The following is a 57,671-nucleotide window of genomic DNA, read 5'->3' on the forward strand; positions in this document are numbered from 1 at the left end:
CGGAGGAAAAATACGAGACTCCTGTGGGAAAGGAACAGTCTGAAGACCCCGCAGTGAGCGCTCTTTGCGAATGAGGAGGCTGAGGCGTTCCCCACAAAAGGAATCTGAACTTAGAAAAAGCCATGGGTTAAGGCTTTTTCGTGATTCCTCCTAGGAAAGCAAGTGTTTTTCCGTAGCGGCGTATTACCACTCATCTAATAAAGACCGTAAGGAAGTAATGAAATTGTTTACTGCACAGTATGGATCTACTATGAATATAAGAGAGTAATTATAATTTAATGAAAATCCAACTAGAAAACCGACTTCCCTAAAAGAAAGTCGGTTTTTGTTAGAGCTTGAGTTCCCCCATACGAAGAAGCTCTACTACAGCCTGTGAACGCCCCTTAACACCCAATTTTTGCATCGCATTTGAAATATGGTTCCTGACAGTCTTTTGTGAAATAAACAATTCCTGGGCTATTTCCTTTGTTGTTTTATCCTGTACTAAAAGTTCAAATACTTCTTTTTCACGTTTTGTTAATAGTTGCTTCGGCTTGTAGTCATTATCCTTCAAGTCTTAACCCCTCCTTGCTGTCTTTAGAGATGCATTTTGAAGGGTATTTATTTAGTCATGTTATTGTATGTATTACTTTAGTATTGCGTGCTATGATTATAGTATAAATTTATTCGTTTAATACACCAACAAAAGCATTATTGAATGAGCGTAATTTTTTAACAATGCAAATCAAGTATGCAATGTTATGGTGAAAGATATATACTTAACATATAGAGCCTAAATGAATAGGATAGATAACTAGAAGCATCATGAAACCTGCTACATGTTTTATATGTTATGATTTGGTTAGTATCTTGTGCAGGATGGATTGACAAAAACGGTATAACTAAAATATATTTAAGTGCGAAGATAACGAGGAGGAACTCGAATTGCAAGAAGTTACATCGACACCGGTCATTGCTGAGATAGAGAAAGAGTTAAGATATATAGCTGGAATTGTAAAACAAAAAGGTCGTGAAATACTAAATAATTATCCGATAACAATGCCGCAGTTTATTGCTTTACAATGGTTATTAGAAGACGGAGATTTAACTATTGGTGAGTTATCAAACAAAATAAACTTGGCATTTAGTACAACGACTGACCTCATAGATCGAATGGAAAGAAATGAACTTGTAGAGCGAGTTCGAGATAATAAAGATCGCAGGGTCGTTCGTATTCATTTGCTAGAAAAAGGCAAATTTATCATTCATGAGGTTATTAAAAAGCGTCAGGAATATTTGGGTGAAGTACTTGAAGATGTATCAGCTGAAGATATTAACTCACTTTATTCTGTTCTTACTTTATTACATGATCAAATGAAACTGGTTGGAGAGAAATAACAACATGACAAAGAGGGGTTTTCAATGGATCAACCGATCGGAGTAATAGATTCGGGGGTTGGGGGACTTACTGTAGCTAGCGAGCTAATGCGTCAGCTACCAAAAGAAGAATTGATTTATCTTGGTGATACGTTACGTTGTCCCTATGGCCCAAGACCGAAAGAAGAAATCATCCAATACACATGGGAAATGGTTGAATTTTTGTTGAGAAAAAACATAAAAATATTAGTAGTTGCATGTAACACTGCTACTGCTTTTACGTTGGATCAACTTCGTCAAGAATTACCGATACCTGTGATAGGGGTAATTCAACCCGGAGCTAGATCTGCGATTAAAATGTCGCAAAATATGCGAATTGGTGTTATAGGAACAGAAGGAACGATTCAAAGTAAGGCTTATCCAAAAGCTTTACAAAATATTAACTCTTCGATCCGTGTAAATGATTTAGCCTGTCCTCGCTTTGTACCAATGGTTGAAAGTGGTGTATTATCTGGACCTGAAGCTTATAAAGTGGTGTATGAGTCGTTAAAACCGCTAAAAGATAAAAATCACATCGATACATTAATTCTCGGTTGTACACATTATCCTTTACTCCGTGATACAATCCAAGAGGTGATGGGGGAACATGTACAAATCATTTCTTCTGGAGAAGAGACTGCCCGTGAAGTAAGTACGATAATGGGCTACCAGAAAAAGTTATACAACGGTGATCGAGTTCCACACCATCAATTCTATACGACTGGACGTGTAGAAGTATTTAGGTCAATAGCGAATATTTGGTTAGATCAACCGATAGATATATTAGAAAATGCTAAATTAACAATAAACTAATGAAGTGTGCTCATGCGCACTTCTTTTTTTATGGATTTGTAAATATACGTATGAAGAGAATGGAACTGACTTTTTCAATTATTAATTCCATTGTAAAAAAAAGAAGCTAATCAGTTGATATGCCTTTTCTTCTTCAACTATCCTACGAATTTTTATAAAAAATTCGTTTGTGCTTGGTCTATTTTGTTTTATAGCTCGTATATATAGTAGTACAAACCATCGTAGGAGGGAAAAGCATGAAGAAACATTCGCTTTGGATTTATATGGGGATAATTAGTATAAGTCTTATATTATTATCAGGATGCGGACTTTTTCAAGGAGAGCAGACGTTAGAAGAAGTAGATGCTCCCCCTGAAGAGGCAAGTTATACAGATGATTTAGATGAGGCAACTGATGGGGAAACAGATGGAGAAACAGAGGGAGAAAATGAAGATGCTGGTACGGACGAGGGAACAGAAGCTGGTGAAGAAGCTGAAGTAGTAGAAACTGTAGAGAGACAACTATATTTATTAGATTCAAACGGGATGATTGTACCGCAAACAGTAGAGTTGCCTAAAGATAAAGAGGTTGCAAAACAAACGCTTGAGTACTTAGTAAAAGGTGGACCAGTTACAGAGCTTCTGCCAAATGGGTTCCAAGCTGTTCTTCCAACAGGTACGGAAATTATAGGGTTGAATATTGAAGAGGACGGGACTTTAGTGGTTGATGTGTCAGAGGAATTTTCAAACTATCGCCCTGAAGATGAAAAGAAGATTATTGAAGCAATGACATTTACTTTAACACAGTTTGATAATGTAGAGCGAATAACGTTATGGATTAATGGCCATGAACAAGAGGTTATGCCTGTAAACGGAACGCCGATTTCTGAAGGGTATTCAAGAGCAAATGGAATTAACATTTATCAAGCTGGTGCGGTTGATTTAATGGATAGTAAAGCGGTTACGCTTTACTATCCAACGCAACATAACGATCAATTTTATCATGTGCCGGTAACACAACACATTGAAATGGACGAGAGTGATTCATACCAGTCTATTGTACAAGCATTAATTGAAGGACCTTCTTTAGACTTAGATTTGTTAAACGTGTTTAACGCAGGCGTAACATTAATGGAGGATCCAGAATATACGGATGGTATTTTAAAGCTAAGTTTTAATGAGAACATTTTGGACAACTTAGAAGAGGGTTCTATATCCAATGAAGTCATGGAAACATTGGTACTCACTTTAACAGAACAACCGGGTGTAGACGGCATTGATGTGATGGTTGAGAACTTAGAAGAGGTATTTAACGAAGATGGTGTACCATATTCTGAACCGGTAACAAGAGATATGTTTGTTCCAACAGGAAGTATGTAATATAGTGTAAAAAACAGGAGGCTGGTATTCCAGTCTCTTTTTTGTAATTGAAAATCGGACTGCATCACTTAACTGTGGTGAAAAAAACAAGGTATGAAGTTATATAACTAGGTAAAAATATGTTAGGATTAAATAAGAATGAGGAGGAATATAGATATGAGAAATGATGAGAGAAAAATAGATGAGTTAAGGCCAATCGAAATACATACAGATTATATAAAACATCCGGAAGGTTCTGTGTTAATTACAGTGGGTGAAACGAAAGTTATTTGTAACGCTAGTATAGAGGATCGTGTACCTCCATTCATGCGTGGGCAAGGCAAGGGTTGGATCACTGCTGAGTATTCTATGTTACCAAGAGCAACAGAACAAAGAAACATCAGAGAATCATCAAAAGGTAAAGTATCGGGTCGTACGATGGAGATCCAACGTTTAATTGGAAGAGCCTTACGAGCAGTAGTTGATTTAGACAAGATTGGTGAAAGAACAGTCTGGATTGATTGTGATGTCATTCAAGCAGATGGTGGGACGAGAACTGCTTCCATTACTGGTGCATTTGTAGCCTTAGTACTTGCGTTTGGTTCATTGATAGACAAAAAAGCACTTAGTGCCATGCCAGTAACTGATTATTTAGCTGCTACCTCTGTTGGAATTCTTCCAGATGGGTCTGCGGTATTAGATTTAAAATATGAAGAAGATGCAAAAGCGCATGTAGACATGAACGTCGTTATGACGGGTGAAGGTAAATTTGTTGAGATACAAGGAACTGGAGAAGAAGCTACTTTTTCACCAGAGCAATTACAGGTAATGTTGGATTTAGCTAATCAAGGAATACAGAATCTATTTGAGAAGCAGAAGGATGCTATTGGTAAATGGTCAAGTTCAATTGGGACTTCGAAAAGATAAGATTTAAATAGGAGCATGATGATGCAAAAGTTAATAATCGCAACGAAAAATAAAGGTAAAATGAAGGATTTTAATCAATTATTCTCGAAATATGGCATTGAGGTATTGTCACTATTAGATTTGGAAGAGGACATCCCTGATATAGAAGAAACTGGTGATACGTTTGAAGAAAATGCAGCAATTAAAGCGGAAGTGATTGCGAAAAAGTTTCATCTTCCAGTACTCGCAGACGATTCCGGATTAGAAGTGGATGCCCTTGGTGGTGAACCTGGTGTTTATTCGGCAAGATATGCGGGTACGCATAAGGATGACAATGATAATTTACATAAAGTATTAGAAAAAATGACTGGTGTTAAGGAAGAAAAACGAACAGCTCGTTTTGTTTGTGTTTTAGCATTAGCACAACCGGAAAAGGCTACTATTTATAAACGAGGCGAGTGCGAAGGGCATATTGGTGTTGAACCAGTAGGAGAAAACGGGTTTGGATATGATCCGATTTTTATACCTAATAATTATAATAAAACAATGGCTGAACTAACATCCGAAGAGAAAAATCAAATTAGCCATCGTAGAAATGCATTGATTCAGTTGGAAGAATGGATAAAGGAGAATTAGAGAGAGGGATTTTATGCCAAAGGTCTTGATTATGAGTGATAGTCATGGTCTTAGAAAAGAAGTAGCCATGATTAAAGATAGACACAAAGATAGTGTGGATCAGGTTATTCATTGTGGTGATTCAGAGTTAGATATGGATGCTCCTGAATTATATGATTTTATGAAAGTAGCTGGTAACTGTGATATTGATGGTCGTTATCCCAATGAAATAGACTTTTCTGTACAGGACTTAACATTCTTTGTAACCCATGGCCATTTATTTCAAGTGAAGACTACGTTAATGCCATTATCTTACCGAGCTGAAGAGTTGGGTGCGAATGTTATCTGTTTTGGTCATTCTCACATTGCTGGAGCAGAAGTTGTGAAAGGAAGACTATTTATTAATCCCGGTAGTGTCAGGCTGCCAAGAGGGCGCAAAGAGCCAACATACGCCATTCTATCTTGGGAAGCAAAACAAGATGTGACTGTGGATTTTTATGATGTTTCTGGAGACAAAATAGAGGAAATGACATATCAAGCAGCTTTATAATTGGGCATGAGCTTTGAAGGAGTAATTTCAGTCAAAGCTCATGCATCATTTTTTACTTTTTTTGCGATATATTATTGACAATATTAACCTGGATAAGTATAATGAATCTTGTCTGTTGCTAAGGATAGTCATAAGAATTTAGTAAACGCAGAGACATATTTAAAATATGCGGGTGTAGTTTAGTGGTAAAACCTCAGCCTTCCAAGCTGATGTCGAGGGTTCGATTCCCTTCACCCGCTCCAAATGTCCCAGTAGCTCAGCTGGATAGAGCAACAGCCTTCTAAGCTGTGGGTCGGGAGTTCGAATCTCTCCTGGGACGCTTACATTCGAAAGGGATCCAACTTATTTTTAAGTTGGGTCCCTTTCTCGTTATATTACCTTTTCTTATTTTTTGATTGATGATAAAAAGTAAGGTAAGCTAACAATGTACATAAAAATTGCTCTAACAAGGAATGGTTTGACTTGAAATCACAGGAAAATAACCTAATTATATTTCCGACATGGAAATCATCATTAGAAAAGAAAAGTAAAGAAGCGCTTGAAGAAAAAAGATATCAAGATGCGTTAGATTATTTAGAGAAACTAAGTGAATATGATGTGAATTCGCACGAAGTATTAACAGGTAAGCTTATTTGCTTAATGGAATTAGGAGAGCAAGAAAAAGCGGAACTGTTGGGTGAAGAATTACTTTCACTGAAGAATGAACATTTTTATGAGTACTTACATATTTATGCAACGCTTTTATTCCAAGCTAGTAAGTATGATGAGGCGATTGACTTACTAGAAGTAGAAATTGGGTTGGAGACTGTTCCGGAGCCTTTACAAACACAACTTCAACAAGTTTGTGACATAAGCAAAAAGTTATCGGACGATCGAAAAGAGGAACAAGCATCTGTCTTATTAGTAAAACTAAAGCGTGCTGTCCAAGACCAGGAACCGGTGACACAATGGAGATTGCTTGAAAAATTACGATCAATTTATAGTACAACTGAAAGTGAATTACTTACAAAGATGTTAGTGGATAAAACGATTCAGCCAGTTGTAAAAACTGCTATTATTCTGTTATACCAAGCACAAAATATCGATGCTAGTATAGAGTTGGAAAAATTCGGTCAATCCATAACAATTAATCCATCTGAACTAAGTGAAATAAGTAACCACAAAGCAGTTGAATATATTATGAGTGGATTAGAAGAGGTAGAGCAGGAAAACCCTACTTTATTTGAATTAATTAAAGAATTGATGTACCGTTATGTGTATGTGAGATATCCAATAATGCCCACCCAGAAAGAATGTGGGTATATTACGGAAGCATTGAAGTTATTGGGGTATGAGTATTTACAAATGCAACGCAATGATAGTACAATGACTCAAATAGACCCTGAAGTAACGCACTACATAGAAGAAATTATCGCCAGTGAGAAGGAATACTTTTCAATTATTCAAGATTAAAATGGCAATAAATGGTCAATGTTAGTAGCAATCAGACTCGTTAGTTGTTATTGTTGAAAGGAACGGCGATTATGTTATAATAAGATGGTTGTAATAAGCGTTCGGCCTCGTATAATGATTGTACAATGAATGAACGTCTAACATAGTAATATAGATTTTGGAGGGAATTAGTATGACAGCAAAATGGGAAAAACAAGAAGGCAATGAAGGCCTTTTAACTGTTGAAGTTGATGCTGAGAAATTTGACACTGCATTGGATAAGGCTTTTAAGAAAGTAGTTAAACAAGTCCAAGTACCAGGATTCCGTAAAGGAAAAGTACCACGTGGATTGTTTGAACAACGTTTCGGCGTAGAATCTTTATATCAAGATGCAGTAGACATTATTCTACCGGAAGAGTACACGAATGCTATTGATGAAACTGGTATTGACCCTGTTGATCAACCAGAAATCGACGTTACTCAAATCGAAAAAGGTAAAAACTTTATCTTCACTGCTAAAGTAACGGTTAAGCCAGAAGTTAAACTTGGTGAATACAAAGGCTTAGAAGTAGAAGTAGAAAGTGTTGAAGTAACAGACGAAGATGTTGATAACGAGTTAAAACAACAGCAAGAACGCCAAGCTGAATTGGTTGTAAAAGAAGAAGGCGCTATTGCAGAAGGCGATACAGTCGTAATCGACTTTGAAGGTTTCGTAGATGGTGAAGCATTTGAAGGTGGAAAAGCAGAGAATCACTCATTAGAAATCGGTTCTGGCTCTTTCATTCCAGGTTTTGAAGAACAGCTTGTAGGCAAAGAAACTGGTGTTGATACAGAAGTGGAAGTTACATTCCCTGAAGAATATCATGCAGAAGAACTTGCTGGTAAAGCGGCTACTTTCAAAGTAAAGATTCACGAAATCAAAACAAAAGAATTGCCAGAACTTGACGATGAGTTTGCAAAAGATGTCGACGAAGAAGTAGAATCTTTAGATGAATTAAAGAAGAAAATTAGAGAGCGTCTTGAAAACCAAAAAGCAACAGATGCAGATAACAAAAAGCGTGAATCTCTAATTGAACAAGCTTCAGACAATGCAGAAGTAGAAGTTCCAGAAGCAATGGTGAAGAATGAATTAGACCGTATGCTTCAAGAATTCGAACAAAGACTTCAAATGCAAGGTATGACAATGGATATGTATTACCAATTCTCTGGTCAAGATCAAGATGCGTTAAAAGAGCAAATGAAAGAAGATGCTGGAAAGCGTGTAAAAACTAACTTGACTCTAGAAGCAATTGTAAATGCAGAAAACATTGAAGCAACAGAAGAAGATGTGAATAAAGAGTTAGAATCCATGGCATCTATGTATCAAACGGACGTTGATCAATTGGTTCAAATGTTAGGCGGAAATACAGGTGCGATTAAAGAAGATCTTAAGTTCAAGAAAGCTATTGACTTCTTAGCTGAACATAGTAAAACTAAATAACACACAGACTATAAATAAGACAAGGCGCGAATCATCGTGCCTTGTCTTCTCTAAATATTCTTTTACGCTTAAATAGTTATATTCTATTTTTTCTAAAATAGAATAACTTATAGGCCGAAAACATACTGTTTGACTTTTAAAGAACTTTATACATAATTAAGTGTACCTATCCAATATTTCTCTATATGTATGCCAGAAATATTTTTTGGGTAGTTTATTCAGAACAAGAGTTGGAAAAGATGATTAGGAGTGTTAATACATAAAGTGATAAGGTTTTTTACTTTGTTATCACACCCTAATCTGATATTATGAGCTAAAGAAAGATTAGAGATAACATAATTGTATGATTTCTTCCTATCATATAGATACTTTTAATTTGAGGGGTGAAATGAATGTATAAATTTAATGAAGAAAAAGGGCAACTTAAGTGTTCATTTTGTGGTAAGAGCCAAGACCAAGTAAGAAAGTTAGTCGCTGGTCCAGGTGTATATATATGTGATGAATGTATTGAACTCTGTACGGAAATTGTGGAGGAAGAGCTTGGGAATGAGGAAGAAGTAGAGTTTAAAGATATTCCGAAGCCACAAGAAATTTGTGAAATCCTAAATGATTATGTTATTGGGCAAGAAAAAGCAAAGAAAAACTTATCTGTTGCAGTATATAATCACTATAAACGTATTAACTCACCTAAAAGCAATGATGACGTAGAACTTTCTAAGAGTAATATCGCAATGATCGGACCAACAGGTAGCGGTAAAACCTTATTGGCACAAACATTAGCGAGAATTTTAAACGTACCTTTTGCAATTGCAGATGCAACTTCACTTACTGAAGCTGGTTATGTCGGTGAGGATGTTGAAAATATCCTTCTTAAATTAATCCAAGCTGCAGATTATGATGTGGAAAAGGCAGAAAAGGGCATCATTTATATTGATGAGATTGACAAAGTAGCTCGTAAATCAGAAAATCCTTCGATCACACGTGATGTTTCAGGTGAGGGTGTACAACAAGCACTTCTTAAAATTCTAGAGGGAACTGTAGCAAGTGTACCGCCACAGGGTGGTCGTAAGCATCCTCATCAAGAATTTATTCAAATTGATACAACTAACGTATTATTTATCTGTGGTGGAGCATTTGACGGCATCGAACAAATTATTAAACGCCGACTAGGTAAAAAAGTAATTGGTTTTGGAGCAGAAGAAGCGAACGAAGATTTGGATAAAGCAACACTATTATCAAAAGTGTTACCAGAAGATTTGCTTCGTTTTGGATTAATTCCAGAATTTATCGGTCGTCTACCAGTAATTGGTGCGCTTGAGCCATTAGATGAAGAAGCACTTGTAGAAATTTTAACGAAGCCAAAAAATGCTTTAGTTAAACAATATGAAAAACTATTCCAAATTGATAATGCAGAACTAGAATTCGAAGAAGAAGCTCTTATTGAAATTGCGAAAAAAGCAATTGAAAGAAAAACAGGAGCACGTGGTCTACGTTCCATTATTGAAAGTATCATGTTAGACGTTATGTTCGAAATTCCGTCTCGAGATGATATTGAAAAAGTAATCATTACGAAAGACACTGTATTACTTGAAAATGGAAGACCGAAATTAGTATTACAGGATGGTACTGTAAAAGACGAAAATAAAGAATCACCTAAGGAAAGTGCTTAAAACTTAAAATGCATGAAAAATCCCTTGTTATGATATAGCAAGGGATTTTTCTTACTTAAATAATAGTCTCTGTCTATTGTTGCCAAGGATGAAAAACAATAGAATTTATCCTCCTATATATGGTTTAGTATGTTTAATTGCGGAAATACTAACGAGTATCTTACATATAAACATGGAGGTACAACATGAATCTTGTTAGTATTGTAGTAATTATTCAACTATTCTTTGGAATAGTCATTGGGCTATATTTTTGGAATTTATTAAAAAACCAGCGCGCAAATAAAAATACAATTGAAAAAGAATCAGAAAAAGAAATGGAAAAGTTGAGAGAAATGAAGAAGATAGGTCTAACTGCGCCTTTATCTGAACGTATTAGACCAAAAAGCTTATCAGATGTTGTAGGTCAAGAAGATGGAATTGAAGCATTACGTGCAGCAATCTGTAGTGGCAATCCGCAACACGTTATTATATATGGCCCCCCTGGGGTAGGTAAAACAGCAGCTGCAAGAATCGTACTGGAAGAGGCTAAGCGTAATGCTAATTCTCCATTTAGGACGACAGCTCCATTTATTGAACTGGATGCTACTACTGCTCGATTTGATGAACGAGGCGTTGCAGATCCATTAATCGGCTCTGTACATGACCCTATTTATCAAGGGGCTGGTGCGATGGGACAAGCAGGAATTCCGCAGCCAAAACGCGGGGCTGTTTCCAATGCACATGGTGGTGTGTTGTTTATCGATGAAATTGGAGAATTGCATCCAATTCAGATGAATAAATTACTTAAAGTATTGGAAGATAGAAAAGTATTGTATGAGAGCGCGTATTATAGTGAAGAGAATAAAAATATCCCTACACATATTCATCAAATTTTCCAAGATGGTCTACCTGCAGATTTTAGATTAATTGGCGCAACAACACGGATGCCTGAAGAGATACCACCAGCCATACGTTCTAGATGTTTGGAAGTCTATTTTAGAGAATTAGAACCGGAAGAGATTACAACAGTTGCAACCAAGGCAAGCGATAAGATTAAGTGTGAGGTTGAACCAAATGCACTAAAAGTGTTATCGGAATATGCTAGGAATGGAAGAGAATCTGTTAATATGATTCAAATTGCAGCTAGTATTTCTAAAAGACAAGGAAGAGACCAAATATCACAAGCAGATATGGAATGGGTTGTGGAGTCTGGTCGCATGAGCCCAAGACTAAAACCGATGATTCCTCTAAAAAGCCGAATAGGTAAAGTAAACGGGTTAGCGGTACAAGGCCCAAGTACTGGACATATTCTCGCCATAGAAATTATGGTGTTACCAAGTCTTGGTGATGGTAAAATAACGATTACAGGGATCGCAGAAGAAGAGACGATCGGGAATCAATCAAAATCCATTAAAAGAAAAAGTATGGCGCGAGGATCGATTGAAAATGTTACCACATTGTTACGGTACTTAGGTGTGCCTGCACATGAATATGATGTACATGTTAATTTTCCAGGTGGAATACCAGTAGATGGACCATCAGCAGGACTTGCAATGGCAGTTGGTATTTATTCAAGTATTCAAAAAGTACCAGTAAGACATGATATTGCGATGACAGGCGAAATTAGTTTGCACGGGGAAGTAATGCCTATTGGTGGTGTTTTAACCAAAATTAAGGCAGCAAAGCAGGCGGGAGCAAAGCAAGTTGTTATTCCTAAGGCGAATTATCAAGCTATTTGTGCAAAAATAACTGGAATTGAAATTATCGCTGTTGAAACTTTTAAAGAGGCATTGACCTATGTATTAGAAGGCGATCATGTTAAAGTTAAACCTTCTAACCAATATAGAATCGATCAATCTTCATAAGTTTAATTGGAACATTTGCGCGTATAGTTTTACAAAGTAAAGACTTTTCTTTAAAATTTAAGCAATGAATTCTTTATCAGATGGAATTTGTGTTGGCATAGTAAATGCATCTTATTCTGCATTTATATTTTGGAGGTGCAAAAATGGCAGAAATAAATAAAATACAAATCCCACTTCTTCCGCTAAGGGGGATTCTTGTTTTTCCTACCATGGTACTACACTTAGATGTTGGTAGAGATAAATCTGTGAATGCTTTAGAAAAAGCAATGATGGATGATCATAAGATTTTTTTAGCAGCACAAAAAGAAAGCGCCTTAGATGAACCAGGCGCAAAGGATATATACCGTATCGGAACTTTAGCAAAAGTGAAACAGATGTTAAAGTTACCAAACGGAACCATTCGTGTTCTTGTAGAAGGCGTTCATCGTGCCGAGATCGTTCAATTTTTGGAAGAGGAAGAACAATTCTTGGTTGAAGTGCAAGAATTTGAAGAAGTGCACGGCAATAAAAATGAAGAAGCTGCACTTATGCGCTCCCTGCTAGATCAATTTGAGCAATACATAAAAGTATCGAAGAAAATCAGTCAGGAAACATTTGCGACTGTTACGGATATCGATGAGCCAGGGCGGTTGGCTGATATAATTTCTTCTCACTTGTCATTAAAGTTAAAAGACAAACAAGAACTACTGGAAACAGAGGACGTAAAAAAACGACTACAACGTTTGATAAATTTTATAACAAATGAAAGAGAAGTATTGAATTTAGAGAAAAAAATTGGGCAACGTGTCAAAAAGTCCATGGAAAAAACGCAAAAAGAATATTATTTAAGAGAGCAAATGAAAGCCATTCAAAAAGAATTGGGTGACAAAGACGGCAAGTCAGGTGAGGTTGCTCAACTTAGAGAAAAAGTGGAAAAGTCTGGTATGCCAGAACGTATCACTAAAGTGGCTTTTAAAGAACTAGATCGATATGAGAAGGTACCACAAAGTTCAGCAGAAAGCTCGGTTATTCGTAATTATATTGAGTGGTTATTAAATTTACCTTGGACAACGGAAACCGAAGACAATCTAGATATCAATCATGCGGAAAAGACATTGGACGAGGACCATTATGGTTTGGAAAAGGTAAAAGAGCGTGTTCTAGAATATTTAGCCGTTCAACAACTAACACAATCTTTAAAGGGTCCAATACTTTGCTTAGTAGGTCCTCCAGGAGTAGGGAAAACATCATTAGCCAAATCGATTGCCCGGGCAATAAATCGTAAGTTTGTTCGTATCTCATTGGGCGGTGTAAGAGATGAAGCTGAAATCAGAGGTCACCGCAGAACTTATGTGGGGGCTATGCCAGGTAGAATTATTCAAGGAATGAAAAAAGCAGAAACGATTAACCCTGTTTTCTTGCTTGATGAAATCGATAAGATGGCAAGTGATTTCCGTGGGGATCCTTCCTCAGCAATGTTAGAGGTATTGGATCCAGAGCAAAATAGTACGTTTAGTGACCACTTCATTGAAGAGACATATGACCTGTCTAAAGTAATGTTTATTGCTACAGCAAATAATTTAGGATCTATACCTGGGCCTCTTTTAGATCGTATGGAAGTTATTTCTATCGCTGGGTACACAGAGCTTGAGAAATTATATATTTGTAAGGAACATTTGTTACCTAAACAGATAAAAGAAAATGGACTATCAAAAGGGCAGTTACAATTACGCGATGAAGCATTAGTCAAACTAATACGGATGTACACGCGTGAAGCGGGCGTTCGTGGCTTAGAGAGACAATTAGCTTCCTTATGTCGTAAAGCCGCAAAAATTATCGTGTCTGAAAATAAGAAAAAAGTGGTCATTACGGAGAAGCAACTGGAAACAATGTTAGGAAAGCCGAGATTCAGATATGGTATGATGGAGCAAGAAGATCAAGTTGGTGCAGCAACCGGTTTAGCATACACTGCAGCAGGAGGAGATACCTTATCTATAGAGGTTAGTCTTTCACCAGGGAAAGGAAAGCTAATCCTCACAGGTAAACTAGGAGATGTCATGAAAGAGTCTGCACAAGCTGCATTTAGTTATATTCGCTCTCGGGCAAATGAACTAAATATAGATCCGGATTTTCATGAAAAAAATGACATCCATATTCACGTTCCAGAGGGGGCTACACCGAAGGACGGCCCATCTGCAGGTATAACAATGGCTACGGCACTTGTTTCTGCTTTAACAGGTAGAGCAGTGAAAAAAGAGGTCGGAATGACCGGTGAGATTACACTTAGAGGAAGAGTGCTTCCAATTGGTGGATTAAAAGAAAAATCATTAAGTGCACACCGAGCTGGCATTTCCACGATTATACTACCAGCTGATAACGAAAAGGATTTAGAAGAAATTCCTGATAGTATTAAAAATGAATTGAACTTTATTTTAGTTGAACATTTAGATAAAGTATTAGAGCATGCTTTAGTGGGGGAGAAACATGAAAGTAACTAGTGCTGAGATTGTGATTAGCGCAGTCTCGAAAAAACAATATCCACCTGGTCATCTTCCGGAAATAGCATTAGCAGGAAGATCGAATGTAGGGAAATCTTCTTTTATTAATAAGATGATTAATCGTAAGAGTCTAGCAAGGACTTCATCAAAACCAGGAAAAACGCAAACACTTAATTTTTATATTATCAATGACGTTTTTCATTTTGTTGATGTTCCTGGTTATGGTTATGCCAAAGTATCGAAAAAGGAAAGAGAAGCTTGGGGAAAAATGCTGGAAGAATATTTCATCGAACGTGAAAATCTAAAAGCAGCTGCCCTTATTGTAGATATAAGACATAAACCAACTGTGGATGATGTGGCAATGTATGAATTTCTTAAGCATTATGACTTGCCAGTTATTATCATAGCCACTAAACTTGATAAAATCGCAAAGAATAAGAGAGAAAGTCATATAAGACAAACTAGAATGGGATTAGATTTAGACCCAGATGACATCATCATTCCTTTTTCATCAGAAACAGGTGAAGGTAAAGACGTAGCATGGAGAGCAGTTGAGCATTATATCAAGCAATAAAAAAAAGCAACCAGTGGTTGCTTTTTTTAATGATCTTTAGGTGCTATTTTGCATAGTAGATACAAAATGCGGCGTAACGATCATAGTCTCTTTTGAGCTTGGCGGCTAAGAGATCCGTTATTTTCATAAAATCTTAGCCTTTATGATTTTAACGGCTACCTGAGCCCTTATTTGCCTTGATTTTATTGATTTCGAAGGCGTTTAGTGAAAATAGCGTACTGTATAGCCGATCAGATGGAAAATCGGCCCAAAATAGGTAAATAAGGTCTCTCACAGCCGCTTAAAAATTGTATTCCCAAATTTTGTGGCGCATTCTATACATTTGCGAATAATTAACGTTACTTTCCTTTTTTAAATAGTATAAACCCACCAATAACAATGAGTAATACAGGCCAAAATTGCTCTATGATGCGTCTGAATGGATCCATCCAGGAAAACCAAGCTAGTTGTTCAGGTAAAAGAATAACACCGAGACCGATTACTAAGAATAGTATAGCAGGGAATAATCCGGATTTTGTTTTATGATATGTAATGAAAAATGCAAAGGACAAGATTAATGGATACATACCCCAATGATCTATCCAAAAAGAATAATAGGCAAGTCCGTGAAAATGGAGACCAAGACCAATCATAATCGCCCCGGGGAATAAATTTTTGTAATCTTTGGTAATATAACTATAAATAAGAAAAACAAGTCCTAAAATAATAAGTAGTGTTGTCCATGAATAGAAGTTAGTAAAAATAGGTAATCTTAATTGTTGAATGAAGAAATAGGCGCCAATTGCAATCAACACAAATCCGATAAAAGTATATTGTCTTTTCATGTTTCCTCCTAGATTAAAATAATTATTAACTAGTATTGATTTCTTGATTGTACAAACTTAATATGTTAAAGTACTTTTATGAATAAAGGCAGTGGCTACGTGACAGGTACAATTTTATCATAGATTGTCATAGAAATTTCGAAAAATAGTCAAATATCACTTCTGTTCTCGTGTTATAATAGGACAGGTATGGATTTCAGGCCATGTTTTGGGGGTAGATATTGTGCATATACTAGTGGTGGGTATAAATTATAGAACCACCCCTGTAGAAATTAGGGAGAAGCTCACATTTCAAGAAGATCAAATTGTTGAAGCGATGAAAGCTTTAAACAATGAAAAGAGTATCTTAGAAAATGTGATTATTTCAACATGCAATCGTACAGAGATATATGCGGTTGTAGACCAACTTCATACAGGGCGTTATTATATAAAAAGATTTTTAGCCGAGTGGTTTCATATAGATAAAGATTTATTCTCCGCACACCTTTCATTCTATGAGAATGATGGTGCAGTGGAACATTTGTTCAGGGTTACAAGTGGTTTGGATTCCATGGTTGTTGGTGAAACACAAATACTTGGACAGATGAAACATGTGTTTCAACTTGCGCAACAAACAAAAACAACTGGTACGGTTTATAACGAGTTATTTAAACAAGCGATTACGTTTGCAAAGCGTGTACACAAAGAGACAGAAATTGGCGAAAATGCTGTTTCCGTTAGTTACGCTGCAGTCGAATTAGCCAAAAAAATATTTAATGATATTTCTAGCAAACATGTAGTAATTCTGGGTGCTGGAAAAATGGGTGAACTAGCTGCCAAGAACTTACAAGGTTCAGGTGTTAGTAAAGTAACAGTTTTAAACCGCACTTTTGAAAAAGCAGTAACACTTGCCAAGCAATTTAGTGGTGAGGCTAAAAGACTGGATGAATTGTCAGAAACGTTAAAGGGAGCAGATATTTTAATCAGTTCTACAGGCGCAGACAATTACGTCTTAACAAAAGAAACGCTTGAAAAGATTCATAAACAGCGAAAAGGGCGTCCGTTATTCTTAGTGGACATTGCTGTGCCAAGAGATTTAGACCCTGAACTAGGTAAATTAGAAAATGTGTTCTTATATGATATAGATGATCTACAAGGAATCGTTGATGCAAATGTGAAGGCTCGTAAAGAAGCATCAGCAGAAATAGAGTTAATGATTGAAAGTGAAATTGTACTATTTAAAGAATGGTTACAAACGTTAGGTGTTGTACCTGTAATCTCTGCTCTAAGAGAACATGCTTTATCTATTCAAGCTGAAACAATGAAAAGCATCGAACGTAAAATGCCTGACTTAACAGACCGAGAAAGAAAGGTCCTTAGTAAGCATACGAAAAGCATCATTAATCAGTTATTAAAACAACCGATCCTACAGGCAAAGGAAATAGCTGCAGAACCTAATTCTGAAGAGTCGCTACAAATGTTTATGCGTATATTCGGTATTGAAGATATGGTGCAGGAAGAGTTAAAAAAACAAGATCCTGATAAAGTAATCTCATTTGAGAAAAGTGGGGTCATTCCATTCTCATCACTAAAAAATGTATCAACACGTTAATCGTACAACCTTTATGAGGAAAGGATTTCACTATGCTTGAAATAGGATGGCTAGTTGAACTTATCTTAATTATATATGGAATAAGTGTGATGGGATATTTTATTGACTTTATACAACATAACCGGAAGGTGAATCGACTTGCCTTCTGGTTACTTACTATGGTTTGGGTTCTACAAACCATTTTTTTAATTTATCAATTCTTTTCAAAAGCTAATTTCCCCGTGTTGTCCGTCAATGAAGGGTTATTTTTTTATGCTTGGATCTTAGTAACCTTTTCTTTAATTATGAATCACTTTTTAAAAGTTGATTTTTTAGTTTTTTTTACAAATGTCCTTGGATTTTTTATGGTGGTATTGCATATTGCGATTACTTCAGGAAATGAAGGTGGAGTTCGTGGGGAAGCAATTGTTGGAGAGATATTAATCGCTCACATTACCCTTGCGATGCTATCTTATGGATTCTTCACGCTTTCGTTTGTATTTTCAGTCATGTTTCTACTACAATATAGATTATTGAAGCAGAAAATAGGTTACAAGTGGTTGAAAAGATTTGGTGACCTAGAACGTCTTGATCAATGGTCGTTTCAAACAATAAAAATTGCCTTACCAACCCTATTGCTATCTATGATATTAGGAATCGTATGGGCGTATTCATCTGGAGCGGAGTTTTATTGGTACGATATAAAAACGGTAGGTTCTATTATTGTATTTATTGTTTATAGTATCTATCTATCTTTACGACTAGGAGCCCGATATCAGGGGAAATCGATATCGTTATTTAATACAGCAGCTTTTCTCTTCTTGTTAATTAATTATTTCCTATTTAGTACATTATCAAAATTTCATATATAAGAATGGTTCAGGAGGATAAATCAATGAGAAAAATAGTAATTGGATCAAGAAAAAGTAACTTAGCACTTACACAAACAGATTGGGTAATTGATCAATTGAAAAAGTCCGGAGCTCCATATGAGTTTGAAGTGAAAAAGATTGTCACAAAAGGTGATAAGATTTTAGATGTTACCTTATCAAAGGTTGGTGGCAAGGGATTATTTGTAAAAGAAATTGAACAAGCAATGTATGACCATGAAATTGATATGGCTGTACACAGCATGAAAGATATGCCTGCAGAAGTGGCAGAAGGATTAATGATTGGCGCTATCCCTGTAAGAGAAGATCACCGCGATGCATTTATCTCGAATGGTAACGTTGCGCTTAAAGATCTACCAAGTGGTGCAATTGTAGGTACAAGTAGTTTACGTAGAGGTTCTCAAATTTTAGCAGTAAGACCGGATCTTGAAATAAAATGGATTCGAGGAAATATTGATACAAGACTTAAAAAGTTAAAAGAAGAAAATTATGATGCGATTGTTCTTGCTGCTGCAGGACTGATTCGTGTAGGCTGGGGCGATGATCTTGTCACGGAATACCTTGAGCCTGAAGTATGTGTACCAGCAGTAGGTCAAGGAGCACTAGCGATCGAATGTCGTGAAGATGATACAGAATTATTAGACGTATTAGCAAAAATTAATCATGACTATACAATCAGAACAGTAACTGCGGAACGTAAATTCCTTCACCTATTAAATGGTGGTTGCCAAGTACCAATTGGTGGCTATGCTTATTTAGATGGCGAAGAAATTGTATTAACTGCATTAGTGGGTACACCTGATGGGAAGACAATCTTAAAAGAAGTTGTACGTGGTACGGATCCGGAAGCAGTAGGTAAAGAAGCTGCAGATCGATTAAAACAACAAGGTGCACAAAAGATTGTTGATGATGCAAAAGAGGAGCTTGACAAGTAATGTCTCGACCATTATCAGGAAAAAGAATCCTTGTCACACGTGCGAAAGAACAGACGAAGGAGTTTTCTGAAAAAATGAAAGAAGTCGGTGCAATTCCCGTAGTTGTGCCGCTTCTCCATATTCGTCCAACGTATAGCAATGACAATCGTGTTATATTTCAAAACCTTCACGATTTTACATGGATTTTTTTCACAAGTGCGAATGGCGTGAAATTTTTCTTTCAACAGTTATACGAATACGGATTTGATAAGAACTGGTTATCGCCATTACAGATAGCGGTAGTTGGTGATAAAACTGAAATGATGTTAAACCACTACGGTTGTACGGCTGAATTTAAGCCTCGTGATTTTAGTGGAGAAGCAATGATGGAGGAATTTTTAAAGGATGACCGAAGCAACGAACGGATCGTTTTAGCTTGCGGAAATCGTTCGCGACAAGAAATTCCTTGTGCACTTGAGCAACATGACATATTTTACAAAAGATTAATCACATATGAGACACTAATTAACGCAGATGATTCTACGTTACTTGAGGAATACATAGCTAGTGGTGAAATAGATATATTCACTTTTACTAGTCCATCAGCAGTAGAGGCACTTCATCGTCTAATAAATACAACGCTATTTGAAAAAATTGCACGAGAGCATTTATGTGTATGCATTGGTTCCACAACCGAAAAAAAGGCACTTGAACTCGGGTTGAAGCAAGTGTTGGTTCCGGATACATTTACGATTGAAGGTATGCTACAGGTGCTAATTGATTATTATAAGGCGAAAGGATAAGGTGAAAAGATGAAAGAACTTTTATTCCAAAGACATCGTAGACTGCGCTCATCTGAAAGCATGAGAGCAATGGTAAGAGAAACGCAACTTTCGACAGACGACTTAATTTATCCTATTTTTGTTGTGGAAGGGAATAATATTAAAAACGAGGTAGGTTCGATGCCTGGTGTGTATCAGGTTTCCTTAGACCACCTATCTGTGGAATTGGAAGAACTAGTTGATTTAGGAATCCGATCCGTTCTATTATTTGGTGTTCCAAAAGATAAAGATGAGGTAGGCACACAAGCTTATTGTGAAACTGGTATTGTCCAGGAAGCAATTCGTAAGATTAAAAAAGAATTCCCTGAAATGCTTACAGTAGCTGATACTTGCTTATGTGAGTACACTTCGCATGGGCACTGTGGTGTGATTAAAGATGGTGACGTCTTAAATGACGAGTCCCTAGAATTAATTGTACAAACAGCAGTATCACAGGCTAAGGCGGGAGCGGACATTATTGCTCCATCTAATATGATGGATGGATTTGTAGCAGCAATTCGCAAAGGATTGGATGAAGCGGGTTTTGTAAATATACCAATCATGTCCTATGCCGTTAAATATGCTTCTGCTTTTTATGGTCCATTTCGAGATGCAGCAGGAAGCGCACCACAATTTGGCGATCGCAAAACGTATCAGATGGACCCAGCAAATCGTTTAGAGGCTTTACGCGAAGCAGAGTCCGATGTTCGTGAAGGAGCAGACTTTTTAATCGTGAAACCAGCTCTGTCATACATGGATATTATGAGAGATGTTAAAAATAACTTCCATGTTCCGGTTGTTGCTTATAATGTTAGTGGTGAATATGCAATGGTAAAAGCAGCAGCACAAAATGGGTGGATTGATGAGAAAAGAATTGTTTTGGAAAAATTAACATCGATGAAACGTGCAGGAGCAGATATTATTATTACATACGCTGCAAAAGATGTAGCAAGATGGTTGAGTGAATAAAAAAAGAAGGGATGATGACCGTGGCAAATTATCAAAACTCGATGGATGCATATAAAGAAGCCGTTGATCTTATGCCTGGTGGTGTCAATTCACCTGTACGTGCATTTAAATCGGTGGGAATGAACCCGATTTTTATGGAACGAGGCAAAGGATCAAAGATTTTTGATATTGATGGAAATGAATACATTGATTATGTCCTAAGTTGGGGTCCACTTATCTTAGGTCATGCGGATAATCGTGTGGTATCGAAACTAAAAGAAGTTGCAGAAAATGGGACAAGCTTTGGTGCCCCAACTTTATTAGAGAATAAATTGGCGAAGCTAGTTATTGACCGTGTTCCATCGATAGAAATGGTGAGAATGGTTAACTCCGGTACAGAGGCAACAATGAGCGCGCTTCGTTTAGCGCGTGGTTATACTGGTCGAGATAAGATCCTAAAATTTGAAGGTAATTATCATGGACATGGTGATTCTTTATTGATTAAAGCTGGATCTGGAGTCGCAACGCTTGGATTACCAGATAGTCCTGGTGTACCTGAATCAGTTGCTAAAAATACAATCACTGTACCTTACAACGATATGGAAAGCGTGCGCTATGCGTTTGAACAATTTGGTGATGATTTAGCAGCAGTCATTGTAGAACCAGTTTCAGGTAATATGGGAGTAGTTCCACCAAAAGACAACTTCCTACAACAATTACGTGATATTACCGAACAAAATGGAACTGTCCTTATTTTTGACGAGGTAATGACCGGTTTCCGTGTTGGGTATAACTGTGCCCAAGGTCATTTTGGCGTAACGCCTGACCTTACTTGTCTTGGAAAAGTAATTGGTGGCGGTTTACCAGTTGGAGCATACGGTGGTAAACGCGAAATTATGGAAAGAGTAGCTCCTGTTGGTGATATCTATCAAGCGGGTACACTTTCTGGGAATCCACTAGCAATGACTGCAGGGTACGAAACGCTTGTAGCACTCGATAAAGAGGCATATGAGCAAATAAACAAGCAAGCAGACCGCCTAGTAGAAGGCTACCAACAAGCTGCTGAAGAATTTAATGTACCACTACAAGTAAATCGGGCAGGCTCTATGGTTGGCTTCTTCTTTAACAGTGAAGAAGTATTTAACTACGAAACTGCAAGTAAATCAAATTTAGATCATTTTGCTAGTTATTACCGAACAATGGCAGACGAAGGTGTATTTTTACCACCATCTCAATTTGAAGGATTATTTTTATCCACTGCGCATACAGATGAAGATGTTGAAAAAACCATCGCAGCAGTTCGTACTGCTTTTGCTAAACTATCAAAATAAATAATATGTAAACCTCCCGCATAACATGATATGCGGGAGGTTTTTTCGTCTATACAAGGTTCTGAAGGTATTTATTAATACATAGTAATCATAAACTGTGCAGCAATTTCTCGACCCGCTTCACAAGTGAAATTGGCTCCCTTTCCGAGGAGGAATCACGAAAAATCCCAGAACCCGGATTTTTCTAAGTTCAGATTCCTCTTGCGGGCACGGCCTCAACTAACTCAGTCACAGATGTTTTGGTGGGCCGAGTAACCGCAGGCCCAAAGTGCGTTCCTGAGTGGATCTTCGGCTCGCGCTGTTCCCGCAGGATAAGGAATGCTTCAGAGAATCTACATCGCACGAAGGAAATGCGATCTTCATTTCCGAGGAGTGTCGCCAATTTCACTTGTTTCGCTAGTAACAGTAATAAAAAGTTATTGTCTATACTACTAATTTTAAGTGTAAGTCCAAACAACTGTAAGTAAAGTACATAAAATTGTAGTTCTTTCTCTTAAGAAGAGGGATGTAACCTAGATTCCATTAGGCTAGTGGAGGAAATACACGTAGACTCCTGTGGGATCTGCGAGACAGGCGAGACCCTGCAGGAGCAAAGCGACGAAGCGGCTCGGCGCTCGCCCCACGGAAAGCGGAGTGTATTTCCGGAACGGTAGAGCAGTATTATCATCTTTAGTTACTGTACAGTATGGATCTACTACGAAATATATTTATTTCTTAAGTACAAAAAATGCTTACTGCAACAAATAGGGATGGTTTCAAGCTTCTTTGCATATTTTAGAAATTTTTTCATATATTTGAGTTGAGGACAATGTACGAATAGCTTGTTGATTTTGAGGGGAGGAATTCGTCTTGACCTATGGAGATGAATCAGTGTTTACTTTTGACTTAAACGAGTCGTTGTGGTTTAAAAGAGGACAGGAAGTGGATGAGATCATGGGAATCTCACTTGAACCTGAGATATCTATTCAAGAATTTGATGATTTTGTCTCTGTTCGTGGTGTCATTGAACTTAAAGGGGAGTATTTCCAGGTAAAAAATGAATTGATTGAAGATGAAGAGCAGATTTTGTCATTAAGGGATCATCCTTCGCAACGTACAGTTGACCGTGTAGAAAGCTATGAAGATGGTGTGAATGAATTCTTTCATAACTTTCCTGTAGAAGTTACGATACCAAAGTACCGAATCGATAGTTTAGATGACGTCTTAGTGGGTATCGATTCTTTTGACTACGAATTACCGGAAAATAGTCAATTAATCTTGCACGCTACAATTGGAATCCACGGGGTAAAAGAAGATGTGCCTAATCGCTATGAATCTGGGGTAGATGATGAGGAAGATGATTTGCCAACACAACCTTTAGAAGATAGCTTTTCGTTTGATGTGAAAGATTCTGAGGAAGAAGATAGCTCTGAACACTTAGATCTATTAAATGAAGAGGCAAGACCATCGCTTCATGATGAGTCAGAAGCAGAACCCGAGCCGGAACTTTTATCAGAGGTCGAGAAAGAGCCTGAACTAGAAGCAGAATCGAGACCAGAACCGGAACTTGAGCAAGAATCAGAACCTGAAGCTGAACCTGAACCTGAAGCCAAAACGGAGCCAAAGGCAGAAAAAGAAAGATGGAAACATAAGAAATCGCAATCTCTTGCTGAGTTTTTTGGGAGTTCAGTAGAGAAGAAGATCCATGCAGAAGAAGATGCAGTAGAATCACCAGGGTATGAATCAAGTGAATCAAGTTTCATATCATTTTCTTCCCAAGCATCAGATGATGGTGATTATGACGAATCTGTGGAATCAAGAGAAGGAAAAGTAGAAACGGATTATCTGATAAATATTTTTGCTGACAAAGAAGAAGAAAACAACTATTCTCGCCTGAGAATATATATTGTACAGGAAGAGGATACATTAGATTCGATTGCAGAGCGCTACCATCTATCACCAATGCATATTTCAACAACAAACAAACTAGAATCTGATGATCTTGCAGAAGGACAAATCTTAAATATACCAATTAGAGAAAAAAGTAAATAAAGGTTATGTGTAAAGGAAATTAGGAGAAATCAGTTTAATAGACGAAGAGCTTGAGGTAAAGTTAGCGTGTGAGATAAAGCTTTTACTAATCCGTTTATTAAGGGAATGATAAGAAATTATCCCGTTACAAGTACTCCTAACACGAAAAACATGTAATCCCTTGCCACACAAAAGTGACAAGGGATTTTATTTTAATGAGGATAGAACTATTATAGTGATTTTCTGAGCTTATCTTTGCTAAAAGGAAGGTGTCCTATGATTCCCACCATTATGAGGCTTTCCTCACATCGTTGATTATAGCACAGATTGTTTCATTTCTATTTTTGGAGTTGATATAAATGACAAATGTGAAGCGCTTATTACAAGCTTATCAAATTAAACCCACAGAAATCACCTCTATTACGAAGCGCTTATATAAAATTCAAAGCCATCAATATACATTTGCGTTAAAACGTGCAAGCATTCCCCGCGATCGATTGAATATATGGCAAAAAGTTTATCAGATGGGTAATCAACATCAACTTTCTTCTATTTTGCCCGTGTATTTAACAAAAAAAATTCAAATTTATGAAGAGCACGAGAAAGAAATTTATTACCTAACGCCTTGGAAAGAAAAAAAAGAAAGTGATGAACCGTCACATGAAATTGAATCCTTTTATCGTTCTATCGGAAAAGTGCATAACCAAACAAAAAAAGAGCAAACTGTTCAAGTTGATCAACTTGAACAATTTGTCTCTAAAGAAAAGCAACTAATAGTACAGTACCGTCAAAAATTACTTCGCTACGTAGAAAGATTTGAAAAGAAGCACTATATGTCTCCATTTGAGTTAAGAGTGTGTATGCAATATAGGGATTTAGATTACCTATTTCGTCAGATCGACTACTGGTATGATTACTATTTAGAGGATATCACGCAGGAAAAGATTGCATTCTTATCATTATGCCATGGTAATTTACGTCGATCCCACCTTATCTATCAAAGCAGTGAGACATATTTTGTGAATTGGGAACATGCCTTCTTAGGAAGTTCAATGAATGATTTAGCTGGTTACTATTATAATGAATTTAAATACCATGACTGTTATTTAAGTGACATGATGGAGTCATTCTCTGTTTATGAAAAATATAATTCCCTTCTACAAAGCGAAAGAAGCTTATTAGCTGTTATCCTTTTGAATCCTAAGTCCTATGTTCATCTAATTGAAAGATATGCAAAAGGGAACTTATCAAGCATAGAACCTTTTCAAATCCGTAGATTAGAGTATAACTATCGTCGGCTCATGCATGGTTTAAGTTTCCAAGATTTTCTATATCGCACAAGGGAAGCGATAAAAGAAAAAGAAATGGAGTCTACTGACTAAATCCATTCCAGGAAAAATGCTAGATATAAACCAATAAAAATACCGAGTAATAAGACATCAAAGGTAGTCGGAAAAAATATAGTTCTAAGTCCTTGGAAAATGACGATTGGTAGTAAGCATCTTTCTATCACTAATAACCAATATCTCAGCCAAGGCGGAAGTCGATAACGGTAATATCGTGCCATCGTTACACCCCTTTGTAATTAAAATTTATAGGATAAAAGTAACCAAGCGCCAGTTTTTCTCTAGGGCGCTTTTTCTCTTTTGTAACCGCTTTTGGTGTATTGTATGTCGATTAGGCAAGATGGTGCATAAAAAACTACATCTTATTTACATCTAATGCTCAGTAGATGTAAAATGCGAAGTTATTTTAAAACGTTTATTAAAAGCTAGGTTAACGCGTAAGAAAGAGTTGGATTCGAACGCGTCAGAGAGCGAGCCATGAGATAACACGTAAGAAAGAGTTGGATTCGAACGCGTCAGGGAGCGAGCCATGAGATAACACGTAAGAAAGAGTTGGATTCGAACGCCTCAGGGAGCGAGCCATGAGTTAACACGTAAGAAAGAGTTGGATTCGAACACGTCAGAGAGCGAGCCTTGAGTTCACGCGTTAGAAAGAGGTGCAGTCCATAAGCTAACGCTTAAGAAAGTAGAGCTTCCTACAAAGTCAGAGTTGACTCTGAAAGAGCTTGTTCAATTACCATTTGATTATTCAGTAATATTTAGCTAAGTTACTTACGTCGAAGTTTATGCGAACAGTGCCATAGTACCCTTGGCAGAAAAATCAATTACATAGGAAAAAATAATAAATCTATTGACTTATTTATGTTTTTTTGGATAAAATAGCAACTATACAAATGCTCTATTGTCTAAAATAACATGGATAAATGCAGTGAAGAGGAAGAGTACAGGATAAATACCTTTAGAGAGGGAAATCATCAGCTGAAAGATTTCCTAGGATCGTTTGTTTTGGAATGTCGCCTTGGATGCAGCTTCTTTGAACATGAAGTAGAAGAAGCCGGTAACAATACCGTTAATTATTTTGAGTGTACCTCCACATTTTTGTGTGAAAGTGTGTAGGTGAACAAAGGTGGTACCACGGAAATAATCCTTTTCGTCCTTTACGGATGAAGAGGTTTTTTTGTTGTCTACAGACTACGCCATCCAAGTTCTTGTTATTTTAGTTGTTGATAAAGGAGGAAGATGAAATGGAAGAAAATAAAGAAATATCTTTACCCCCAAAATATGATCCAACCGCAGTAGAAAAGGGTAGGTACGATTATTGGGTGAACGGTAAATTTTTTGAAGCAGAACGTGATGAAAAGAAAAAACCTTTTACCATTGTGATCCCGCCACCTAACGTAACGGGTAAGCTTCATATCGGTCACGCGTGGGATACAACATTGCAGGATATTATCACGAGAATTAAGCGTATGCAAGGCTACGATGTACTGTATCTTCCAGGTATGGACCATGCAGGAATTGCAACGCAAGCAAAGGTAGAAGCGAAACTACGTGAGCAAGGCGTTAGTAGGTATGACCTTGGGAGAGAGAAATTCCTGGAGAAAGCGTGGGAATGGAAGGATGAATATGCTGCATTTATCCGTGCGCAGTGGGAAAAGTTAGGGTTAGGTTTAGACTATTCTCGTGAACGTTTTACCCTAGATGAAGGGTTATCTGATGCGGTTAAAGAAGTTTTTGTTAAGCTATATGAAAAAGGGCTTATCTACCGTGGTGAATATATAATCAACTGGGATCCAGCGACGAAAACAGCATTATCTGACATCGAAGTTATTCATGAAGAAGTACAAGGGCATTTCTATCATATGAAATATCCGCTTAAGGATGGCGAAGGTCACATTGAAGTAGCCACTACTCGTCCAGAGACGATGCTAGGTGATTCGGCTGTTGCTGTTCATCCTGAAGATGACCGTTATAAGCATTTAATCGGTAAAAAAGTAATACTTCCGATTGTAGGAAGAGAAATTGAAATTGTAGCAGATGACTACGTTGATATCGAATTTGGATCTGGTGCCGTTAAAATTACACCAGCACATGATCCAAATGACTTTGAAATTGGTAACCGTCATAACCTAGAGCGAATTCTAGTAATGAATGAAGACGGAACAATGAATGCTAAAGCTGGAAAGTATAAAGACATGGACCGTTTTGAATGCCGAAAACAAATCGTGAAAGACTTACAAGACCAAGGTGTACTTTTCAAAATTGAAGAGCACATGCACTCGGTAGGTCACTCAGAAAGAAGTGGAGCAGTAGTTGAGCCATATCTTTCTACACAATGGTTTGTTAACATGCAACCACTAGCGGATGCAGCAGTTGAATTGCAAAAACAAGATGATGATACAAAGGTTCACTTTGTTCCGGATCGTTTTGAAAATACGTATTTACGTTGGATGGAGAATACGCGCGATTGGTGTATTTCTCGTCAACTATGGTGGGGTCACCGCATTCCTGCATGGTACCATAAAGAAACAGGTGAAGTGTACGTTGGTAAAGAAGAACCTGCTGACCTTGAAAATTGGGAACAGGATAATGACGTATTAGACACATGGTTCTCCTCTGCATTATGGCCTTTCTCTACATTAAATTGGCCAGATACAGATAACGAAGAGTTCAAACACTTCTTCCCGACCAATGTACTTGTAACAGGTTATGACATTATTGGATTCTGGGTTTCTCGTATGATTTTCCAATCACTTGAATTCAATGATATCCGTCCATTCGAAGATGTTTTAATTCACGGATTAGTTCGTGATGCGGAAGGCCGTAAGATGAGTAAATCACTTGGTAACGGTGTCGACCCAATGGATGTTATTGAAAAGTATGGCGCTGACTCCTTACGTTATTTCTTATCTACGGGTTCAACTCCAGGTCAAGACTTGCGCTTCCAATGGGAAAAAGTAGAATCTACATGGAATTTTGCTAATAAAATTTGGAACGCTTCTCGATTCGTTATTATGAATCTAGAAGATTTAAAGTACGAAGACATTGATTTAACTGGTGAAAAATCAGTTGCGGATAAATGGATTCTAACGCGTCTAAATGAAACAATCGAACAAGTGAACAGAAACGTAGATAAATATGAGTTTGGTGAAGCTGGAAGACATTTATACAATTTCATCTGGGATGACTTCTGTGACTGGTATATCGAAATGGCAAAACTTCCGCTATATGGGGAAGACGAGACTGCAAAACATACAACTAGATCTGTGTTAGCGTATGTATTAGATAACACGATGCGCATGTTGCATCCGTTTATGCCATTTGTGACAGAAGAAATCTGGCAACATTTACCTCATGAGGGTGAGTCGATTACAAGAGCATCTTGGCCTGAAATTAGAAAAGATCTGCATGACACACAAGCAGCTAATGAAATGCAACAATTAGTAGCGATTATCCGCGCAGTAAGAAACATTCGCGCAGAAGTTGACACGCCAATGTCTAAAGAAATCCAACTTCTGATTCAAGCGAAAGATGACAGGACTGTTAGCCAGTTGGAACAGAATCGTCATTATTTAGAACGTTTCTGTAATCCAAGTGAGTTGACGATTGCAACGGAAGTGAAAGCGCCGGAAAAAGCAATGTCAGCAGTTATTACGGGAGCAGAATTATTCTTACCGCTTGAAGGTTTAATTGATGTCGATAAAGAAGTTGCGAGACTAAATGCTGAGTTAGAGAAACTGAACAAAGAAGTAGATCGAGTACAGAAGAAGCTATCTAATGAAGGCTTTGTAAGTAAAGCACCTGAGAAAGTAGTAGAAGAAGAAAAACAAAAAGAAAAAGATTATATCGAAAAACGGTCAAAGGTTGAAGCGAGAATAAAAGAGCTTCAGTCATAAGAGTAAAGAAAAAAACGTGGAACATAATTTGTTCCACGTTTTTGTTGTTATTAACAAAATTTCCTAGATGTGTTATCTTTGCACTATGCGTATTTTCCATAGGAGGGGAATTATGGAAGAAAAAACGTTACAGAAATTAAGAACCACATTGCTCTATATCTTTATTATTTTATTATCCTTGCTGATTGCTTATGTTCTTGTATATCCAATAGGTTTCCTGCCGAGTGGTTATCAGATGATTTCTCAGGGAGAGCAATCCATAACATTACAACATAATAACATAATAGGTCTTGAAGAAAAAATGATTGTTTTTAACCCAAAAGATCACGAATGGCAACTTGGTTACGTGGTTGATTCGTTAGAAAATCAGAAGTTCTTTCTAGTAATGTTTTTAACGACAGTTTTTGTATCATTCGTCCTGTTCTTATATCGAATGAATAAAGGGGAAACCCTAAAACAATCATTTTTAAAAAGCGGAATGATTTCTACAATTTTCACGTTACTATCTTATATACAAGCAATTCATGGTATCGAAAAATATGTGCTTTAATCTAGCGTTCTAACTATATAGTCGATCATATAATCCGCAACGTTAATCCCTGTTGATTGATAGGTTCCTTGAATATGGGCATTCGAATTTACTTCACAAATAATCGGTTGACTATTTGGACCAAACAATAGATCTACACCTGCAAATGAAGCTTCGACCGCTTTTGCCGCTGCTAGCGCTAGGCTTATTTCTTGCTCAGTAGGTTGATAAGCTTCTGTCGTTCCTCCTACAGCAACATTCGCTCGAAAATCATTTTTCGCTGTTCGAATCATGGAAGCCACTACTTGATCTCCCACTACATTTAGTCGTATATCTCTTCCATAACTAGAAGAAATATATTCTTGGATAACAAAAGGCCTGTCTTCTAAAGCTTGAATCAGTGCAAACAGTGCTTGTCTAGAGTGAATTAGATACACTTGTTCACCAAAGGAACCATAGGCTTCCTTTACAACCATCGGATATTCTAGCTCACGTTCAATCGCTAAATAGCTAGTTGTGTCTATTTCTTTTACACCAGGAAAAATTTTCGGTGCTATAATCGTTTTCGGAATAGGTAATTTGTGTTTAGCCAAATGTTGATAGGTAGTTATTTTATTGTCACAAATATCAATACACTTCGAAGAGTTGAAAACAGGTATCCCCAATTGTTCTAACTGTTTAGCTAATGCGATATCTTTGTCTAAAAACAGAACAAAATCTGGTTGAGCTTCATGTGCTTGCTTCAAGAGATGACTGCCTTGGCTATCGATCATAGAAAGCATAGCATTATTTTTTACTACGTTGATCTTTATATTTTTCTTGGTAGCGGCTTCTTTTATCCATTCTGCGTAGGATAAAAATTTACTGCTAGGTAAATGACCGTTATAAATAACCCATCCTTGCATCATATGTTTTCCTCCATATTGCTTACATAAATTAATATTTTGCTATATAATGTTTGCATTCTTATTTTTTAGTCTAAAAAAGGTAGGTTGACACTATGTTCACTACTATAAAGGAAGTACATGATTTTTTACAATCTAGAAGTAAGCTAGGTATTAGATTAGGTTTAAGTCGAATGGAGATGATGCTTGATTTTTTCCATCGACCTGAAAAACGGTTAAAAGTAGTTCATCTAGCAGGGACGAACGGAAAAGGTTCCACGTTAACTTTTATGAAACAAACGTTATTGGAAGCGAATTACCGAGTAGGAACGTTTACTTCTCCTAGTCTTACGAGTATAAATGAACAAATTCAACTAAATGACCAAGCGATTGATGACGAGCACATGCTTGAAATGGTCAATCGTCTTATACCAATCATACAAGAACTAGATGAGCGGGACGATGGTCCAACTGAATTTGAAATAGTCGTTATGATTGCCATCTTGTATTTTGTGGACAAGGTAGATATAGCATTAATCGAAACTGGTATGGGCGGTAGAGAGGATTCAACGAATTGCCTCACACCACTGCTATCCATTATAACGAATATTGGACTGGACCATAAGCAGTTTTTAGGTGATTCCTATGAAAAAATAGCCTATGAAAAAGCTGGAATTATAAAAAAAGATGTGCCTGTAATTGTTGGGGATGTGAACGAATCATCATTAACTGTAATAAAAAATTATGCAACAAGTCTACAAGCACCGATCTTTCACTACCAAATAGACTATAATTCTTCGCAACAACAACTAAAAGAAGATAAAACGCAAACCTTTTTGTTTACGAGCGTAAACGAGGAAATACCTTTAACTATCACAATGTTAGGAAAGCATCAAATAAAAAATGCAACGATTGCTTGCAAGGCGCTCATGCAACTGAATGATCTTGGATTTCCTTTTTCTATAACGGAATTGCAAAAAGGATTTCAAAAGGCTATGATTCCTGGTAGATTTGAAAAAGTATGTGACAATCCGATTGTCTATGTAGATGGAGCACATAATACTGAAGGAATTGCTACTTTTATTGATACCGTGCAGTCCTATTTTCCAAATGAAAGCAAGCAACTCTTATTCGCGGCGTTTAAGGACAAGCCATTAGAAGAGATGATCAACCAAATGGATGCTACGTTTGATCACATCGTATTTACTAGTTTCGAACATAAACGTGCGGCGGGCGCTGCAACGCTATATGATTTGTCTAAACACAACAATAAAGTGGTAGAGTCTGACTGGAAACAAGCAATTACAAAGTATGTGACATCAAATCAGGAGCATCAAGTGCATTTTATTACAGGATCTTTAGCTTACATTGGATTGGTACGCCGTTTATTTTTGTAAATTTTTTGAAAATATGATATATTCTTTCTATCTTTTTTGTTTAGAAGCTAACCTGGGGAGGGGGGAGAAGTATGGTGCCAAAAAGTAAACAAATTGCGTTATGGATTGCTTGGGTTTGTATTTGGCCTGCTTCTTTAACTCTGATTTATTTTCAGTGGCCACACCAATTTGGGGATGATCAATTAGCCATTCTATCTTTTGGATTGATTATGTGTATTGTCGCTTTCTTTCCATTGATTGTGAATAAAACACCTATTTTCTTTGTTCATGGCATAGGTTTTGCCGTATTTTTGAACTATGGTTTATTTGTAGAAATATTGTTAACTCAATTTGCGATATTGGTAGTTTTGTACAGAGTTCGAGTAGGCAGAAAAGATTTGTATCGAATTCCGCTGAACATGCTCATGTTCCTTTTTGTATCGATCATGTCTGCTTATGTTTACTTGCTTCTTGGAGGTAGGATAGGTTCGATCTATTTACTGCGATTAGATGAACTAATACCAATTGCTGGTTATGTGTTAACCGTTTTCATATCTAACCATATTCTATTGTATGCTTTTAGGCGTGTGATTTTTGAACAAAAGCCGAAGTTGGTGGACAAAAGCTTATGGTGGGAATTTATCACTACGATAGTGGTTCTACCAGTTGGATTTGTGTTGTATATGATGTATCAAGATTTTGGCATTTTTGGTATTTACTTTGTTGGTTTACCTTTTATTAGTATTTCGATTATTTTGATGCTTTATCATTCAAGTAATAGTATCAATTACTATTTACAACAAACAAGTGAGATTGGACATCAGTTAACGGCAGAGCTCGAAGTGAATGAAGTGATCGATCTGTTCGTGGAAAGAGTTACAAAATTACTACCAGTTGATTATACGTTTGTATATGATGTAGTCGATGATGACCATTTACAGCTGATTCGATTTTATGACGTCGAACAGAAGCTAGATTTTCCTGAAAAAGATCAATTAAAGAAAAATGAATCGATAAGCGGCACAGCATGGGCAACGAATAAAGTGGTAAATTACCATACAAAAAAAGACTGGAAACACCTCAAAGATGTGTATTTGCCATTGCAAGGGGAGAGTGTTATCTCCTTCCCAATTGAAAGAAAAAATAAGACAGTTGCTGTGATTACGTTATTATCACAGCAGAAAAGAGCGTTTGAAAAATCACAGTATATGATTTTAGATATACTTAAAAACCACTTTGCAGTAGCACTGGAAAATGCAAAAAATTATGAAAAAACGAAGAATCAGAGTGAAAGAGACCAATTAACGGATTTATATAATTATCGCTTTTTTGAAGACTATCTTGAAAAGTACTTTTATGATATGAAGCAGGCAAAACGTACTGAGACTATTTCATTAATTCTACTTGATCTTGATCGCTTTAAATCGATTAATGATACATACGGTCACCAAAGTGGCAATGAGATATTAAAAGGCTTGGCTCAGCTTTTACAGCAAGTAGTTTGTGATAAAGGTGTTTTGGCTCGTTTTGGGGGAGAAGAATTTGTTATATTACTTCCTGGATATAATCAATTGCAAACGTTAATTCTAGCGGAGACAATAAGAAATGCGATTGAAAGAGAAACCTTCACGTTAACTCAACACATATTAGAAGATGACTGTCCAATTGAGATTCATGTCACAGCTAGTATAGGTGTTGCTACTTATCCTGACAACTGTGAGGACCCATATGATTTAATTAGACATGCGGATCGCGCAATGTATGTAGGGGCGAAGCAAAGGGGAAGGAATAAAGTAGCGGTTTACGAGAATTAATATTTTGACGAATAAGTTCGACATATGAAGTCGTAATATAGAGGCGACCTAAGCAATGCACTAGCTGCTCAGGTTGCTTTTTTCTATTGCTTTTTAGATAAGTAATTTACATAGGAGGTAAACAGTCCTATACTATAAATAGACACTAACGAAAAATTCAGACAAATAATGGAATTAATGGGAAAAAAGGATGATTAGATATGAAAAGTAAGATAAAATTGCTTTCTTCATCAAAAGGACTAACCTTAATAGAGATCCTTGCTTCTATTACTATTTTGTCAATAATTGTTGTCACTTTTTTGACTTTTTTCATTCAATCTGCTCGTACGAATACGGTATCGGAGGATATTATGGATGCTACGTATGTGGCACAGACGCAGATGGAGGAGATTTATAATTTGAGTAAATCACCTTATGAAGATGCCATAACTAGTTTGACTTCCAAGGGTACACATACAGAAAATAATGGGATAGATAAATTTCAGATAGTTAACGAGACTTACAAAATTCAGTTGCAATTAAAACAGACTGATACGAATCTACCAAATTTGAAGGATGTATTGGTTAAGGTTTATGATAATTCAAACGGTCGATTAGGTGCACAGATGGAAACAAAAATTTCATGGGAGAATTAGAGGGTGTTCAGTGTGCTTGAAAATGAAAGAGGAGTAACTATAGTAGAACTATTAGGTGCCTTAGCGTTAATGTCAATTGTCATTCTTCTGATTAGTTCAGTACATTTATTTGGTCAAAAACAGTTTGTAAATCAATCGGAGGATATAGAAAATATGTCAAATGTTCGGTTGGTTATTGCGACGATCTCTAAAGATCTAAGAAGTGCTGACCCAACTCAATTAAGCTCACCTAATTCCCAAACACTTATCATTAATGATAAGGAATATGCTTTTTCTAATTCATTAAAACAAATGCTTCAAAATAATGTAAAACTTGCTAATAATATTGATAAGTTTGAAGTTAAATTGGAAGAAAATGATACGAAAATAAATTTAGAAGTTGAAAGTGTAAAGGATCAACATGGCAATACAGCATCGTTATCTACAGTAATTTATATTAGAGAGTAGGTGGATCGATGAAGCAAAGAGTCAGCCGTTTACAGAGGCAACTAAATTCCGAATCCGGAGTTACATTAGTAATGGTACTTATGGTATTAATGGTGCTATCGGTTTTAGGTGTTAGCTTAATAACTGTTGCACTTGGTAATACAAGATTAGCATCAGTTGAACGAGAGTATGAAGGCACTTATTATATAGCGGAGGCTGGAGCAACATACAGACTAGCAAAGGTAGAAACCTCTGTAAAAGGTTACTATGATCAAATGCCTTCCGAACACAGTTTTTATGATGCATTAGAGAGAGAAATAATTGGAAGTAAGCCGTATAGTGATTTTGAACCAGTTATGGGAAACCAACCAGAAGCAATGATTCAGATACAAAAAGTATCAAATGATAATCCGAGGAAATATAAAATCACATCTACAGGAAATATAGGTAACCGAGAAAGAACTGTAGAACAGTTCTTCACTATTAATTGGCAATCAAAAGGGGGTCTGAATGCCCCAAGCAATATGGGAGTGTACACAGACACTACGATTAAATTATTTGGGAGTGCATCGATAACTGGTAATGTAGGTACGAATTCTGACAGAGCTAACTCAGTGGAGTTAGATGGTGGTGCATATATTAACAATGGTGTTATTCATGTCCCAGAAAGTGCTACTAATAAAGCTGTCAAAGCTCCAGAATATATGAAAAAACCAGATAGAGAACATCCAATTCCTGAAACAGTAGCCAAACAACCATCTCGATTAGAATTACCACCATTTCCAGACTTCCCTGCGTATGCTTTACCTCCAGATAAGGAAATTGTTAAAACAGAACACGAAAAACATAAAGTGATTCTGGATGGGAATTTAAGAATTAATAACTATTTGGCAGAGAATTATACATTGCAATTACATTCAGATACTACTTTTAAAGAAATAATAATTGACCAGAACTTGACTGTGAATATTGACACAATGGGAAAGGATAAAGCTATTGTAGTGGATCACTTAAATGTAACAAATGGACACATTAATATAGTTGGAGGTGGCACTCTAACTATTTATGTTCGGGATAATATCACGATGAATTCTGGAAGTACGATTAACAAAAATGGGTCTGTAAATGATCTTGTTATTTTATTAAAGGGGGGAAGTTCTCCTAATACCCGAAAGGAATTAGTACTTGGAGGGAGTCAGGTTATCAAGGGTTCTATTTTTGCTGAAGATGCAAATATAACATTTACTAGTGGTGGAGGTTTTCAAGGCCATATATTAACAGGCGGAACTCGTGTGAAGCTTGATGGAGGAGTAAGAAGCGGTTCACTAATATTTGCACCGAATGCTGATTTCCGATTGGAAAATGGAGCAAAGGTAATTGGATCTGTTATTTCTAATTCCTACTATGGGGATGGAGATACAAACACTACATTTGAAGAAGTAGATATTAGTAATTTACCATTTATTTCAAGTGGTGACATACCAGATAATTTGTTGGACCCTAGTGCTCCAAAAGAAACAAATTAGATATTATCTATCCTAGGAGGATTTATATGGCTGTCAGAAATAAAAAGAAACTAGGTGACTTATTAAAAGAATCTGGAGTACTAACTGAAGAGCAAATCGTCGAGGCCCTTCAAAAAAAGAAGAATGGTCAAAAGCTTGGAGACGCGCTTCTTGAACAAGGTTACATCACCGAACAACAATTACTAGAAGTACTAGAGATCCATTTGGATATTCCAAGTGTGTCCTTATACCGTTATCCAATAGACAAAGATCTAATGCAGTTAGTTTCAAAAGAAGTTGCTAGAAGACAACTGTTGATTCCTTTAACCCAAAAAGAAAACGTCATTACTGTTGCGATGAATGATCCTATGGATTACTTTGCAATTGATGATTTGGAACTATCTACAGGTTTTGTCGTGAAACCAGTCATCGCTTCTAAGGATGATATTCTGCAATCGATTAATAAATATTATGATTCGAATGAGCCTGATGAAGCGGAACAAGAAGAAATGTATGATGATGCTCCAGCAATTCGAATCATGGATCAAATCTTGCAAACCGGTGTGCACTTAAGAGCAAGTGATATCCACATCGATCCAAATGAAGTGAACTTAACCATTCGTTACCGTGTGGATGGGGTTTTGCGAACGGAAAGAACGATACCAAAACGATTACAAAACTCCCTAATTGCTAGAACGAAGATCTTATCTAACCTAAATATCACCGAAACAAGGTTACCGCAGGACGGACGAATAAGGTTGACTGTTGATGAAAAGCCGATTGATTTACGGATCTCAACCTTACCTACTGTATTTGGGGAAAAAGTAGTTATTCGTATTTTAGATTTAAGTAATATTTTTAAACGTTTGACTGATCTAGATTTTAGTCAAGATAATCTAGTCCAATTTGAAAAGCTAATAGAAAACCCAGCTGGATTAATTTTGTTAACAGGTCCAACAGGATCGGGGAAAACGTCGACGCTTTATGCCTCTATTAATAAATTGAATCGTGAGGATGTTAACATAATCACTGTTGAGGATCCAGTAGAGTATCAACTAGACGGGATTAATCAGGTACAAGTAAATAATGCAGTTGGACTGACCTTTGCTGCGGGTTTACGTTCGATTTTAAGACAAGACCCTAATATTATCATGGTTGGGGAGATTCGAGACCGGGAAACTGCTGAAATTGCTGTTCGGTCAGCTTTAACTGGTCATTTAGTATTTAGTACCTTGCACACAAATAGTGCTGTAGCGGCTATTCCTAGATTATTTGATATGGAAGTAGAGCCATATCTGGTTGTTTCTTCCTTGTCTGGTATTATGGCCCAACGTCTAGTGAAGAAAGTGTGTAAGGATTGCAAACAAACCAGAGAAGCTACATTGATGGAAAAAACGCTATTTGAAAAGCGCGGATTAAAATTAGATCATATCCATGAAGGTGCTGGCTGTAATAGCTGTAAAGGTACAGGCTATAAAGGAAGAATGGCGATCCATGAACTACTCGTGATTGACGATAAAATCCGTCATATGATGATGAACAATAATTCGATTACAGATATTAAGACGTATATTCGCGAAAATGGTATGAAGTTCTTAATTGATGATGGACTGATTAAGGTCCAACAAGGATTAACAACGATGGAAGAAGTATTGCGTGTTGCTGCAGATGATTAGGGGGAAATGATGATGCAATTTGAAGCTATATTACGGGCCGCATATGAAAGAAATGCGTCTGATATTCACTTAACAGTTGGTACACCTCCTGTACTAAGAATAAACGGAGATTTGCAATCATTCGGTGATCAAGATTTACGCCCAGAAGATACAGAACAAATGGCCAAGAGTATCTTAACGGACGCTGTCTGGCAACAATTGCAGAACAAAAGGGAAGTAGACTTGTCTTACGGTATTTCTGGGGTTTCTCGTTTTCGTATCAATGTGTTTCACCAAAGAGGTTGTATTTCATTGGCAATACGGATCGTACCAAAGGACATACCAAACCTAGAAAAATTGCAACTTCCTCCAGTTTTAAAGCAGATTGCTGAGAGTACACAAGGGCTAGTTCTTGTAACAGGCCCAACTGGTAGCGGGAAGAGTACGACGCTTGCAGCGATGATTGACTATATGAACAATCATATGAATAAACACATCATCACCTTAGAGGATCCTATTGAATATATCCATTCACATCGGAAGTGTATTATCGACCAACGAGAAGTTGGCTTTGATACGATGAATTTTCAAAATGGCTTACGAGCATGCCTCAGACAAGACCCGGATGTGATTTTAGTAGGGGAGATGCGTGATTTAGAAACAATTTCTACTGCAATCACTGCTGCCGAAACTGGGCACCTCGTCCTTGGAACATTGCACACAACAGATGCTGCATCCACAATGGATCGAATAATCGATGTGTTTCCAGCCCATCAAAAAGGGCAAATCAGAATCCAACTTGCTAGCGTCCTAGAAGCAATTGTGTCTCAACGTTTATTCCAAACTGCAGATAAACGAGGAAGAGTAGCTGCTACGGAAGTATTAATTAATACATCAGCTATTAAAAATCTAATTCGAAATGAAAAAATGCACCAAATTCCAAATACAATGCAAACAGCGAAAGAACAAGGCATGCATACGATGACGATGGATATTAAGAAGTTAGTACGCCAAGGATCTATCCTTGAAGAACAAGCCCTCCCATACTTAAAAGGAAGAGGGTGAGGTAGTGCCCTATTTTCGTTACAAAGGTAGAAGTGTAGCAGGAAAAGCACAGTCAGGTAAAATAGATGCAGATACAAAACATGAGGCAATTGCGAAACTAAAAAGAGATGGTATTACTGTATTTAAGATCGAAAAGCTAAACAGTGTTTTATACAAAGATATAAATATTGGGAAAACAATTAAAAACCGTGACTTTGTTATTTTCTTAAGGCAGTTTGCTACATTAATAGATGCAGGTATCTCATTAGTTGAAACAACAAGTATCCTTCAAGACCAAACTACGAATAAATTCTTAAAAAAAGCATTGGAAGATATAGAAGAAGATTTGGAAGAAGGTGTACCGCTTTCTGAAGCGTTAGAAAAACAGCCAAAGCTATTTCCAGAGCTGTTGGTTAGTATGATTAATGCTGGAGAGATAAGTGGTAACTTAGACGATATTCTAGATAACATGGCGAGTTATTACGAGAAGCAATATCAACTAAAACAAAAGATTGTTACAGCATTGACTTATCCAATCGTGATTGGTGTGATTTCTGTTTTTATAACGATCTTTTTATTAGCATTTATAGTTCCGGTTTTTACAGATATGCTTAGTTCTTTTGGTCAAGATATACCAGCATACACTGCGTTTATATTAAGTCTAAGTGGTGTTGTACAAGCTTTCTGGTGGTTAATTATATTAGTGTTTATTCTTCTGTTTTTTGTTTATAAATTTCTTGAACGTAAGCCAACTTATGCATTTTTATTTGATACGATTAAATTAAGAATACCTGTTTTTGGCGGGTTTATTCAAAAGTCACTGTTAGCCAGAATGACGCAGACATTAAGTTCGTTATTAAATAGTTCAGTTCCCATTTTGCAATCCGTTGACATTACAGAACGAGTTATTGCTAATAGAGTGATTAAGGGTGTATTAAAAGAAAGTAAAGTTGCATTGGAACAAGGTGAATCTCTAGCAAGCCCGATGATCGCTCACTGGGTATTTCCAAAGCTAGTAACACAAATGATCGCTGTCGGAGAACGAACAGGCTCTCTAGATGCGATGTTAAAAAAGGTGTCTGATTTTTATGAACAAGAATTGGACGAGGCTTCAGACAAGCTGAAGTCACTAGTGGAACCAATCATGATTGTGTTTCTAGCCGTTGTTGTTGGGGCGATTGTAATGGCCATCGTTATACCAATGTTTTCATTATTTGAGAACATCTAGGATTAGGAAAAAAGTTATAGACACGTTTCGAGTTTATAGTATAATGGGTATAGTAAGAGTAAGTTGAAAGAACACTGAGAGAACAAACAGAATGCTATGAATGATTATCTATATTTTGGGCACTTGGATAATCAGGAGCAAGTAGTGCAACCGGCTGACATCATGAGGATACTTACTTTGTGTTGTGAGTCATTTTTATTTTACACATTTTTTTTGAGGGGGAAAATTCGATGTTGCAAAAATTAAGAAACAAGTTACAAAGTGAAAAAGGTTTTACGTTGGTTGAGTTGCTTGCAGTTATTGTTATTTTGGGGATTATTGTAGCGATTGCGGTACCGGCTATTGGAAGTATTATAAACAAGGCTGAAAGTGATGCATCTGATAGGGAAAAAGATATGATAGTTGAAGCAGCTAGGTTAGCATTTGCTTCTGGTGCAGAATTTTCAGAAGATGGTTATGTAACAGTAACTGAATTAACTGATAATGATTATTTAGAAGAACAAACTGACGCTGATAATCCACTACCTACAGGATATGTATCTTTATCAGATGGACAATACACTTTTAATACCGGAGATGTACCTGCCGTACAATAATAAGATTTAAATTTGTTAACACATGAGATCCCTCCCCGAGGGATCTCTCTACATAATCTAACCAAAAACTAGGAGAACACAACATGCAAATTCTCTACCTCATCTATTTCTTTATCATAGGTACGGTTTTCGGATCTTTTTATAATGTTGTTGGGTTACGTGTGCCCAAGAAGCAGATGTTTCAGTCAGAGCGCTCGTATTGTCCTCATTGCCGTCATACCCTTTCTTGGTATGAACTCATCCCAGTATTTTCATACATCATCCAACGCGGTAAGTGTCGTCACTGTAAAGCAAAAATCTCGATGATCTATCCTTTGGTAGAGCTATTTACAGGTTTCTTTTTTGCATATAGCTTTTATGTGTTTGGCTTTCAGTTCGAACTTATCACTGCATTATTTCTTACTTCTCTTTTAGCAATCATCATAGTTTCTGACCTTAAGTACATGCTAATACCAAATCAAGTCTTACTATTTTTTCTACCATTTTTAATTGTTTGTCGAATTTTTAGTCCATTAGATCCATGGTGGTCACCTATTGTTGGTGCGCTTATTGGCTATCTATTACTTGCCTTGATCATTATTGTGAGTCGTGGTGGTATGGGTGGAGGAGATATGAAATTATTTGGGGTATTAGGTATCGTGCTTGGCTATAAAGGTGTGCTATTAGCCTTCTTTTTTTCTACCCTCTATGGCACAGTTATCGGCGCAATACTGCTTAGTTTGAAAATAGTAGAACGTAAAAAGCCGATTCCATTTGGTCCTTTTATCGTGTTCGGAAGTCTTACAGCATACTTCTTTGGAGATGCTTTGGTCCATTGGTACGTTTCAACCTTTTTTTATACGTTAAAAAATATTTAGCTGTTAAGCGTAATTAACATAGTGAAAAAATGTAATGTATCGAGTATAAGAAAACGAACTCAATCATTAAGGACGAGCGAGTGCGAGTTTTTCTAAGGTAGGTGAAAGCAATCATGAAAAAGCAAGTTAATCTTATTATCAAAGATCGTGTGATCCGTTATATGGTTTCTAAATCTGAATCCGTTGAAGGTGTGATGGATTATGGAGAATTCTATTTAGACACAGATATTATTGACGATGGGAAAGTAGCGAATCCAGAACGATTCGCCCTTATATTGGAGAAACTTGTACGAAAAAAAAGATGGAAAGGTAAACAGCTAGCTTTCTGTGTGCCGGATGCCTTTGTAACGATTAGAGAGCAACTAGTTCCAAAAGAATTTACGAAAGAAGAAATGAAAAGCTACATTAATATGGAGCTTGAAGAAAGTATCAGATTACCGTTTTCTGATCCTGTCATGGATTTTGTCGTGATTGGAGAAGAGAATAATCAGTCAAAAATTTTATTGTTTGCATATCCGAAAGAGCGAATGAAAGAATTCATCGATACTTTTATACAAGTAGGGTTGAAACCGGTGATCGCTGACTTATCCTCCCTTTCTGTTTATCGTCTTTATTTTCAATTAGATCTTGCAAGTACGGAGGAACATTTATTATCCGTTCAGTGGGGAAAAGATGCGATCGTATTGACCGCATTTAATAAAAACAAACCTGTTTTTACAAGATATATCAAATCGACGTTGAATAAAAATGGTTGGAAGTGGAGAGCAGAAGATAATGACCTGTACTGGAATGGTGAGGTAGAAGAACTAGATCAAGTGAAAGAAGAACAGCTTGTCACCATTGAGCGATTTATGGATTTCTATCAGTATTCGGTTATGGATGGGACTAATCAAATAACAAAAATCGTACTTTCTGGCGATTTTCCTGAACTGGACAATATAAAACAAGAGATGGAAGAACGCTTTAATTTAAAGGTGGAAACAATGGAACAGGCCTTAAAAGATAAAATGAAACTTCCTTCCAGGTATTTAGATGTATTAGGGTTGGCTATTAAAAATAGGTAAGTTCATTATCTTTTTTCAAGATAGATTCTAAGGATAAGGGGAACAAAAAGATGGTGGAGATTAATTTTCTAGAAACGAAAAAAAGGAATCTGACTCCTTATATATTGGCATTATTGTTTCTCCTCCTCTTACTTGGTGCTGCCTTTATTTTATATTGGCAAATGGTTAATTATGAAGAACAAGTAGCTATCCTAGAAGAGAAGCGAGATGCGAACATCGCGTTACAAACAGAGATCAGGAGTGTTGAGGCGTTACAGGCACAAAGAAACACGCTAAAAAATCAAGTGGATCAGTTGGAAACGACACGATATCCTACGTTATCATTGTTAGATCAAATGATTGGATTACTTCCGGATAATGTTTACTTTGAATCTTATACTTTTTCTATTCAAGACGGTCTTTATTTGGATATTCGTGTCGACGATGTTGAACAAGTTGCAGCTTATTCATTTGCCCTTGAATCGGAAGACTTTGTAAATCATGTCGAGATTTCTCAAATTACGAACCAAGATGCCACAAGCTATATCGCATCGATGTATGTGGAAATGGACGAACAAGTGTTATTGGAGGTGGCTCAAACAAATGACAATTAGATGGAGTCGCCTTCACTCGCTTTTACTCATTTTAGTCATTGTCCTAGCAGTTGGAATCTTTGTTGCTGGCTATATGGGCTTTATTCAACCATTGGAAGAGCAAGTTATAGATATCCAAGACGAGATTGATCTGCAGGAACAATTGATTGCAAATGCAGAGAATAATAATGAGTCGCTAGACAGTTCTACTAATCTACAATTACAGTTACCAATAGACAAACAAACTGATCAAATGCTCGTTAGGTTAAAAGAAATACAAGAAGTCTCCAATAGTAGCATTAACCAATACACCATCGAACATCGTTCAACCGGGAATGAAGCAACAGATGCGGAGTCCGCCAATGATCAAACTAGTGCGATACCGAATAATGTTGGTTCGATTTATTACCAATTACAGGTTACATCAGGTAATTATCAACAAATGTATCAGTTTTTAAACGAATTAAGAGAAATGGACCGAATCGTATCGATAGATTCACTACAATTTGGACCTAATACAAATGAGAATTTTGACTTTTCCGTTTCATTTACGGCCTATTATAGTCCTACATTAAATGGATTACGGATAGAGGCACCTACATTTGAATATGAACCATCGGCAGCTAAAGAGACACCGTTTCCTGAATAAGGTGTCTTTTTGTTGTGCAGTTTTATGCTATATTTGCTATGTCTTGTTGAAAAGTCGGTTTTTGCTTTTGACAAAACTCGCCTTACTTTTCATTTTTATTGTGATAGAGTAGAACAAACTCTAGTAGAAGCGAGGGAATGAAGTGGACAAGCAGACGAAGATTTCTGTTCGAATGAACGGAAAAGAAACGACCATACAGGATAATAAGACTACGAAACAAGATCCATGGCCTAATGCCTATCAGCAACAAGCTGCTGCTTTAGATAATAAGTATGATCCAGATGACTTGATAGAGTTCGAGAAAAATCACTCTTCAGATGATCAAGCAGATGATTGGTATAAGAACATAAATGTACGGAAAAAACAAAAGAAAATCCCCCCCGTTGTAAAAGTATTTGCAGTATCAGCTGTATCAGCGATTCTAGTTGGTGTTACAATAGGATTTATTATGTTGGGCATGTTTGTTGGGATCGATAATGGGGGAGAAGCCGTTAATGGTGTAGCGTCTGTTCCGGCAGATGGGGATACGTCAACTGCAGCTCCTGATACCGAGAACAGTCCAGTTACAGGTGATGCAACAGAAACGGTTACTTATTCAGCACAACCTTTATCAGCCATCTTCGTGCAAGGTGGTGCCTACTCGTCTGTCGAATCAGCTGAGGCAGCGCAGCAAGGTTTCCTTAGCAGTGGTTACCCAGCGGTAGTTTGGGAAAAAGATGGGTGGCATCGCGTAATTATGCATGTAAGTAATAGCCAAGCGACTGTCGACCAACAGATTTCTTCATTTCAAAGTGAAGGACTAGAAACCATTGACAAAGCCTGGACGACGGAACAAACAGATGTACAGCTCCCATCTAGTGAAGCGGAATGGTTAGAATCTTTTCCGGAGCTATGGACGACTGCGATCACTGGTGAAATTACGATAGAATCTTGGGATGAATGGGTATCATCTTATCCTGAAGACAGCAGTACAACTGTTCAAGCGCTACAAGCAGAAGCAAAAGGATTAATAGAAGCAATTAATAGTGATCAATCTACGCAAAGTTCTTTACTGAAAATGTGGAAACTATATGCCGATATTGGTAAAGAATAAGTAGGGCAAAATATCCTACTTATTCTTTTTTTGTGAAAAAAGTAGGATAGAATTTAAATTTGTTAAAAGAGAACGTGCATTTTCTACTATAAAAAACGACATAAAATAAATTTTTCTCGATTTGTTCTATCTAAAAGGTAGGAGTAAACTACACATATAGGAAGGTGTTTTTTAAATGAATCAACTCATTCTAGCATCGGGTTCACCAAGAAGAAAGGAGCTACTAGAGCAAGTAGGAATTCCGTGTATCGTTAGGAAATCTGACTTCGATGAGTCAACGGTGACAGAAAGTGATCCAAAGAAATTAGTAGAAACGCTAGCGGTAGAAAAGGGGAATACGATAGATCTACAAGCAGACCAAATAGTTTTGGCTGCAGATACCGTTGTTAGCTACAAACAAAAGGTACTAACGAAGCCGGAAAATGAAGCGGATGCACTAGCGATGCTAAAAGATTTAAATGGTAATCAGCACCACGTTTACACCGGGGTTATGATCCGTTCGACAACGAAGCAGGTGGTCTTTTCGACTTGTACGACTGTGCAATTTTTACAGTTGACTGAGGATGAATTAAACAAATACATCGCTTCGGGAGAGCCTTTTGATAAAGCTGGAGGCTATGGGATTCAAGGGAAAGGTGCTTTTTTAGTGAAAGAAATAAAAGGAGATTATTATAGTGTGGTAGGACTTCCGATCTCTGCTGTTGTTCAATTGTTAAAAGAATTTGGGGTTTATCCAGTATTTAATTGAAGAATAAAGCTTGGAGGTGTTTCTATGTCAAGAACGAGTATAAGTATGAAACATGTACCAAAACAGGACCGTCCACGGGAGAGATTATTAGAACTCGGGCCGGGACATGTATCGAATCAGGAGCTATTAGCTATTTTGTTGGGCACAGGTTCGAAAGAGGAGTCGGTACAAGTATTAGCAGAGCGCGTGTTAATGCATTTTGATGGGTTAAATCTACTCCGGGAATCTACGATTGAGGAGCTAACAGCAATCAAAGGAATTGGTTCTGTGAAAGGTGTGTTGATTTTGGCGGCAATTGAACTTGGCAAACGGATGCAGAAATATAAGCCCCAGGAAAAATACGTCATCAGAAGTCCAGAAGATGGTGCGGATTATGTGATGGAAGAGATGCGAATATTAAAACAGGAACATTTTGTTGTTTTATTTTTGAATACAAAGAATCAAGTAATCCATAGACAAACGATCTTTATTGGAAGCCTAAATGCGTCGATTGTTCACCCTAGAGAAATATTTCGAGAAGCTGTAAAAAGGTCGGCAGCCTCTATTATCTGTGCACATAATCACCCTTCCGGAGACCCCTCTCCCTCTCAAGAAGATATCCATGTAACGAAAAGACTATTAGAATGTGGTAAAATGATAGGTATTGAAGTACTTGATCATTTAGTTATTGGTGACCATAAATTTGTTTCGTTAAAGGAAAAAGGGTATTTATAGTACTATTCTTTTTGTACTTTTTCTCGTATAATCAAATTAACGCTTTTAATAAAGTCGGCGCCATTTCTCAAGGTAAACTTGTAGTTGGCGCTTCTTCTCATTATCGTTTGACGGTAAAAGCGAATCACATAGTCTATTGTGACTACATTATAGAGGATTTCGTACATATTACCATTTTGATACTAATTTAAAAGAAAACTGGTAATGAAGAGAAAAAGACATAATCATTTACGTATGCACCTTTTTATGTGATTTAACATAGTATAATTGTTCACTATTGCAAACACTACAAAAGGACAAGCCCATACGGTCGTTTTCTGAAAATTAAACGTATGTATAGCCCTATAGCATAATACTATAATACATGGATAAGTTTTTTGGGGAAAGGGAGATTTATTTTGGCTAGATTTAGTTTATCGCAAGATTTAGGTATAGATTTAGGTACAGCGAATACGCTTGTATATGTTCGAGGTAAAGGAATTGTCGTTCGTGAGCCCTCTGTTGTTGCTAAAAATAGGACAACTGGTGAAATACAAGCAGTTGGAAGCGAAGCAAGAAATATGATTGGTAGAACGCCAGGGAATATTTCTGTTATTAGACCGATGAAAGATGGTGTCATTGCAGATTATGATACAACTGCAGCAATGATGAAATATTATATTAAACAAGCGCAAAAGAATCGTTCTTCTTTTGCAAGAAAACCTAACGTGATGGTATGTGTGCCTTCTGGGATTACTATGGTGGAAGAGCGTGCCGTTATTGATGCGACGAAACAAGCAGGAGCAAAGGATGCATTCCCAATTGCAGAGCCTTTTGCAGCTGCGATTGGTGCGGGGTTGCCAGTATGGGAGCCAACAGGAAGTATGATCGTGGATATCGGTGGCGGTACGACAGAGGTAGCTATTATTTCATTAGGTGGGATTGTGACAAGCCAATCAATTCGTACAGCAGGCGATGATATGGATGATTCAATCATTCAGTACATTCGCAAAAAATACAATCTAATGATTGGCGAACGGTCTGCTGAATCCATTAAAATGGATATTGGGTCTGCAGGAATGTTATACATGAAAGACGAAATGGATATTAGGGGTAGAGATTTATTAACTGGTTTGCCAAAAACGATTACTATTTCTGCAGAGGAAGTAGCCATTTCCTTGAAAGATACGGTGACTGCGATCATTGATGCAGTGAAAAATACGCTTGAAAAATCTCCACCAGAATTAGCGGCAGATATCATGGATCGAGGCATTGTATTATCAGGAGGTGGTGCTTTGCTTAAAGGACTGGATCAAATTTTGAGTGATGAGACGAATATGCCAGTTTTTGTTGCAGAAGAACCGCTGGATAGTGTAGCAATCGGTACTGGTAAATCTCTAGACTATATGCAACATTTCAAGTCAAATCCAAATGTATCCACTCGTTCCACAATGGAATAAGCAGGTGTATTGATTATGTTATTTTTTCGTAGAAAACGTCTATTTATTATTCTCATAGGCTTTATTATATTAGTTGGTTCCATTGGTTTTTCGCTTCGAGACAGAGAGGAATTAACGACGGTAGAAGAGTTTCTGCATGATGCTGTTGGTTGGTTTCAAGGAGTTGTGCATCAACCTGTCGAATTCACAACAACATTAGTTTCGAACATAAATGAGTTAAAACACATTTATGAAGAAAACCAAGTGTTAAAGACACGCTTGTCCCAATATAATTTGTTGTTACATGAAGTGAAAGAGCTTAGGAAAGAGAATGATGAATTATACAGTGTTTTAGGGAAGACAGAATCGGAGTCTTTAAATGAATTTATCCCAATCCAAGCATCTGTTATTGCTCGCAGTAAAGAGCAATGGTTTAAAATGATAACGATCAACAAAGGTGAGCAGGATGGTGTGGAGACGAATATGGCCGTCATTACAGGAGAAGGAATGGTAGGTAAGATTTATTCTAGTTCGCAATTTACTTCCTCTGTTCTCTTATTAAATGGCTTTGATCGTTCTAACCGAATTTCGGTTGTTGTCGACGCAGAGGAAACGGATAAAGACCCAACAGGATTCATTGTAGGGTATGATGAAGAAGCAGAAACCCTCTTATTAGAATTAGATGAATATGATGTTGAAGTTAGTGAAGGGGAGTTAGTTGTATCCTCTGGGCTAGGTGGGGTATTTCCAAAAGGACTAGAAATAGGTACAATAGAGGAAGTGGCACCGGACAAGTATGGATTAACGAAAGTTGCGCATGTATCTCCTTCAGCTGATTTATATAACTTTGGCCACGTGATCGTCGTGGACCGTCAGGCAACCATACCATCAGAAGTGGAAAGTGAACCTGAGGAGGGAGAAGAATAATGCAAAGATTCTATCTCCCTTCTTTCGTATTATTGATGTTAATTTTAGAAGGTGTTGCGTTAGACTTTCTTCCGCAATTTTTAATGGATAAAGATTTGTTAATTGTCCCACACTGGATGCTGCTATTTCTAGTGTTAATAGCGATTTATTATGATTTTGAAAACACGTATTATGCAGTACTGTATGCAGTCATATTTGGGTTAATGATTGATATTGTAAGCACAAGTGTAATTGGTGTGTACATGTTTATTTATGCGCTTGTGATCTATATTATTCATGGATTGAGAAAAGTTTTACATACAAACTATCTTGTCGCATTCCTCCTCGCTGTTTTGGATGTTATAATGGTCGATATTGGCGTCTACATTATTTACTTTTTTATCGGAATTAACCATATGCAGTGGAACGAATACATGTCCGTGCGTTTAGTACCTACATTAATTGGAAATATGATATTCTTTATCCTGCTCTATCCGATTTTTAAAGGAAAGTTAATGAAATGGTCTAGTGATCGTTTTGATTCAAAAAGAGTCTAAGTTGGTTAGACGATTCTGTATGTAAAGGAAAAGTTAAAAATTATTTTGGGGTGAGCCTATCGTGATAGTCAACAAGCAATTGATAACGATCAAAGGTACTCGAGAGGGTCTTACATTATATATAGATGATTCGTGTTCATTTAGTGATATGCTTAAAGAACTAGATCAAGTACTTTCCACTAAATACACAGATAAGGATGAGCCTATGATTACGGTTACCATTCAGCTTGGTAATCGCTATTTACATAAAGAGCAAGAAGAAGAGCTTCGTGAAGTAATCCGCAGAAAAAATAAACTAGTAGTGCAATCAATTGAATCCAATGTAATACTAAAGAAACAGGCACTGGATTGGATGGAAGATAGTGAAATAAAAACAATTACAAAGATTGTCCGTTCTGGTCAAGTGCTTGAGGTGACAGGTGATTTATTACTAGTTGGAGATGTTAATCCTGGTGCGAAAATAGTTGCGACGGGAAATATATTTGTTCTAGGTAGTTTAAGGGGAGTTGCCCATGCGGGGGTAGATGGAAACAGGGACGCAGTAATCGTGGCATCGTATATGGAACCTAGTCAGCTTCGCATAGCAGATTACATAAGTCGATCTCCAGATTATGAATCAGAGGGTGTTTCGATGGAATGCGGTTTTATTGATGGGGCTAAATCGAAGATCGTTATTGATCGTCTTCAAGTTCTTTCGCAAAAACGACCGGATCTTAACGGGTTTGAAAGGAGAATTTTACATGGGTGAGGCAATTGTAATAACGTCAGGTAAAGGTGGAGTTGGTAAAACAACTACAACTGCAAACTTAGGTACAGCTTTAGCTCTTTTAGAAAAAAAGGTTTGTTTAGTCGATACGGATATTGGACTACGAAATTTAGATGTTATTATGGGCCTAGAGAACCGTATCATTTATGATATCGTCGACGTAGCTAAAGGAAGATGTAAGTTAAAGCAAGCATTAATTGTGGATAAGCGTTTTGAATGTTTGTATTTATTGCCTGCTGCTCAAACAAGTGACAAGTCAGAGTTAAGTCCAGAGGCAATGGTAGAAATTGTTGCAGAATTGAAACAAGAGTTTGATTATATATTAATCGACTGTCCGGCAGGTATTGAGCAAGGGTACAAAAATGCAGTCGCTGGTGCAGATAAGGCATTAGTTATTACAACACCAGAAAAATCTAGTGTTCGTGATGCAGATAGAATAATAGGTTTGTTGGAACAAGAGTCTGTGGAGCCGCCAAACCTGATTGTGAACAGAATTAGAAATCATATGGTTAAAAATGGCGATATGCTAGATATTGATGATATTGTCCAAATATTATCGATTGATTTAATAGGTATTGTTGCTGACGATGATGAAGTAATTAAAGCTTCGAACCATGGTGAGCCGGTAGCCTTCCAACCGAACACAAGGGCATCGATTGCCTATCGGAATATTGCGAGAAGAATTTTAGGTGAATCCGTTCCATTGCTATCACTAGAAGATGACAAGGGTATGTTTTCAAAGATGAAGAAGTTCTTCGGAATGCGCTCTTAATTATATATAAGCCTTAACCCTCTAACACTTTGTTAGGGGGTTTTTATATGAATCTATTTTTTTCTTTTCATATCGCATATCCAATCCCATTACTTCATAGAATTGAATTAACAATCTAAAAAATAGCCAAGCTGTGTGGTGCTTCAAACCGTTAAGCAGACGTGACATGCTATTGGTTTAGTAGCCAGTATTTTATATGGAAAGGACACTCAGCCTCAGGCAGGGCTTGAAGTGGACAAGGAATCTGTCCCTCTGTCCTAAATATGGAGTAAAGGAATGTGAAGTGATGAAAAGAGATCTTAGTCAAGTGCGAAGAAATATTGAAAAACGAAAAAGAGAGAGGAAAGTTGGAGCTGGAGCTGGATCAGGTAATGCAAAACAAGCAAGGTTTTCATCCATTGCATTTCCTCAAGATGAAGAGCGGCATGGATATATGCCGGTTTCTGATGAAGTCGGTACGAATAAGAACGTAAAAGATACCTTTATTGCCTCCTTTGTCATGAAAAGTACGCTTGCTGCAATTCTTTTCTTTGGAGTCGCGATCCTAGTTCGGATGGATGGTGGATTTTTAGAAAAACCGAAACAGTGGACAAGTAATGCATTAACAGAGGAGTTTCCTTTTGCAACTGTTAATCATTGGTATCAAGAAAAATTTGGCTACCCATTAGCATTAACGCCAAATCCAAATAGCGAGGATGTATTAACGCCTGCGCTTCCTGTTAACGGAACGCTTAGCCAAACATTTCAGGTGAACGGGCAAGGAATTATGATTACAGCTGATGAAGACCAGAGTGTGCGTGCAATGGAAAAAGGCATTGTCATTTTTGCTGGGAATAATAAAGAAACAAATAAAACTGTAATTATTCAGCACGCAGATAAAAGCAATACTGTTTATGGAAATTTAACAGATATTAATGTATATCAATATCAGTCAGTAACAAGCAATGAAGTGATTGGACAATTCAAACCATCGGAAAGCTCTGCAAAGGCCGTTTATTTTGCGATAGAAAAGGATAACCAATATCTTGATCCAATACAGGTGATGCAAGTTGACGAACGTCCTTAGACATCTTCCACCTTTGTATATACATCCAATCCTTTGGTTTTTTATTTTAGTATCTGTATTCACAGGTACTTTTATGGAATTATCGATAATTTTACTTATTGTCCTGATCCATGAATGTGGTCATTATTTTGCTGCTAAATATTACGAATGGAGAATTAGAAGAATAAATTTATGGATATTTGGTGGGGTAATGGAAACAGATGAACATGCAAGTAAACCGATGAAACAAGAATTAATCGTCACATTAGCGGGACCACTCCAACACATCTGGATTTATGGTTTACTTTTTGTTTGTGCAGAATATAGTTTGTTGCCATTTGCCGTGATTGATTTAGCATTAAAGTACAATACAACTATTCTACTGTTTAATTTATTGCCGATATGGCCATTAGATGGTGGAAAAATTCTATTACTTTTATATTCCTCATTTCTACCTTACCGAAGGGCACTAGGAACGATGCTTATTAGTTCATCGATCATATGTATGTTTACGCTCTTGTTGATATCGATGAACTTTTCCTTTACTTTAAGTGCCTTTCTTTTAATTGGTTTTATTTTGTGGGAGAATCGACTAGAATGGAAACGAAGGTATTATACCTTTATTCGTTTCTTGTTGAAACGACACGTAGATAAACCAAGTCCAAAAAAAATTAGACCGATTGTTGTTGATCCTGATACATCTCTTATGAGGATTTTTTCTTTGTTCAGACGTAATTATCGTCACCGCATACATGTGAAGTGTAATGGAAAGCAGCCTGTATTGTTGGATGAGGAAGCTTGTTTAAGAGCGTACTTTAAATTAAAACAGTATCAGACAACAGCAGGAGAGATGATCGGTAATCGTGACTAAGAAATGAGGAAGGCAATGAAGTCCATTTACATACAAACAGTAACAACAGAGCGCTTAGGTATAATTGTGGAGAACCAAACGGTGGAAGAGCTCGTTATTGACCGTCCAACGGCAAGTACCCAAGTAGGAAATATCTACTTGGCAAAAGTGGTGAAAATAGAAAAGGGCTTGCAAGCAGCCTTTGTTGATATTGGGCATGCGAAGCTTGGTTTTTTACAAAAAAATGAATTGCCCCAGTCGAAAGTAGACAAAACGATAGGCATAGAATCGATCATCACGGAAGGGCAACACCTATTCGTTCAAATCCAAAAGGATGCTTATGGTGATAAAGGTGCACGATTATCAGCAAATATTACCCTTCCAGGAATGGATATCGTTTATTTGCCTTATGGTAATTATGTTGCCGTTTCGAAAAAACTTGGGGATGAAGATCGTCATTCGCTAAGGCATCATTTTAAGCATTTAATTACGGAGCGTGAAGGAGCAATTATTCGAACTTCTGCAAAAGGTAAAACGTTATCAGATGTAGAGAACCAATATAAGCAACTCCGGGACCAATGGCAAACATTGATGCGCATTGCTAAAAGTAGCAAAGTACCAGCTTGTATCTATAACGACGATCCGATTCTAGACCGTTTTATTCGAAAATTTAACCCGGCTACGATTGGTGCCATTTATGTGTCTGATGTCAATGACGCAAATAGGATACGAGAGCAGTTTCCTATAGTAAGTTCTGTTGTGAAATGGGTTAAAAAAATAGAAGATTTACTACCAAAAACAATTGATCAAATTATGGATGATGTCAGCAATCCAATTGTAAAAGCAAGCGGAGGCGTCGAGTTGCAAATAGAGCAAACAGAGGCACTAACGGTTGTTGATGTGAACACCGCCGGATATACTGGAAAGACGAATAAAGAAGAAACCATCTTGAAGGCAAATCGAAGTGCGGCAATTGCGATCGCCCAGCAGATTAGACTCCGAAATATAGCCGGTATTATTATTATTGATTTTATTAGTATGAAAACACAGCAACAAAAAGATGAAGTAATAGCCGTGCTGAAAAAAGAGCTGTTTAAGGATCCAGTTAGAACGGAAATCTATGGGTTTACGGCACTAGGATTATTAGAAATGACGAGGAAACGAGAGTCGCCTGCGCTTGCTGAGTTATTATTAGATCAGGTCAATAAGCCAAAGCTATCAACGACAACCTCTACGTTTTTATTAGAACATGAACTAATGCGATATCAAGACCAAGATGCCGAAGCATTATTAATCGATGTCCATCCAAGCATATATAAACAGTTTAAAGAGAATATAAACCAAGAAAAATTGAAAAACGCTTTATCCCAAGCTATCTATTTGCATAAAACAAATGGTGTGCAGAGTTATCATGTCAAATTAGTCGGAAGTACATCATTAATTACAGAACAAATAGCGACATATCCTCCAAATAACATTGACAAACTATGATAATTCATGATAACATCAATACGTTATTCATCGTAGCACCCGTTGCTACAACCGCACAGAACAGGTCTTAAGCTACAACAGTGGCACCTGAATGGCGAGTCTTAGTCTAAGAGGAGGTGCAGAAGCATGTACGCAATTATTGAAACTGGTGGTAAACAACTAAAAGTTGAAGAAGGACAAGAAATCTTTGTTGAGAAACTAGAAGGTGAAGAAGGTTCTTCCGTTACTTTTGATAAAGTGCTTTTTGTTGGTGGTGACGACGTAAAAGTTGGCGCTCCATACGTTGACGGTGCTAGTGTAACGGCTAAAGTTGAAAAACAAGGTCGTCAAAAGAAAATCACTGTCATGAAGTTTAAAGCTAAGAAAAACTACCATCGTAAACAAGGTCATCGTCAGCCTTACACAAAACTTACAATTGAAAAAATCAATGGTTAAGGTTTGGTATGGATGATTCGAGTGACTATTAAACGCAATAATAATCAACGTATTGATGCTTTTGAACTGAGTGGCCATGCAGAGAGTGGCCCAGCCGGTCATGATTTAGTTTGTGCCGGTGTCTCAGCAGTCTCTTTTGGAGCTGTAAATGCAGTGATAAAGCTTTGTGAGATCGAACCTATTATTGATCAAGGCGGTGAAGGTGGTTACTTACACGTGAAACTTCCTGAAGGTTTAGATGCGGATGTGCAAACAAAAGCATCATTACTTTTAGAAGGTATGTACGTGTCCTTAGAAACCATTGCGCGCGACTATGGTCAATATATATCCATCTCTGAAAAATAAGGAGGTGCAATACCAATGTTACGTCTAGATTTACAATTCTTCGCATCTAAAAAAGGTGTAGGTAGTACAAAAAACGGTCGTGATTCAGAATCAAAACGTTTAGGCGCTAAACGTGCTGATGGCCAATTCGTTTCTGGTGGGTCTATTCTTTACCGTCAACGCGGGACAAAGATTTACCCAGGTGAAAACGTTGGTCGTGGTGGCGACGATACACTATTTGCTAAAATTGATGGTGTAGTTAAATTCGAACGCCTTGGACGCGATCGCAAAAAAGTGAGCGTGTACCCAGTAGCTCAAGAAGCTTAAGTATAAAAGACTCTAGCCAAATGGTTAGAGTCTTTTTTGTATGGTGGGTGAAGATGGGTGTGGATACTGAAATAGTGTTTGTTTTGGTAGAATAAATGGAAATGTGGCTGAATTATTGTGTGTAGTTACTGAATTAACCGTGAAACTTACTGAATTAAGCTGAAAACTCGCTGAATCAGGTTAAACAACTTTATTCGAGAGGTGAGCTAGCTAGAAAAAGCTATATTTATTTATCAGATACTGAATTAGGTGATGTTTCCACTGAATAAATGGAAAAGATACTGATTTATAGTGAAAACATACTGAATTAATTATCAAACTCACTGAATTACACGCAAAAGTCACTGAATCAGCCAAACAAACACAACACAGGATAATTAATTACCGTCTACAATTGTAGAATATCAAAGAAAAAGACAGAAAATATCAAAAGTTTGTATCGCTTCGGTTTCTCTATTACTATGTTTTTTGCTATAATTTGCTTAATGCTTTTAGGGGGCGAAACGACATGATGAAAGAGGAAGAGACGGTAAATATTTTAAGACATTATCGACATGATTGGATGAATCAAGTGCAACTTTTAATGGGTTATGCGTCGATGGGGAAGTTGGACAAGGTCCAAGACAAGCTACGTGAGTCTGTTGAAAGTGCAGAAAGAGAACGAAAGCTTCAAAACCTAAACATACCTAGGACTACCATTTGGTTAATGAGCTTTAACTGGCACTATGATAACTTTAGAATAGAATATAATGTAGAAACAGAAGATAAAGAACAATCGATTAATGATCAACTTTTACATAGCCAATTTCTTGGCATAATGGATGTATTTTCTAAGTATGGAATGAAATTTGAATTGTATCATGGTACAATTACTATTCGTCCATCTATGCAAATAAAAGGTGCGGAAATTAATCTTTCTTTTTCTGGTGCATTTGAACAAATAGATCGTTTAAAACAAGCAATAATAGAAAAAGATGATAAATATAAACTAAAAATAGAGCAATTATCTAACGGAACTTATGCATGTAATATATCGTGGATATGTAGCTAAAGAGGTGACATATAATGTTTGTCGATCAGGTGAAAGTATATGTAAAAGGTGGAGACGGTGGAAATGGTCTCGTTGCCTTTCGAAGAGAAAAATATGTACCAATGGGTGGTCCCGCTGGTGGTGACGGAGGAAACGGTGGAGATGTCGTTTTTGAAGTAGATGAAGGGCTTAATACGTTAATGGATTTCCGTTATCAAAGGCACTTCAAAGCAAAACGCGGTGAGAACGGAATGAGTAAAGGCCAGCATGGAAAAAATTCAGAGCCAATGGTTCTTGCTGTACCTCCAGGGACAACTGTTCGTGATGATGAAACAGGAGAAGTATTAGCTGATTTACTTGAGCACGGCCAACAAGCGGTTATTGCCAGAGGTGGTCGTGGTGGTAGAGGAAATATCCGGTTTGCTACTGCAAAGAATCCTGCACCAGAATTAGCGGAGAATGGTGAACCTGGTGAAGAGAGAGATATCCAAATTGAATTGAAACTTATCGCAGATGTTGGATTGGTAGGTTTCCCTAGTGTTGGAAAATCAACACTACTGTCTGTTGTTAGTGCTGCAAGACCAAAAATTGCAGATTATCATTTCACAACATTAGCACCAAACTTAGGGGTAGTGGAAACGGAAGACCAGCGTAGTTTTGTGTTAGCTGACTTACCTGGATTAATTGAAGGTGCACACGAGGGCGTTGGGTTAGGTCAT

At 37.1% G+C, this 57,671-nt stretch carries 55 protein-coding genes, 2 tRNA genes, 1 riboswitch and 2 other annotated features (1 of these 60 running past the window's edge); of the genes, 53 read left to right on the forward strand and 4 right to left on the reverse strand.

Annotated elements, in window-relative coordinates; all coding sequences use genetic code 11:
• Positions 1-328 precede the first annotated feature (328 nt).
• On the reverse strand, positions 329-553 hold the full coding sequence (locus NYQ66_RS19410) for a helix-turn-helix domain-containing protein (protein ID WP_077621319.1): 225 nt from the start codon (positions 551-553) through the stop codon (positions 329-331).
• Between the two features lie 371 nt (positions 554-924).
• Here NYQ66_RS19410 and NYQ66_RS19415 point away from each other — a divergent pair, with 371 nt between their 5' ends.
• The 14 genes from NYQ66_RS19415 (at position 925) to yihA (ending at position 15,092) form a co-directional block, all read left to right on the forward strand.
• Positions 925-1,377: a MarR family winged helix-turn-helix transcriptional regulator gene (locus NYQ66_RS19415; protein WP_259871909.1), complete on the forward strand. Its 453-nt coding sequence runs from the start codon at positions 925-927 to the stop codon at positions 1,375-1,377.
• A 24-nt stretch (positions 1,378-1,401) separates the two neighbouring features.
• On the forward strand, positions 1,402-2,208 hold the full coding sequence (gene racE, locus NYQ66_RS19420; RefSeq protein WP_259871911.1) for a glutamate racemase: 807 nt from the start codon (positions 1,402-1,404) through the stop codon (positions 2,206-2,208).
• Positions 2,209-2,444: 236 nt separating this feature from the next.
• Complete coding sequence (locus tag NYQ66_RS19425) at positions 2,445-3,566, forward strand: GerMN domain-containing protein (protein WP_259871912.1); 1,122 nt, start codon at positions 2,445-2,447, stop codon at positions 3,564-3,566.
• Positions 3,567-3,722: 156 nt separating this feature from the next.
• Positions 3,723-4,472 carry a ribonuclease PH gene (rph, locus tag NYQ66_RS19430; protein ID WP_259871913.1) on the forward strand — a complete coding sequence of 250 codons (750 nt, stop codon included), beginning with the start codon at positions 3,723-3,725 and terminating at the stop codon, positions 4,470-4,472.
• A gap of 21 nt (positions 4,473-4,493) precedes the next feature.
• Positions 4,494-5,087 (forward strand): XTP/dITP diphosphatase, encoded by a 594-nt coding sequence (locus NYQ66_RS19435; protein ID WP_259871914.1) that lies wholly within the window; start codon positions 4,494-4,496, stop codon positions 5,085-5,087.
• A gap of 13 nt (positions 5,088-5,100) precedes the next feature.
• Positions 5,101-5,616, forward strand: coding sequence for a metallophosphoesterase family protein (locus tag NYQ66_RS19440; protein WP_259871915.1), 516 nt, complete (start codon positions 5,101-5,103; stop codon positions 5,614-5,616).
• A 168-nt stretch (positions 5,617-5,784) separates the two neighbouring features.
• Positions 5,785-5,858 (forward strand) — tRNA-Gly (locus NYQ66_RS19445).
• A 3-nt stretch (positions 5,859-5,861) separates the two neighbouring features.
• Positions 5,862-5,935, forward strand: a tRNA-Arg gene (locus NYQ66_RS19450).
• A gap of 143 nt (positions 5,936-6,078) precedes the next feature.
• Positions 6,079-7,068 carry a DUF3196 family protein gene (locus tag NYQ66_RS19455; protein WP_259871916.1) on the forward strand — a complete coding sequence of 330 codons (990 nt, stop codon included), beginning with the start codon at positions 6,079-6,081 and terminating at the stop codon, positions 7,066-7,068.
• Between the two features lie 172 nt (positions 7,069-7,240).
• Entirely contained in the window at positions 7,241-8,527 is a 1,287-nt protein-coding gene (tig, locus tag NYQ66_RS19460; RefSeq protein WP_259871918.1) for a trigger factor, read from the forward strand.
• A 392-nt stretch (positions 8,528-8,919) separates the two neighbouring features.
• A complete protein-coding gene (gene clpX / locus NYQ66_RS19465; protein WP_259871919.1) occupies positions 8,920-10,197 on the forward strand; it encodes an ATP-dependent protease ATP-binding subunit ClpX in 1,278 nt (425 codons plus the stop codon).
• A 185-nt stretch (positions 10,198-10,382) separates the two neighbouring features.
• A complete protein-coding gene (gene lonB / locus NYQ66_RS19470) occupies positions 10,383-12,041 on the forward strand; it encodes an ATP-dependent protease LonB (RefSeq protein WP_259871920.1) in 1,659 nt (552 codons plus the stop codon).
• 143 nt (positions 12,042-12,184) lie between these two features.
• Complete coding sequence (gene lon, locus NYQ66_RS19475) at positions 12,185-14,518, forward strand: endopeptidase La (RefSeq protein WP_259871921.1); 2,334 nt, start codon at positions 12,185-12,187, stop codon at positions 14,516-14,518.
• Positions 14,505-15,092, forward strand: a complete 588-nt coding sequence (yihA, locus tag NYQ66_RS19480; protein WP_259871922.1) for a ribosome biogenesis GTP-binding protein YihA/YsxC — start codon at positions 14,505-14,507, stop codon at positions 15,090-15,092. Before lon ends, yihA begins: the two co-directional genes overlap by 14 nt.
• A gap of 338 nt (positions 15,093-15,430) precedes the next feature.
• On the opposite strand, the gene NYQ66_RS19485 is transcribed toward yihA, so the two are convergent.
• Positions 15,431-15,916 carry a LiaI-LiaF-like domain-containing protein gene (locus NYQ66_RS19485; RefSeq protein WP_259871923.1) on the reverse strand — a complete coding sequence of 162 codons (486 nt, stop codon included), beginning with the start codon at positions 15,914-15,916 and terminating at the stop codon, positions 15,431-15,433.
• Positions 15,917-16,139: 223 nt separating this feature from the next.
• Here NYQ66_RS19485 and hemA point away from each other — a divergent pair, with 223 nt between their 5' ends.
• The 8 genes from hemA to NYQ66_RS19525 all read left to right on the forward strand — a co-directional run bounded on the left by hemA (position 16,140) and on the right by NYQ66_RS19525 (position 25,782).
• Positions 16,140-17,507, forward strand: a complete 1,368-nt coding sequence (hemA, locus tag NYQ66_RS19490) for a glutamyl-tRNA reductase (protein ID WP_259871924.1) — start codon at positions 16,140-16,142, stop codon at positions 17,505-17,507.
• Between the two features lie 32 nt (positions 17,508-17,539).
• Positions 17,540-18,358, forward strand: a complete 819-nt coding sequence (locus NYQ66_RS19495) for a cytochrome C assembly family protein (RefSeq protein WP_259871925.1) — start codon at positions 17,540-17,542, stop codon at positions 18,356-18,358.
• A 23-nt stretch (positions 18,359-18,381) separates the two neighbouring features.
• On the forward strand, positions 18,382-19,311 hold the full coding sequence (hemC, locus tag NYQ66_RS19500) for a hydroxymethylbilane synthase (protein ID WP_259871926.1): 930 nt from the start codon (positions 18,382-18,384) through the stop codon (positions 19,309-19,311).
• Complete coding sequence (locus NYQ66_RS19505) at positions 19,311-20,093, forward strand: uroporphyrinogen-III synthase (RefSeq protein WP_259871927.1); 783 nt, start codon at positions 19,311-19,313, stop codon at positions 20,091-20,093. Before hemC ends, NYQ66_RS19505 begins: the two co-directional genes overlap by 1 nt.
• A gap of 9 nt (positions 20,094-20,102) precedes the next feature.
• Positions 20,103-21,080, forward strand: a complete 978-nt coding sequence (hemB, locus tag NYQ66_RS19510) for a porphobilinogen synthase (protein ID WP_259871928.1) — start codon at positions 20,103-20,105, stop codon at positions 21,078-21,080.
• A 14-nt stretch (positions 21,081-21,094) separates the two neighbouring features.
• Positions 21,095-22,390 (forward strand): glutamate-1-semialdehyde 2,1-aminomutase, encoded by a 1,296-nt coding sequence (gene hemL, locus NYQ66_RS19515; protein WP_259871929.1) that lies wholly within the window; start codon positions 21,095-21,097, stop codon positions 22,388-22,390.
• Between the two features lie 849 nt (positions 22,391-23,239).
• Complete coding sequence (gene spoVID / locus NYQ66_RS19520; RefSeq protein WP_259871930.1) at positions 23,240-24,421, forward strand: stage VI sporulation protein D; 1,182 nt, start codon at positions 23,240-23,242, stop codon at positions 24,419-24,421.
• Positions 24,422-24,759: 338 nt separating this feature from the next.
• Positions 24,760-25,782 (forward strand): protein kinase family protein, encoded by a 1,023-nt coding sequence (locus NYQ66_RS19525; RefSeq protein WP_259871931.1) that lies wholly within the window; start codon positions 24,760-24,762, stop codon positions 25,780-25,782.
• On the opposite strand, the gene NYQ66_RS19530 is transcribed toward NYQ66_RS19525, so the two are convergent.
• Complete coding sequence (locus tag NYQ66_RS19530; RefSeq protein ID WP_259871932.1) at positions 25,779-25,967, reverse strand: hypothetical protein; 189 nt, start codon at positions 25,965-25,967, stop codon at positions 25,779-25,781. The two genes, NYQ66_RS19525 and NYQ66_RS19530, sit on opposite strands and share 4 nt — an antisense overlap.
• A 698-nt stretch (positions 25,968-26,665) precedes the next feature.
• Positions 26,666-26,907 (forward strand) — a binding site (T-box leader).
• Positions 26,908-26,990: 83 nt separating this feature from the next.
• Here NYQ66_RS19530 and NYQ66_RS19535 point away from each other — a divergent pair.
• Positions 26,991-29,642 carry a valine--tRNA ligase gene (locus NYQ66_RS19535; RefSeq protein WP_259871934.1) on the forward strand — a complete coding sequence of 884 codons (2,652 nt, stop codon included), beginning with the start codon at positions 26,991-26,993 and terminating at the stop codon, positions 29,640-29,642.
• Between the two features lie 112 nt (positions 29,643-29,754).
• Positions 29,755-30,192, forward strand: coding sequence for a hypothetical protein (locus NYQ66_RS19540; RefSeq protein ID WP_259871936.1), 438 nt, complete (start codon positions 29,755-29,757; stop codon positions 30,190-30,192).
• Here NYQ66_RS19540 and NYQ66_RS19545 read toward each other — a convergent pair.
• On the reverse strand, positions 30,189-31,079 hold the full coding sequence (locus NYQ66_RS19545) for an ATP-grasp domain-containing protein (RefSeq protein ID WP_259871937.1): 891 nt from the start codon (positions 31,077-31,079) through the stop codon (positions 30,189-30,191). The two genes, NYQ66_RS19540 and NYQ66_RS19545, sit on opposite strands and share 4 nt — an antisense overlap.
• A 92-nt stretch (positions 31,080-31,171) precedes the next feature.
• Between NYQ66_RS19545 and NYQ66_RS19550 the strand changes: the two genes are divergently transcribed.
• From NYQ66_RS19550 to obgE, 29 genes are all read left to right on the forward strand, one after another.
• On the forward strand, positions 31,172-32,452 hold the full coding sequence (locus NYQ66_RS19550; RefSeq protein ID WP_259871938.1) for a bifunctional folylpolyglutamate synthase/dihydrofolate synthase: 1,281 nt from the start codon (positions 31,172-31,174) through the stop codon (positions 32,450-32,452).
• Between the two features lie 71 nt (positions 32,453-32,523).
• Entirely contained in the window at positions 32,524-34,245 is a 1,722-nt protein-coding gene (locus tag NYQ66_RS19555; RefSeq protein WP_259871939.1) for a sensor domain-containing diguanylate cyclase, read from the forward strand.
• 200 nt (positions 34,246-34,445) lie between these two features.
• On the forward strand, positions 34,446-34,880 hold the full coding sequence (locus tag NYQ66_RS19560; RefSeq protein ID WP_259871940.1) for a type IV pilus modification PilV family protein: 435 nt from the start codon (positions 34,446-34,448) through the stop codon (positions 34,878-34,880).
• A gap of 3 nt (positions 34,881-34,883) precedes the next feature.
• Positions 34,884-35,327 carry a PilW family protein gene (locus NYQ66_RS19565; RefSeq protein WP_259871941.1) on the forward strand — a complete coding sequence of 148 codons (444 nt, stop codon included), beginning with the start codon at positions 34,884-34,886 and terminating at the stop codon, positions 35,325-35,327.
• A gap of 8 nt (positions 35,328-35,335) precedes the next feature.
• Positions 35,336-36,832 carry a DUF7305 domain-containing protein gene (locus NYQ66_RS19570; RefSeq protein WP_259871942.1) on the forward strand — a complete coding sequence of 499 codons (1,497 nt, stop codon included), beginning with the start codon at positions 35,336-35,338 and terminating at the stop codon, positions 36,830-36,832.
• Positions 36,833-36,858: 26 nt separating this feature from the next.
• Positions 36,859-38,487, forward strand: a complete 1,629-nt coding sequence (locus NYQ66_RS19575; protein ID WP_259871943.1) for a GspE/PulE family protein — start codon at positions 36,859-36,861, stop codon at positions 38,485-38,487.
• Between the two features lie 6 nt (positions 38,488-38,493).
• Positions 38,494-39,531, forward strand: a complete 1,038-nt coding sequence (locus tag NYQ66_RS19580; RefSeq protein ID WP_259871945.1) for a type IV pilus twitching motility protein PilT — start codon at positions 38,494-38,496, stop codon at positions 39,529-39,531.
• A 4-nt stretch (positions 39,532-39,535) separates the two neighbouring features.
• A complete protein-coding gene (locus NYQ66_RS19585; protein ID WP_259871947.1) occupies positions 39,536-40,738 on the forward strand; it encodes a type II secretion system F family protein in 1,203 nt (400 codons plus the stop codon).
• Positions 40,739-40,818: 80 nt separating this feature from the next.
• Positions 40,819-40,900: riboswitch (cyclic di-GMP riboswitch) on the forward strand.
• A 68-nt stretch (positions 40,901-40,968) separates the two neighbouring features.
• Positions 40,969-41,334 (forward strand): competence type IV pilus major pilin ComGC, encoded by a 366-nt coding sequence (locus NYQ66_RS21455; RefSeq protein ID WP_272479906.1) that lies wholly within the window; start codon positions 40,969-40,971, stop codon positions 41,332-41,334.
• A gap of 83 nt (positions 41,335-41,417) precedes the next feature.
• A complete protein-coding gene (locus tag NYQ66_RS19595) occupies positions 41,418-42,191 on the forward strand; it encodes a prepilin peptidase (RefSeq protein ID WP_259871948.1) in 774 nt (257 codons plus the stop codon).
• A 113-nt stretch (positions 42,192-42,304) separates the two neighbouring features.
• On the forward strand, positions 42,305-43,255 hold the full coding sequence (pilM, locus tag NYQ66_RS19600) for a type IV pilus biogenesis protein PilM (RefSeq protein WP_259871949.1): 951 nt from the start codon (positions 42,305-42,307) through the stop codon (positions 43,253-43,255).
• Between the two features lie 50 nt (positions 43,256-43,305).
• On the forward strand, positions 43,306-43,848 hold the full coding sequence (locus NYQ66_RS19605; protein WP_259871950.1) for a hypothetical protein: 543 nt from the start codon (positions 43,306-43,308) through the stop codon (positions 43,846-43,848).
• Positions 43,838-44,476 carry a hypothetical protein gene (locus NYQ66_RS19610; protein WP_259871953.1) on the forward strand — a complete coding sequence of 213 codons (639 nt, stop codon included), beginning with the start codon at positions 43,838-43,840 and terminating at the stop codon, positions 44,474-44,476. Before NYQ66_RS19605 ends, NYQ66_RS19610 begins: the two co-directional genes overlap by 11 nt.
• Before the next feature lie 142 nt (positions 44,477-44,618).
• Positions 44,619-45,569: a hypothetical protein gene (locus NYQ66_RS19615; RefSeq protein ID WP_259871955.1), complete on the forward strand. Its 951-nt coding sequence runs from the start codon at positions 44,619-44,621 to the stop codon at positions 45,567-45,569.
• A 175-nt stretch (positions 45,570-45,744) separates the two neighbouring features.
• Positions 45,745-46,317, forward strand: coding sequence for a Maf family protein (locus NYQ66_RS19620; RefSeq protein WP_259871957.1), 573 nt, complete (start codon positions 45,745-45,747; stop codon positions 46,315-46,317).
• 24 nt (positions 46,318-46,341) lie between these two features.
• Complete coding sequence (radC, locus tag NYQ66_RS19625) at positions 46,342-47,031, forward strand: RadC family protein (protein ID WP_259871958.1); 690 nt, start codon at positions 46,342-46,344, stop codon at positions 47,029-47,031.
• Positions 47,032-47,429: 398 nt separating this feature from the next.
• Entirely contained in the window at positions 47,430-48,470 is a 1,041-nt protein-coding gene (locus NYQ66_RS19630) for a rod shape-determining protein (protein WP_259871960.1), read from the forward strand.
• Positions 48,471-48,485: 15 nt separating this feature from the next.
• Entirely contained in the window at positions 48,486-49,376 is an 891-nt protein-coding gene (gene mreC, locus NYQ66_RS19635; RefSeq protein ID WP_259871962.1) for a rod shape-determining protein MreC, read from the forward strand.
• The gene (gene mreD, locus NYQ66_RS19640; RefSeq protein WP_259871964.1) at positions 49,376-49,912 is read left to right on the forward strand and encodes a rod shape-determining protein MreD; all 537 of its coding nucleotides are present in this window, start codon (positions 49,376-49,378) and stop codon (positions 49,910-49,912) included. Before mreC ends, mreD begins: the two co-directional genes overlap by 1 nt.
• Positions 49,913-49,973: 61 nt before the next feature.
• Positions 49,974-50,660, forward strand: coding sequence for a septum site-determining protein MinC (gene minC, locus NYQ66_RS19645; RefSeq protein WP_259871966.1), 687 nt, complete (start codon positions 49,974-49,976; stop codon positions 50,658-50,660).
• Complete coding sequence (gene minD / locus NYQ66_RS19650; protein ID WP_259871968.1) at positions 50,653-51,450, forward strand: septum site-determining protein MinD; 798 nt, start codon at positions 50,653-50,655, stop codon at positions 51,448-51,450. The genes minC and minD overlap by 8 nt, the downstream gene beginning before the upstream one ends.
• Positions 51,451-51,736: 286 nt before the next feature.
• Entirely contained in the window at positions 51,737-52,516 is a 780-nt protein-coding gene (locus tag NYQ66_RS19655) for a M23 family metallopeptidase (RefSeq protein WP_259871971.1), read from the forward strand.
• Positions 52,500-53,366: a M50 family metallopeptidase gene (locus tag NYQ66_RS19660; protein ID WP_259871973.1), complete on the forward strand. Its 867-nt coding sequence runs from the start codon at positions 52,500-52,502 to the stop codon at positions 53,364-53,366. Before NYQ66_RS19655 ends, NYQ66_RS19660 begins: the two co-directional genes overlap by 17 nt.
• A gap of 15 nt (positions 53,367-53,381) precedes the next feature.
• Entirely contained in the window at positions 53,382-54,836 is a 1,455-nt protein-coding gene (locus tag NYQ66_RS19665; RefSeq protein ID WP_259871976.1) for a ribonuclease E/G, read from the forward strand.
• A 39-nt stretch (positions 54,837-54,875) separates the two neighbouring features.
• Positions 54,876-54,948 (forward strand) — a sequence feature (ribosomal protein L21 leader region).
• 14 nt (positions 54,949-54,962) lie between these two features.
• Complete coding sequence (rplU, locus tag NYQ66_RS19670) at positions 54,963-55,271, forward strand: 50S ribosomal protein L21 (RefSeq protein ID WP_259871979.1); 309 nt, start codon at positions 54,963-54,965, stop codon at positions 55,269-55,271.
• A 12-nt stretch (positions 55,272-55,283) separates the two neighbouring features.
• Positions 55,284-55,616, forward strand: a complete 333-nt coding sequence (locus NYQ66_RS19675) for a ribosomal-processing cysteine protease Prp (protein WP_259871982.1) — start codon at positions 55,284-55,286, stop codon at positions 55,614-55,616.
• 15 nt (positions 55,617-55,631) lie between these two features.
• On the forward strand, positions 55,632-55,922 hold the full coding sequence (rpmA, locus tag NYQ66_RS19680; protein ID WP_259871984.1) for a 50S ribosomal protein L27: 291 nt from the start codon (positions 55,632-55,634) through the stop codon (positions 55,920-55,922).
• Between the two features lie 508 nt (positions 55,923-56,430).
• On the forward strand, positions 56,431-56,973 hold the full coding sequence (locus NYQ66_RS19685; RefSeq protein ID WP_259871986.1) for a sporulation initiation phosphotransferase B: 543 nt from the start codon (positions 56,431-56,433) through the stop codon (positions 56,971-56,973).
• Between the two features lie 14 nt (positions 56,974-56,987).
• Positions 56,988-57,671 carry the 5' portion of a GTPase ObgE gene (gene obgE / locus NYQ66_RS19690; protein WP_259871988.1) on the forward strand. The gene runs 597 nt beyond the window's last position, so 684 of the gene's 1,281 nt are visible here — the first part of the coding sequence; it begins with the start codon at positions 56,988-56,990; its stop codon lies off the right edge, out of view.

Source organism: Aquibacillus koreensis, assembly GCF_025154055.1.
Taxonomy (GTDB): Bacteria; Bacillota; Bacilli; order Bacillales; family Amphibacillaceae; genus Aquibacillus_C; species Aquibacillus_C koreensis.

Excerpts from the sequence above, each read along its gene's own strand:
- racE (WP_259871911.1), top strand. The coding sequence starts at position 1,402 with ATGGATCAACCGATCGGAGTAATAGATTCGGGGGTTGGGGGACTTACT.
- NYQ66_RS19425 (WP_259871912.1), top strand. The coding sequence starts at position 2,445 with ATGAAGAAACATTCGCTTTGGATTTATATGGGGATAATTAGTATAAGT.
- rph (WP_259871913.1), top strand. The coding sequence starts at position 3,723 with ATGAGAAATGATGAGAGAAAAATAGATGAGTTAAGGCCAATCGAAATA.
- NYQ66_RS19435 (WP_259871914.1), top strand. The coding sequence starts at position 4,494 with ATGCAAAAGTTAATAATCGCAACGAAAAATAAAGGTAAAATGAAGGAT.
- NYQ66_RS19440 (WP_259871915.1), top strand. The coding sequence starts at position 5,101 with ATGCCAAAGGTCTTGATTATGAGTGATAGTCATGGTCTTAGAAAAGAA.
- tig (WP_259871918.1), top strand. The coding sequence starts at position 7,241 with ATGACAGCAAAATGGGAAAAACAAGAAGGCAATGAAGGCCTTTTAACT.
- clpX (WP_259871919.1), top strand. The coding sequence starts at position 8,920 with ATGTATAAATTTAATGAAGAAAAAGGGCAACTTAAGTGTTCATTTTGT.
- lonB (WP_259871920.1), top strand. The coding sequence starts at position 10,383 with ATGAATCTTGTTAGTATTGTAGTAATTATTCAACTATTCTTTGGAATA.
- lon (WP_259871921.1), top strand. The coding sequence starts at position 12,185 with ATGGCAGAAATAAATAAAATACAAATCCCACTTCTTCCGCTAAGGGGG.
- yihA (WP_259871922.1), top strand. The coding sequence starts at position 14,505 with ATGAAAGTAACTAGTGCTGAGATTGTGATTAGCGCAGTCTCGAAAAAA.
- NYQ66_RS19485 (WP_259871923.1), bottom strand. The coding sequence starts at position 15,916 with ATGAAAAGACAATATACTTTTATCGGATTTGTGTTGATTGCAATTGGC.
- NYQ66_RS19495 (WP_259871925.1), top strand. The coding sequence starts at position 17,540 with ATGCTTGAAATAGGATGGCTAGTTGAACTTATCTTAATTATATATGGA.
- hemC (WP_259871926.1), top strand. The coding sequence starts at position 18,382 with ATGAGAAAAATAGTAATTGGATCAAGAAAAAGTAACTTAGCACTTACA.
- NYQ66_RS19505 (WP_259871927.1), top strand. The coding sequence starts at position 19,311 with ATGTCTCGACCATTATCAGGAAAAAGAATCCTTGTCACACGTGCGAAA.
- hemB (WP_259871928.1), top strand. The coding sequence starts at position 20,103 with ATGAAAGAACTTTTATTCCAAAGACATCGTAGACTGCGCTCATCTGAA.
- hemL (WP_259871929.1), top strand. The coding sequence starts at position 21,095 with ATGACCGTGGCAAATTATCAAAACTCGATGGATGCATATAAAGAAGCC.
- NYQ66_RS19525 (WP_259871931.1), top strand. The coding sequence starts at position 24,760 with ATGACAAATGTGAAGCGCTTATTACAAGCTTATCAAATTAAACCCACA.
- NYQ66_RS19530 (WP_259871932.1), bottom strand. The coding sequence starts at position 25,967 with ATGGCACGATATTACCGTTATCGACTTCCGCCTTGGCTGAGATATTGG.
- NYQ66_RS19535 (WP_259871934.1), top strand. The coding sequence starts at position 26,991 with ATGGAAGAAAATAAAGAAATATCTTTACCCCCAAAATATGATCCAACC.
- NYQ66_RS19540 (WP_259871936.1), top strand. The coding sequence starts at position 29,755 with ATGGAAGAAAAAACGTTACAGAAATTAAGAACCACATTGCTCTATATC.
- NYQ66_RS19545 (WP_259871937.1), bottom strand. The coding sequence starts at position 31,079 with ATGATGCAAGGATGGGTTATTTATAACGGTCATTTACCTAGCAGTAAA.
- NYQ66_RS19550 (WP_259871938.1), top strand. The coding sequence starts at position 31,172 with ATGTTCACTACTATAAAGGAAGTACATGATTTTTTACAATCTAGAAGT.
- NYQ66_RS19555 (WP_259871939.1), top strand. The coding sequence starts at position 32,524 with ATGGTGCCAAAAAGTAAACAAATTGCGTTATGGATTGCTTGGGTTTGT.
- NYQ66_RS19560 (WP_259871940.1), top strand. The coding sequence starts at position 34,446 with ATGAAAAGTAAGATAAAATTGCTTTCTTCATCAAAAGGACTAACCTTA.
- NYQ66_RS19570 (WP_259871942.1), top strand. The coding sequence starts at position 35,336 with ATGAAGCAAAGAGTCAGCCGTTTACAGAGGCAACTAAATTCCGAATCC.
- NYQ66_RS19575 (WP_259871943.1), top strand. The coding sequence starts at position 36,859 with ATGGCTGTCAGAAATAAAAAGAAACTAGGTGACTTATTAAAAGAATCT.
- NYQ66_RS19580 (WP_259871945.1), top strand. The coding sequence starts at position 38,494 with ATGATGATGCAATTTGAAGCTATATTACGGGCCGCATATGAAAGAAAT.
- NYQ66_RS21455 (WP_272479906.1), top strand. The coding sequence starts at position 40,969 with ATGTTGCAAAAATTAAGAAACAAGTTACAAAGTGAAAAAGGTTTTACG.
- NYQ66_RS19595 (WP_259871948.1), top strand. The coding sequence starts at position 41,418 with ATGCAAATTCTCTACCTCATCTATTTCTTTATCATAGGTACGGTTTTC.
- pilM (WP_259871949.1), top strand. The coding sequence starts at position 42,305 with ATGAAAAAGCAAGTTAATCTTATTATCAAAGATCGTGTGATCCGTTAT.
- NYQ66_RS19605 (WP_259871950.1), top strand. The coding sequence starts at position 43,306 with ATGGTGGAGATTAATTTTCTAGAAACGAAAAAAAGGAATCTGACTCCT.
- NYQ66_RS19610 (WP_259871953.1), top strand. The coding sequence starts at position 43,838 with ATGACAATTAGATGGAGTCGCCTTCACTCGCTTTTACTCATTTTAGTC.
- NYQ66_RS19620 (WP_259871957.1), top strand. The coding sequence starts at position 45,745 with ATGAATCAACTCATTCTAGCATCGGGTTCACCAAGAAGAAAGGAGCTA.
- radC (WP_259871958.1), top strand. The coding sequence starts at position 46,342 with ATGTCAAGAACGAGTATAAGTATGAAACATGTACCAAAACAGGACCGT.
- mreC (WP_259871962.1), top strand. The coding sequence starts at position 48,486 with ATGTTATTTTTTCGTAGAAAACGTCTATTTATTATTCTCATAGGCTTT.
- mreD (WP_259871964.1), top strand. The coding sequence starts at position 49,376 with ATGCAAAGATTCTATCTCCCTTCTTTCGTATTATTGATGTTAATTTTA.
- minD (WP_259871968.1), top strand. The coding sequence starts at position 50,653 with ATGGGTGAGGCAATTGTAATAACGTCAGGTAAAGGTGGAGTTGGTAAA.
- NYQ66_RS19655 (WP_259871971.1), top strand. The coding sequence starts at position 51,737 with ATGAAAAGAGATCTTAGTCAAGTGCGAAGAAATATTGAAAAACGAAAA.
- NYQ66_RS19665 (WP_259871976.1), top strand. The coding sequence starts at position 53,382 with ATGAAGTCCATTTACATACAAACAGTAACAACAGAGCGCTTAGGTATA.
- rplU (WP_259871979.1), top strand. The coding sequence starts at position 54,963 with ATGTACGCAATTATTGAAACTGGTGGTAAACAACTAAAAGTTGAAGAA.
- NYQ66_RS19675 (WP_259871982.1), top strand. The coding sequence starts at position 55,284 with ATGATTCGAGTGACTATTAAACGCAATAATAATCAACGTATTGATGCT.
- rpmA (WP_259871984.1), top strand. The coding sequence starts at position 55,632 with ATGTTACGTCTAGATTTACAATTCTTCGCATCTAAAAAAGGTGTAGGT.
- NYQ66_RS19685 (WP_259871986.1), top strand. The coding sequence starts at position 56,431 with ATGATGAAAGAGGAAGAGACGGTAAATATTTTAAGACATTATCGACAT.